This is a genomic window from Flavobacterium aquidurense (genome assembly GCF_002217195.1).
In the GTDB taxonomy this organism is placed as follows: domain Bacteria; phylum Bacteroidota; class Bacteroidia; order Flavobacteriales; family Flavobacteriaceae; genus Flavobacterium; species Flavobacterium frigidimaris.
The window spans coordinates 57,672-103,387 of sequence record NZ_MUGR01000016.1 but is presented as its reverse complement, the minus strand read 5'-3'; the positions used below and the strand labels follow the sequence as shown (position 1 = coordinate 103,387).

44 protein-coding genes (1 of these 44 only partly in view) are annotated in these 45,716 nt (G+C 33.0%); 30 read left to right on the top strand and 14 right to left on the bottom strand.

Annotation, left to right across the window (positions count from 1 at the left end):
* Window positions 1-159: 159 nt before the first annotated feature.
* From B0A67_RS09115 to rnr, 3 genes are read right to left on the bottom strand one after another with little or no spacing between them, the layout of a single operon-like run.
* Window positions 160-837, bottom strand: coding sequence for a LysE family translocator (locus B0A67_RS09115; RefSeq protein WP_072957616.1), 678 nt, complete (start codon window positions 835-837; stop codon window positions 160-162).
* Between the two features lie 14 nt (window positions 838-851).
* A complete protein-coding gene (locus B0A67_RS09110) occupies window positions 852-1,520 on the bottom strand; it encodes a head GIN domain-containing protein (RefSeq protein WP_072957619.1) in 669 nt (222 codons plus the stop codon).
* 24 nt (window positions 1,521-1,544) lie between these two features.
* Window positions 1,545-3,725 carry a ribonuclease R gene (rnr, locus tag B0A67_RS09105; RefSeq protein ID WP_072957622.1) on the bottom strand — a complete coding sequence of 727 codons (2,181 nt, stop codon included), beginning with the start codon at window positions 3,723-3,725 and terminating at the stop codon, window positions 1,545-1,547.
* Window positions 3,726-3,924: 199 nt separating this feature from the next.
* Between rnr and B0A67_RS09100 the strand changes: the two genes are divergently transcribed.
* A complete protein-coding gene (locus B0A67_RS09100; RefSeq protein ID WP_072957625.1) occupies window positions 3,925-4,158 on the top strand; it encodes a DUF2007 domain-containing protein in 234 nt (77 codons plus the stop codon).
* Between the two features lie 631 nt (window positions 4,159-4,789).
* Here B0A67_RS09100 and B0A67_RS09095 read toward each other — a convergent pair.
* Window positions 4,790-5,392: a hypothetical protein gene (locus tag B0A67_RS09095; RefSeq protein ID WP_072957629.1), complete on the bottom strand. Its 603-nt coding sequence runs from the start codon at window positions 5,390-5,392 to the stop codon at window positions 4,790-4,792.
* Window positions 5,393-5,625: 233 nt separating this feature from the next.
* On the opposite strand from B0A67_RS09095, the gene rpiB reads away from it, so the two are divergent.
* The gene (gene rpiB, locus B0A67_RS09090) at window positions 5,626-6,057 is read left to right on the top strand and encodes a ribose 5-phosphate isomerase B (RefSeq protein ID WP_056243646.1); all 432 of its coding nucleotides are present in this window, start codon (window positions 5,626-5,628) and stop codon (window positions 6,055-6,057) included.
* A 129-nt stretch (window positions 6,058-6,186) separates the two neighbouring features.
* On the opposite strand, the gene B0A67_RS09085 is transcribed toward rpiB, so the two are convergent.
* Window positions 6,187-6,456 (bottom strand): DUF1294 domain-containing protein, encoded by a 270-nt coding sequence (locus B0A67_RS09085; RefSeq protein ID WP_072957633.1) that lies wholly within the window; start codon window positions 6,454-6,456, stop codon window positions 6,187-6,189.
* Between the two features lie 115 nt (window positions 6,457-6,571).
* On the opposite strand from B0A67_RS09085, the gene B0A67_RS09080 reads away from it, so the two are divergent.
* Window positions 6,572-8,695, top strand: coding sequence for a Tex family protein (locus B0A67_RS09080; RefSeq protein ID WP_072957636.1), 2,124 nt, complete (start codon window positions 6,572-6,574; stop codon window positions 8,693-8,695).
* A 162-nt stretch (window positions 8,696-8,857) separates the two neighbouring features.
* Here B0A67_RS09080 and B0A67_RS09075 read toward each other — a convergent pair whose 3' ends face one another.
* The gene (locus tag B0A67_RS09075; RefSeq protein ID WP_055096778.1) at window positions 8,858-9,046 is read right to left on the bottom strand and encodes a Sec-independent protein translocase subunit TatA/TatB; all 189 of its coding nucleotides are present in this window, start codon (window positions 9,044-9,046) and stop codon (window positions 8,858-8,860) included.
* A 210-nt stretch (window positions 9,047-9,256) separates the two neighbouring features.
* Between B0A67_RS09075 and B0A67_RS09070 the strand changes: the two genes are divergently transcribed.
* From B0A67_RS09070 to B0A67_RS09050, 5 genes are all read left to right on the top strand, one after another.
* Window positions 9,257-9,757 carry a peptidase gene (locus B0A67_RS09070; protein ID WP_072957639.1) on the top strand — a complete coding sequence of 167 codons (501 nt, stop codon included), beginning with the start codon at window positions 9,257-9,259 and terminating at the stop codon, window positions 9,755-9,757.
* Window positions 9,758-9,768: 11 nt separating this feature from the next.
* Window positions 9,769-11,253, top strand: a complete 1,485-nt coding sequence (locus B0A67_RS09065; RefSeq protein ID WP_072957642.1) for a GH3 auxin-responsive promoter family protein — start codon at window positions 9,769-9,771, stop codon at window positions 11,251-11,253.
* 6 nt (window positions 11,254-11,259) lie between these two features.
* Window positions 11,260-11,649 carry a hypothetical protein gene (locus tag B0A67_RS09060; protein WP_207557321.1) on the top strand — a complete coding sequence of 130 codons (390 nt, stop codon included), beginning with the start codon at window positions 11,260-11,262 and terminating at the stop codon, window positions 11,647-11,649.
* 119 nt (window positions 11,650-11,768) lie between these two features.
* A complete protein-coding gene (locus tag B0A67_RS09055) occupies window positions 11,769-13,448 on the top strand; it encodes a DUF6909 family protein (protein WP_072957645.1) in 1,680 nt (559 codons plus the stop codon).
* Window positions 13,449-13,597: 149 nt separating this feature from the next.
* Window positions 13,598-14,581, top strand: coding sequence for a UDP-glucuronic acid decarboxylase family protein (locus tag B0A67_RS09050; protein ID WP_072957648.1), 984 nt, complete (start codon window positions 13,598-13,600; stop codon window positions 14,579-14,581).
* Between the two features lie 67 nt (window positions 14,582-14,648).
* On the opposite strand, the gene B0A67_RS09045 is transcribed toward B0A67_RS09050, so the two are convergent.
* Window positions 14,649-15,179, bottom strand: a complete 531-nt coding sequence (locus B0A67_RS09045; RefSeq protein ID WP_072957651.1) for an ORF6N domain-containing protein — start codon at window positions 15,177-15,179, stop codon at window positions 14,649-14,651.
* Between the two features lie 251 nt (window positions 15,180-15,430).
* Between B0A67_RS09045 and purD the strand changes: the two genes are divergently transcribed.
* Window positions 15,431-16,705: a phosphoribosylamine--glycine ligase gene (gene purD / locus B0A67_RS09040; protein ID WP_072957654.1), complete on the top strand. Its 1,275-nt coding sequence runs from the start codon at window positions 15,431-15,433 to the stop codon at window positions 16,703-16,705.
* On the opposite strand, the gene B0A67_RS25170 is transcribed toward purD, so the two are convergent.
* Window positions 16,697-16,927 (bottom strand): DUF6341 family protein, encoded by a 231-nt coding sequence (locus B0A67_RS25170; protein ID WP_065451773.1) that lies wholly within the window; start codon window positions 16,925-16,927, stop codon window positions 16,697-16,699. The two genes, purD and B0A67_RS25170, sit on opposite strands and share 9 nt — an antisense overlap.
* Before the next feature lie 137 nt (window positions 16,928-17,064).
* Between B0A67_RS25170 and B0A67_RS09030 the strand changes: the two genes are divergently transcribed.
* A complete protein-coding gene (locus B0A67_RS09030) occupies window positions 17,065-17,994 on the top strand; it encodes a DUF6427 family protein (RefSeq protein ID WP_072957657.1) in 930 nt (309 codons plus the stop codon).
* Here B0A67_RS09030 and upp read toward each other — a convergent pair.
* Window positions 17,989-18,642, bottom strand: a complete 654-nt coding sequence (gene upp / locus B0A67_RS09025) for a uracil phosphoribosyltransferase (RefSeq protein WP_072957659.1) — start codon at window positions 18,640-18,642, stop codon at window positions 17,989-17,991. The genes B0A67_RS09030 and upp overlap by 6 nt on opposite strands.
* A 110-nt stretch (window positions 18,643-18,752) precedes the next feature.
* Here upp and B0A67_RS09020 point away from each other — a divergent pair, with 110 nt between their 5' ends.
* Entirely contained in the window at window positions 18,753-19,358 is a 606-nt protein-coding gene (locus B0A67_RS09020; RefSeq protein ID WP_072957662.1) for a DUF4254 domain-containing protein, read from the top strand.
* A gap of 39 nt (window positions 19,359-19,397) precedes the next feature.
* Window positions 19,398-20,405, top strand: a complete 1,008-nt coding sequence (locus tag B0A67_RS09015; protein ID WP_089069527.1) for a glycosyltransferase family 9 protein — start codon at window positions 19,398-19,400, stop codon at window positions 20,403-20,405.
* A gap of 273 nt (window positions 20,406-20,678) precedes the next feature.
* Here the strand turns inward: B0A67_RS09015 and B0A67_RS09010 are convergent, their stop codons facing one another.
* The 3 genes from B0A67_RS09010 to B0A67_RS09000 form a co-directional block, all read right to left on the bottom strand.
* Complete coding sequence (locus B0A67_RS09010) at window positions 20,679-21,074, bottom strand: hypothetical protein (protein WP_072957667.1); 396 nt, start codon at window positions 21,072-21,074, stop codon at window positions 20,679-20,681.
* Between the two features lie 183 nt (window positions 21,075-21,257).
* Entirely contained in the window at window positions 21,258-21,566 is a 309-nt protein-coding gene (locus B0A67_RS09005; RefSeq protein ID WP_072957670.1) for a hypothetical protein, read from the bottom strand.
* A gap of 113 nt (window positions 21,567-21,679) precedes the next feature.
* Window positions 21,680-22,732: a ferredoxin--NADP reductase gene (locus tag B0A67_RS09000; RefSeq protein WP_072957673.1), complete on the bottom strand. Its 1,053-nt coding sequence runs from the start codon at window positions 22,730-22,732 to the stop codon at window positions 21,680-21,682.
* A 128-nt stretch (window positions 22,733-22,860) separates the two neighbouring features.
* Between B0A67_RS09000 and B0A67_RS08995 the strand changes: the two genes are divergently transcribed.
* From B0A67_RS08995 to B0A67_RS08905, 18 genes are all read left to right on the top strand, one after another.
* On the top strand, window positions 22,861-24,321 hold the full coding sequence (locus B0A67_RS08995) for a DUF5687 family protein (protein ID WP_072957676.1): 1,461 nt from the start codon (window positions 22,861-22,863) through the stop codon (window positions 24,319-24,321).
* 90 nt (window positions 24,322-24,411) lie between these two features.
* Window positions 24,412-25,107, top strand: a complete 696-nt coding sequence (locus tag B0A67_RS08990; RefSeq protein WP_072957680.1) for an ABC transporter ATP-binding protein — start codon at window positions 24,412-24,414, stop codon at window positions 25,105-25,107.
* Window positions 25,108-25,194: 87 nt separating this feature from the next.
* Window positions 25,195-27,813: a type IX secretion system periplasmic lipoprotein PorW/SprE gene (gene porW, locus B0A67_RS08985; protein ID WP_072957683.1), complete on the top strand. Its 2,619-nt coding sequence runs from the start codon at window positions 25,195-25,197 to the stop codon at window positions 27,811-27,813.
* Window positions 27,814-27,815: 2 nt separating this feature from the next.
* A complete protein-coding gene (locus B0A67_RS08980; RefSeq protein ID WP_072957687.1) occupies window positions 27,816-28,214 on the top strand; it encodes a bactofilin family protein in 399 nt (132 codons plus the stop codon).
* Window positions 28,195-28,416: an AtpZ/AtpI family protein gene (locus tag B0A67_RS08975; protein WP_072957690.1), complete on the top strand. Its 222-nt coding sequence runs from the start codon at window positions 28,195-28,197 to the stop codon at window positions 28,414-28,416. The genes B0A67_RS08980 and B0A67_RS08975 overlap by 20 nt, the downstream gene beginning before the upstream one ends.
* 517 nt (window positions 28,417-28,933) lie before the next feature.
* Entirely contained in the window at window positions 28,934-30,109 is a 1,176-nt protein-coding gene (gene atpB, locus B0A67_RS08965; protein WP_084074504.1) for a F0F1 ATP synthase subunit A, read from the top strand.
* Between the two features lie 40 nt (window positions 30,110-30,149).
* A complete protein-coding gene (gene atpE, locus B0A67_RS08960; protein WP_039113322.1) occupies window positions 30,150-30,353 on the top strand; it encodes an ATP synthase F0 subunit C in 204 nt (67 codons plus the stop codon).
* A gap of 83 nt (window positions 30,354-30,436) precedes the next feature.
* Window positions 30,437-30,928 (top strand): F0F1 ATP synthase subunit B, encoded by a 492-nt coding sequence (locus B0A67_RS08955; protein WP_072957700.1) that lies wholly within the window; start codon window positions 30,437-30,439, stop codon window positions 30,926-30,928.
* Window positions 30,929-30,932: 4 nt separating this feature from the next.
* Window positions 30,933-31,466, top strand: coding sequence for an ATP synthase F1 subunit delta (gene atpH / locus B0A67_RS08950; protein WP_072957703.1), 534 nt, complete (start codon window positions 30,933-30,935; stop codon window positions 31,464-31,466).
* Between the two features lie 39 nt (window positions 31,467-31,505).
* The gene (gene atpA / locus B0A67_RS08945; protein WP_072957706.1) at window positions 31,506-33,083 is read left to right on the top strand and encodes a F0F1 ATP synthase subunit alpha; all 1,578 of its coding nucleotides are present in this window, start codon (window positions 31,506-31,508) and stop codon (window positions 33,081-33,083) included.
* A 93-nt stretch (window positions 33,084-33,176) separates the two neighbouring features.
* Window positions 33,177-34,037, top strand: a complete 861-nt coding sequence (gene atpG / locus B0A67_RS08940; RefSeq protein WP_072957710.1) for an ATP synthase F1 subunit gamma — start codon at window positions 33,177-33,179, stop codon at window positions 34,035-34,037.
* Between the two features lie 584 nt (window positions 34,038-34,621).
* Window positions 34,622-35,068, top strand: a complete 447-nt coding sequence (locus B0A67_RS08935) for a GNAT family N-acetyltransferase (protein ID WP_072957713.1) — start codon at window positions 34,622-34,624, stop codon at window positions 35,066-35,068.
* Between the two features lie 94 nt (window positions 35,069-35,162).
* Window positions 35,163-36,623 carry a lipopolysaccharide biosynthesis protein gene (locus tag B0A67_RS08930; protein WP_072957716.1) on the top strand — a complete coding sequence of 487 codons (1,461 nt, stop codon included), beginning with the start codon at window positions 35,163-35,165 and terminating at the stop codon, window positions 36,621-36,623.
* A 28-nt stretch (window positions 36,624-36,651) separates the two neighbouring features.
* The gene (gene dut / locus B0A67_RS08925) at window positions 36,652-37,086 is read left to right on the top strand and encodes a dUTP diphosphatase (protein WP_072957719.1); all 435 of its coding nucleotides are present in this window, start codon (window positions 36,652-36,654) and stop codon (window positions 37,084-37,086) included.
* A gap of 80 nt (window positions 37,087-37,166) precedes the next feature.
* Window positions 37,167-38,183 carry a sugar phosphate nucleotidyltransferase gene (locus B0A67_RS08920; protein ID WP_072957723.1) on the top strand — a complete coding sequence of 339 codons (1,017 nt, stop codon included), beginning with the start codon at window positions 37,167-37,169 and terminating at the stop codon, window positions 38,181-38,183.
* Window positions 38,184-38,231: 48 nt separating this feature from the next.
* Complete coding sequence (locus B0A67_RS08915; RefSeq protein WP_072957727.1) at window positions 38,232-39,584, top strand: tetratricopeptide repeat protein; 1,353 nt, start codon at window positions 38,232-38,234, stop codon at window positions 39,582-39,584.
* A gap of 14 nt (window positions 39,585-39,598) precedes the next feature.
* Entirely contained in the window at window positions 39,599-40,381 is a 783-nt protein-coding gene (locus B0A67_RS08910) for a DUF4292 domain-containing protein (protein WP_072957731.1), read from the top strand.
* 23 nt (window positions 40,382-40,404) lie between these two features.
* Window positions 40,405-41,685: a murein hydrolase activator EnvC family protein gene (locus B0A67_RS08905; RefSeq protein WP_072957734.1), complete on the top strand. Its 1,281-nt coding sequence runs from the start codon at window positions 40,405-40,407 to the stop codon at window positions 41,683-41,685.
* A gap of 128 nt (window positions 41,686-41,813) precedes the next feature.
* Here the strand turns inward: B0A67_RS08905 and B0A67_RS08900 are convergent, their stop codons facing one another.
* Both B0A67_RS08900 and B0A67_RS08895 read right to left on the bottom strand, forming a co-directional pair.
* Entirely contained in the window at window positions 41,814-43,394 is a 1,581-nt protein-coding gene (locus B0A67_RS08900; protein WP_072957738.1) for a RagB/SusD family nutrient uptake outer membrane protein, read from the bottom strand.
* Between the two features lie 18 nt (window positions 43,395-43,412).
* Window positions 43,413-45,716, bottom strand: the 3' portion of a protein-coding gene (locus B0A67_RS08895) for a SusC/RagA family TonB-linked outer membrane protein (RefSeq protein ID WP_072957742.1). Its footprint extends 687 nt past the window's final position; only the last 2,304 of its 2,991 coding nucleotides appear in the window; the start codon falls outside the window, past its right edge — the gene reads right to left on this strand; its stop codon occupies window positions 43,413-43,415.

Here is a 45,716-nt window from a genome sequence, read left to right as displayed (position 1 = left end):
TTCGCAAGTAACTCCGTAACTATTGTCCAATCTTTGTCGAGCTTCTCGCGAGGATTTCTCCTTCGTCGAAATGACAAACTAGACGATTACATGTACTTATAAACATAAAAAAACCTCTGAAATTCAGAGGTTTAATCTATATTTTTGAGTTATTAACAACTACTTCTCAATCTTTTCAAAAGCATGTTTTACCATTTCTTTTTCTTTTGGAAACCAACCCTGGATAATTAAAACAAATCCAAAAACCATTAAAACAATACTAATAATTTTTTTTATTTTAAGAATATTCGTTGGTGTCATTTTAGATTTTAATTGCTTGGCTAATAATATCTTAATACAATCTACTACTAAATAAGTAATGATGACTGCAGTAAAAAAAGTAAACATTCTTGAATTTTGCATTTCTAATTTTGGTCCTACAGAAATGATAACAGCTAACCAAAAACCCAATACACCAATGTTAATAACGTTTAATATAAAGCCTTTTATAAACAAACTGCCGTAGTTTCTTTTTATAATATCGCGATCTATTGCTTCGTCATCAATTTTCTCTTCATTTTTTAATTTAACGAAAGAAATTATTCCATAAGCCAGCATAATAATTCCGCCAAAAATAAAAAGTGCGGGTTTATCTTTTAAACTCTGTATTAATCTGTAACTGCCTAAATAGGCGATTGCTATAAAAAAAATATCACCTAATACTACTCCAAGATCAAAAACTATTGCAGCTCTGAATCCTTTTGTAATACTGGTTTCCAGTAATATAAAAAATACCGGACCTACCATAAAACTTAAAAAAAGTCCCCATGGCAGTCCAGCCAAAATATCATTTATCATTCAAATACGATTTCTTATTTTACTTCTTCTATTTTACCTCCAAAAACCGTTTTTTGATTAATTTGTTTCGGTTTTCCATAAATGTAAATAGAGCCTCCTGCGCTTACTTTTGCATCAACAAGTGTAGAAGCATTAACATCTGCTTTTCCACCCGCAGAAACGCTTACTTTAGTCTGAGACGTGACTAATTTACTTCCAAGGAAATATCCGCCAGCTCCTAAACTTGCATCAAGGTTGGCTGCTTTACCTGTTGCGGTAATTTCTCCTCCCGAAACTGAACTTACTTTAAGTTTATCAACATCCAAACCTACATTAATTTTAGCGCCTTCTTGTGCACTTACTTTAAACGAAGTAGCTTTTATTGTTCCGTCACTTGTTACAGCTGCACCTTCATTAGCATCAATCAATTCTATATGTTTATAATACAGCGTTACCTGAAGATCATTTCCTGATAAAAGCTTAGGAAAAGGCATTCTTAATTTTAATATTCCATTTTTGTTTACAGCTTCCAGTTCGGCTTCTCTCGCTCCTTTTATAACAACTTTATTTTCAGATGACTGAACTAATTTCACACTTAGTTTATCGTAAACTTTTACAGTATCGAATTCACCTAATTCTTTGGTAACCTGACCAAAAGACATTTGAACAAATAAAATTGCCGCTCCTATAATTAACTTTTTCATACTTTTATTTTTTTAATTAAACCTCTATTCTGCTCTTCTTAAAAAATGAAAATCCAGTTGTTTTTTAACCAAATCTGCATTTTTAACTTTTACATATATTTCATCTCCTAATTGTAAAATACTGTTTGAAGTAGCTCCAACCAAAGCATATTGCTTTTCATCAAAAGTATAATAATCATCTTTTATTTCTCTGATTCTTACCATTCCTTCACATTTGTTAGAAACAATTTCAACATAAATTCCCCATTCTGTAACTCCTGAAATAACTCCAAGGAATTCTTCGTCCTGGTGATCCTGCATGTATTTAACCTGCATGTATTTGATACTGTCACGTTCCGCATTTGTTGCTAAACTTTCCATATTCGAACAATGCAAACATTTCGTTTCATACACTTCTTCGTCTACAGATGCTCCGTTATCCAGATAATATTGCAGCAAACGGTGTACCATAACGTCAGGATAACGGCGAATTGGCGAAGTAAAATGACTGTAATAATCAAAAGCTAAACCGTAATGACCAATATTTTCTGTCGAATATTTGGCTTTACTCATACTTCTAATAGCAAGAGTATCAATTAAGTTTTGCTCTTTTTTACCATTTACTTCTTCCATCAAAGCATTCAATGATTTCGAAATATCGCCTTTATTACGGAAATCTATTTTATAACCAAATTTAGCAATTACGGTTTGCATCGCAATAAGCTTGTCTTCATTTGGTTCATCGTGAATTCTGTAAATAAATGTTTTCTTTTGTTTACCAATGTATTCAGCCACTTTTCTATTGGCCAAAAGCATAAATTCTTCAATCAGATGATTGGCATCTTTAGAAACTTTAAAATAAACTCCTTCTGGTTCTCCTTGTTCATCTAAGTTGAATTTTACTTCGACTTTATCAAAAGAAATTGCACCATTGGCCATTCTTTTCTTTCTTAAAATCTTAGCTAATTCATCTAATTTTAAAGTAGCTTCGGTAATTTCATCAGACACAACATAAGATTCTCCAGTGATCGAAATATCAACAGGAATTGTATTGTCTTTTGTTTCAATGATATATTGTGCTTCTTCGTAAGCAAAACGCTGATCTGAATAAATTACTGTTCTTCCAAACCATTGGTTGATAACTTGTGCAGTTGGAGAAACTTCGAATATTGCTGAGAAAGTATATTTCTCTTCATTCGGTCTCAACGAACAAGCAAAATTAGATAAAACTTCCGGAAGCATTGGCACTACTCTATCTACCAAATAAACTGATGTTGCACGTTGATACGCTTCATCATCTAAAATTGTTCCTTCTTCAAGATAATACGAAACATCGGCAATGTGAATTCCTATTTCGAAATTTCCGTTTTCTAACTTTTTGAAAGACAAGGCATCATCAAAATCTTTTGCATCTTTCGGGTCAATAGTAAACGTAAGTGTATCACGCATATCACGACGTTTTGCAATTTCAGATTCCTGAATGGATGTATCTATTTTTTGTGCATAAACCTCTACTTCTACCGGAAAATCTGATGGCAAGCCATATTCAGCCAAAATAGCGTGAATCTCAGTATTGTGTTCTCCAGGTTTTCCTAAAACTCTGATCACAGATCCAAACGGACTATCGGCTCTTTTTGGCCAGTCTTCAATCGTAACCAAAACAACATCACCGTTTTCTGCTTCTCCAATTTTATCTTTTGGAATAAAAATATCGGTATACATTTTTGGGTTTGCAGTAGATACAAAGGCAAAATTGGCCTGAATATCAATAACTCCAACAAACTCTGTTTTATTTCTTTCTACAACTTCAATTACTTCACCTTCAGGTCTTTTCCCTTTTCTTCGGTTATAAACATAAACTTTTACTTTGTCTTTGTCTAAAGCACGATTCAGATTATTGGTTGGGATAAAAACATCTTCACTAAAATCAGGACAAACAAAATAAGCAGTTTTTCTACTGGTCATATCTATTGTTCCTTCGTAATAATCCTGACTCTCTGCTTTTACTAAATATTTGCCAGGTTCAGATTCTATAATTTTCTTTGAAGCAGCCAGAATTTTTAAATCTTTTATAATCTGGTTTCTGCTTTTTGTATCATCAAGTTCGAGCTTCGCTCCTATCTGTTTGTAATTAAATGCTTTATTAGGACTTTGCGATAAAATTTTTATTATTTTACTTGAGAAATCTTTCTCATTTTTTATCGGCTTTCTAATTTTCTTACTCATATATCTTTTCTTAAAAAGTTAAAATTACAAATAAGATATCAGATTATAGATTTTAACAAATAAATTATTAAAAATATAACTTTCAAAGGGAGATTTTATATTGATTTTTAAAGGTCATTTGTAATTCGAATATTCAAAATTCTTGCGAACGACAAATTTTTAGTAATGCTCATTTCGTATATTTACAAAAAGACCCTTTATGGAAAGCTTTAAAACCATTGCCATATTCAATTATCAGCACGAAACAATCGTTCTAAAGCACTTATTAGAGCAAGAACAGATTCCGTATTACTTTGAGAACGAAATGACCTTATCTGTCGTGCCAATGTACACCACTGCACTGGGTGGAATCAAACTCAAAGTTCATCCCAACGATTTCGACGAAGTTCAGCAAATTCTGGACAATCTTAATAACCCACTTAAAATTGTTTAAACTCATCTGTTTTTTCAATTTCAGGATTTTTTTTTCTTTTAAAATTTTCAAAGTTGTCAACATATATTAAATACAACAAAAAGAAAAATTTAAATTAAATTAATTTTTGTTTGTTATTATAGCTTGTTAATATGTGCTATAAATTTATTTTTAAAAGCATTGAAATGAAGTTTCTCTTACTTATCGTGAGTTATCAACATACTTATATTAAGTTAAACGATTAGTTTCTAAGACTTTTTCTATTTTAATTAACAATGGTTGACAACCTAAAATAGATTCATTTTGTAGATAAGTTCACATGTTGATATTTGTTGAAAATGGCATTTTTGATATTGATAACTTTTCCAAAAATTCATCAAACTTTATTAGGTTATTTCATTCCGGTTTTGGATTAGGTTTTTTTTCGACACAACCAAAAAAAACTTCTAATTTTCTATCTCAACTTATTAACAAATAATGTTAACTTAAAGTTAACTGAATATCAAGTAATTAGGTTTTGGTATTAACAATATAAAAAATTAACAAAATCTATGAATATTATTTATTGATTATGAGATACTTATAGAGTTGTTAATAATGTTGATAAGTGTTAAGTTTCTGATATTATGTAAGTTCTGATTGAGTTTATTTTTTATTCGATTCTATTTAAATTTTGAGGAATCTCATTTTGTTTATACTCTCCTAGTTTTCGATAAAATTTTCCATTAGGTTTTATAATAATGTAATTTCCACAATCAAAGTGATATTTAAAAAGAGTCTTTCTTATTAAATCATTTGTATCCTGGTAAACCTGTTTGTCTTTATATTTATAATCTTTCTGGGTGATAAAAAACTGATTTATAGTATTATTTTTGTCTAAGAATTTTTTGTAGGCTTTATCATTAACATAATAGTCAATACAGCTTCCGTTTGGTTCCGAATTATCTTTGTAATAAAAATTAATGATTATAGTTTTTGAAGAATCAATTTTTTTACCCGTTAGTTTTTCCAGCTCTATTTGAATTTTTACTTTTTCAGATGGCGATAAAACACCAAAATCATCTTTTCTTAAAAATCTTCCTATATAAGCAGTATCAACCTGGTAAGTAATTATTTCTAATTTTTTATCTTTTAATTTATTATTGAATTGGTCTTGCGTTATTGATTGATCATTTTCATCAAATAGAAACTGCGGTTTAGAATTCTCTTGTGAAAAACAATTTAAACTAAATAGAATAAAGATGATATATTTCATTTTTAATGTTTTTAAAATAGGGTTATACTTATTATATGTTTTTGAAAATCAAAATATTATATTTTTTAAAAATAGTAAAAAACTTATATATAAATCGTAAAAAAAGATTTATACATTGTAAATTATCTATTCTCATTATTTTTAATTTTAAGTAAAAAATAAACAAATCTATAGTAAAGTATATATCATATACTTTAAGTAAATTTGCAAAACACAACTTAATAGTATTTAAAATGAAAATTTCGATAGGAAACGACCACGCAGGACCAGATTATAAAAAAGCAATCGTTGCAATGCTTAAAGCAAAAGGATATGAAGTAACCAATTATGGTACAGATTCTGAAGATTCTGTTGATTATCCTGATTTTGGACACCCTGTTGCCAATGATGTATCTGAAGGTAAAGCTGATTTTGGAATTGTAATCTGCGGAAGCGGAAACGGAATTGCAATGACGGTTAATAAACATCCTAAAGTGAGAGCGGGTTTATGCTGGACTAAAGAAATTGCTTATTTAACACGTTTACATAATGATGCTAATATTGTGAGTATTCCGGCACGTTTTACATCTATCCCACAAGCGGTAGAAATTGTTGAAACATTCCTGACAACGGCTTTTGAAGGTGGAAGACACCAAAACAGGGTAAATAAAATTGCTTGTCAGTAAGTAAATAAAACGAGGTGCTTCGCGCCAATATAATATAAGTAAGCCGGGTGGATTTTTATAATTCATCCGGTTTTTTGTTTTTTAGTTCTATATTTCAGTTGATTACAGGGTTATTAACATTGTTAACAACTAGATTTTATTAGTTAATTTTAGATAAACCAATACAATTTGGAGTATAAAAATTATTCCAAATTTTATAATAAAAGAAGATTTACTCGTTTTATGTCTAAACAGGAGCATTGCTAGTAATAATCCGATTGAACCTCCAAAAAATGCAATTGTGAATAATGTATTTTCCGGAATCCTTTGTTTGTTTTTTCGGGCTTGATATTTATCATATCCGGCGAGAACAAAAACGAGGATATTTACAAATAAAAAATACAGTAATAAAACTTCCATAGGCTTAAAATTAAAAGCAAAGGTATTATTTTAGCCGGGTGATTGATTATCTGTTAATGGTTTTTAAAAAACAGATTATCACATTTTGTAATCAAGAAATTATTTCATTAAAAGTATGACTAATATTCAATTCATTGCCAAGACTGTTCAAACAGCAGCTATTAACATTCAAAATACGGTAAAATTATTAGAGGAAGATTGTACAATTCCGTTTATTTCCCGCTATAGAAAAGATACAACCGGAAATCTTGATGAAGTTCAGATAGAGAATATTGCTAAACTTCAGAAAGAATATGAAACAATTGTAAAACGTAAAGAAGCGGTTTTGAAATCAATAGAAGAGCAAAAAGCGCTTACGCCCGAATTGAAACAGAAAATTGAACAAAGTTTTGATTTACAGGAAATAGAAGATTTTTACCTGCCATATAAAAAGAAAAAGAAAACAAAGGCTGATGTTGCGCGCGAATTTGGTTTAGAGCCGTTGGCAAAAATTATTATGTCGCAGAATGATGTTGATGTTGATTTTGTTTCGACACAATATTTAAATGATAATGTTATTAATGAGGAAGCTGCAATTCAGGGTGCAAGAGATATTATTGCCGAATGGATCAACGAGAATATTTATGTTCGTAAGCAATTGCGAAGATTATATCAGCGCAAAGCAACAATTGGAACCAAAGTTGTAAAAAAGAAAATTGAAGAAGAAGGAGCACAGAAATTCAGTCAGTATTTTGATTGGGAAGAACCATTGACAAAAGCACCTTCGCATCGATTATTAGCTATGCTTCGTGCTGAAAACGAAGGTTTTGTAAAAATGAAAGTAGATGTTGATATCGATGAAGCTTATGATATTATTGATGAATTAATCATTAAAAAGCAAAACAGTACAACGGCACATTTGCAATTAGCGATTGAAGACAGTTATAAACGGTTGTTGAATCCGGCGATTGGAAATGAAACTTTACAAGAAGCAAAAGCAAAAGCTGATGCCAATTCAATTCAGGTTTTTGCGAATAATTTAGGACAACTTTTATTAGCACCGCCCTTGGGTGAAAAACGAATTCTGGCAATTGACCCGGGATTCAGAAGCGGCTGTAAAGTAGTTTGCCTGGACGAAAAAGGAGATTTATTATATAATGAAACGATTTATCCGCACGCACCTCAAAATGAGGAAACAATGGCAATTAAGAAAATTCGTTCGATGGTAAATGCATATCAAATTGATGCGATTTCTATAGGAAACGGAACGGCTTCGAGAGAAACTGAATTTTTTATCAAAAAAATTGCATTCGAGAAACCGTTGCAGGTTTTTATTGTTTCGGAGGCTGGAGCTTCGGTTTATTCTGCTTCAAAAATTGCACGTGAAGAATTTCCTAATTATGATGTAACGGTTCGTGGATCGGTTTCTATTGGGAGACGATTGTCAGATCCTTTGGCCGAATTAGTAAAAATCGACCCGAAAGCAATTGGAGTAGGACAATATCAACATGATGTAGATCAAACGAAACTTAAAGAAGAATTAGATAATACCGTGATTCGCTGCGTGAATTCGGTTGGAATCAATATCAACACGGCGAGTAAACATTTATTAAGTTATGTGAGCGGAATAGGAGAGAAGCTTGCAGAAAATATTGTACAGTATCGTTCAGAAAATGGTCCGTTTGAAGACAGAAAACAGCTAAAAAAAGTGCCTCGTTTAGGTGAGAAAGCGTATCAGCAAGGCGCAGCTTTTATCAGGATTTCGAATGCAAAAAATCCGCTGGACAATTCTGCAGTACATCCTGAAGCTTATCCTGTTGTTGAAAAGATGGCAAAAGATTTGAAACTTTCAGTAAACGACCTAATCGCAAACAAAGAGAAAACAGCCTTAATTAAGGTTGAAAACTATATTACACCTGAAATAGGTTTACTAACCTTAAAAGATATCATAAAAGAGCTTGAAAAGCCAGGGTTAGACCCAAGAAAGTCAGCTAAGGTTTTTGAATTTGACGCAAACGTAAAATCGATTAAAGATTTAAAAACCGGAATGATTTTACCGGGAATTGTGAATAACATCACCAATTTTGGCTGCTTTGTTGATATCGGAATCAAAGAAAGCGGATTGGTTCATATTTCTCAATTAAAAGCCGGTTTTGTGAGTGATGTAAACGAAGTAGTTAAGCTTCATCAACATGTTGACGTTAAGGTTACAGAAGTTGATGAAGACAGAAAGAGAATTCAGTTGACGATGGTACTTTAAAATTTTTAAAAAATAAATTCCAATTGGATAGAGAAATATTGATACAAAAACTCCCAAATTATAAACTATAATTTGGGAGTTTTGTTCTTAAGCTTATTTATAAAAAATTAAAACCCCAAACTACAATTGTAATTTGGGGTTTATAATACGAATATTAAATTCTTATTTAATTTCTTCTTCTTCTTTTTTAACAGAAGGCGCAGGTGGAGTTTGATCGTCTTTAGCAGCGTTCTTAAATTCCTTAATACCACTTCCTAAACCTTTCATTAATTCCGGAATTTTTTTACCTCCAAAAAGTAATATCACAATACCTACTATTACGAGGATTTCTGTAAGACCTAATCTTCCCATGATTGTATATTTAATGCCGAAGCAAATTAATTTCTAAATAATACCGCAAAGGTATATAGAAATATACGAAGAAGAAGTGTTTTTGGATTAAAATATTCGTATCTATTTGCGTTAAATATTTTATAAAATGATGAAATAACGGAATCCGTTTATTTTTATCGGGCATTAACAAGATGATTAATTATTATATTTGCTTGTATAAATAACCTAATGACTAAGAAAAAATTTAATTTCAGAAAAAAATTATTCATCAAAAACCGATTGGTAATTTTGAATGAAGACACTTTCGAAGAAATTTTCTCGTTTAAACTTAACTTGATGAATGTTTTCGTAACGTTCACATTGGGAGGGATTTTTTTAATTTTAATTACCACTTTCATCATCGCTTTTACGCCTTTGCGCGAATTTATTCCGGGATATTCTTCTACTGAATTAAAAAAGAATGCAACCGAATTAGCCATTAAATCAGACTCTTTAGAAACTGCTTTGAAGAAAAATGAAGCTTATATAAAAGGGATACAGAAAGTATTAACAGGCGAATTGGAGTATGCAAAATTCAATAAAGATTCGATTTTAGCGGAAACTGATGAGCATTCTGATGTAAATATGAAAGCTTCTGAAGAAGAACTTAAGCTAAGAGAAGAAGTGGCAAAGATGGAGAAGGAGCCAGGTGAAAAAACTCGAAATAAAAACAAAAGTGACAAGAAATAATACCATAAGAAATGTCTATTAAATCAGTAGCAGCAAAATTATTTGCCACCAAAATATATTATAAAACACAGGCTTGGGCCAATAAACCGGTAGAAACTCAGCACGCAGTATTTAAAAGTTTAATAAATAGTGCCAAAGAAACGCAGTTTGGTACAGATCATCATTTTGATAAAATAAAAACGGTTCATGATTTCAGGAAACGTGTACCGGTTCGGGATTATGAAGATTTAAAACCTTATATCGACAAAGTTCGAATGGGCGAAAAAAATATTTTATGGAAAGGGAAACCGCTCTATTTTGCCAAAACTTCAGGAACAACTTCCGGGGCAAAATACATTCCGTTGACCAAAGAATCAATGCCGTATCATATTGAAGCTTCACGAAATGCAATCTTACATTATATATACGAAACCGGAAATGCCGATTTTGTAGACGGAAAAATGATCTTCTTACAGGGAAGTCCAATTTTAATAGAAAAATACGGAATCAAATTTGGAAGATTGTCGGGAATCGGAGCGCATTTTGTACCCAAATATCTTCAAAAAAACAGGATGCCTTCGTGGGAAACCAATTGTATCGAAGATTGGGACACCAAAGTAAATGCAATTGTAGAGGAAACCATTGATCAGAATATGACCATTATTTCCGGAATTCCGTCATGGGTGCAAATGTATTTTGAGCGTTTACAGGAAAAAAGCGGCGGAAAGAAAATAGGGGACTTATTCAAAAACTTCAATTTGTTTATTTACGGAGGAGTCAATTATGAACCTTATCGTGCGAAGTTCGAAAAAATGATTGGGCGAAAAGTAGACAGCATTGAGTTGTTTCCGGCCTCTGAAGGCTTTTTTGCTTATCAGGATTCTCAAAAATCAAAAGGAATGCTGTTGTTGCTGAATTCAGGAATTTTTTATGAATTTATTAAAGCAGATGAATTCTTTACAGAAAACCCAAAAAGTTATACCATTGGTGAAGTAGAAACAGGTGTTAATTATGCTTTGATCGTTTCTACAAATGCCGGACTTTGGCGATATAATATTGGCGATACCGTTCAGTTTACCTCATTAGCACCATATAGAGTGATCGTTTCAGGCAGAATCAAACATTATATTTCTGCTTTTGGAGAACATGTTATTGCAAAAGAAGTAGAAAGCGCGATGAAAGAAGCGACAGCGGGAACCAAAATCGTAATCAACGAATTTACAGTCGCGCCACAAATAAACCCGTCAAGCGGATTACCGTATCACGAATGGCTGGTTGAATTCGAAAATGAGCCTGAAAGTATCGAAGCTTTCGCTGCAGCAATTGACGATTCGATGCGAAAACAAAATATTTATTACGATGATTTAATCACCGGAAATGTGTTGCGAAAAGTGGTGGTAACCAAAGTTTCTAAAAACGGATTTCAGGAATACATGAAATCGCAGGGAAAATTAGGCGGCCAGAATAAAATTCCAAGATTGTCGAATGACAGAAAGATTGCAGATAATTTGAAGTAGAGAAAATTGGAAAATCATATAGCATACGAGAAGGTTAGAAATCGAGAATGTGATTTTATAGTCGAATATCGTTTTTTTTCAGGAGAAGAGGGAGGTAGAAAAACTGGAAATCCTATTCAGGGTTATCGTTCAGATTTTATGTATTCCGGTGATGAAAATCTAAAAAAATTATGGATGATCTGGCCAGAATTTTTAGATAACGAAAATAATATCATTTTAGATAAAACTATACGTGTTCCAACTTCTGGTAAGGCAAAAATGTGGATATTAAATGAAACATTGTATGAATTACATAGAGAGAGAATTAAAATTGGATTAAAAGGTTTTTTTATGGAAGGGCCTCATAAAGTTGCGGAATGTGAAGTGATTGAAATTGTTAATCTTAGTTTAAAATAAATGTTATTAAATAATGACATGAGCAGATTTCAGTTGAATTAACATTTTTAATTCCTAATTTCGTTTAACAAAATACATATTACATCTTCACAAACAGAAGATTTTTAAAATAAAATAGCATGAAAGAAACCAAACATATATCAAGATCAAGAGCGCAGGAATCATCTGCGGCAATAGAAAGAATGTACATTACAATGCGCCATTTATTCAACCGTGGTTTTTATAAACCAATGGGAGTTTCGGGTGATGGCTTGCGTGAATCATTATTAGCCTTACGTCCGGAAATTTACGGAAATATAGGCGAAGAAAAAGTAGAACTTAACGGACTTCTGTATGTTATAGAACGTTTACCAATAGGTATTGAACAATGTCGATTTATCAATTTAACCTCTGATGAAGGATATTCTAAATCACATTTTGAGGCCATTGTTCCTCCAAAAAGACGAAGAAATTGTTATAGGATTGATGAGGAACAAATGAATGTTGAAATCACCCGAGGGCGTTCAGACATTTATGATATCCTGACGCATTTGACTTTTATTTTCATTGAATCTCATAAAATTAAAAACAGAGTTTTATTAGACGATGGCGGGGAAGTTTCCCGTGATTGGATGAAATTAGAGCAGGCCGTAATGCAAACTAAAAAATTGCCTTTAATTGAGAAAGAAAAAGCAATTTCGCATGTTGCCAATATATTAGGAAGAACTTTTGAAGAGGTTCTGGATATATATGAAGCATTTGGATCTGAAGAAACTCCGGACCGTTTTCTTCATGTTATTTATTGGTTAGGAAAGTTGGCAATCGAAGAAGTGGTTGACAATAATAAACGTACTATAACTTTTAGTCCTGTTCTTAGAGAACGTTTAGGACATCATATTCACGGCGAAATATGGGCAACCAATATCAAGGAGGTTTTAAAGACAAATAACCTGCTAAAACGCCCAATTCATGTAATAAGTGCCAATATGCACAGCGTTATGAATTCTATTTTTGCAACACCGTTGTTGAAAACGAAATTCAAGGACAAGTCTGATTTTTATATTTATGAAGAATTAAGCAAATCCGGAGCCAAAGAAATTAGAAGCCAGGTAGAAGAACTGGCATTAAAAAATGGTATGATTTCGCTGCCAGATAGTTCAGGGACTAATATCGATGTTCAGATTTTTGATACGGCAAAAATTGACTGGGCAAAAACGGGATTTCCAAAAGCAGCTCTTGATGAAGCTAAACCAGTTATTATTGTAATGGATTATGCTTTTGGTGAGCAGGCTTATGAAACTATCGATGAGTTATTAAAACCTTATAAAAAAGAAACGTTATTGAATGTAGCTTCAGTTTCAATAATGGGTAAAGCCGGAATTCTGGAAGGCGGAAAAGGTGATATCATGATCCCGACTGCACATATAAACGAAGGAACCGCGGATAATTATTTCTTCGAAAATGAATTAAAAGGAGCAATGTTTGAGGGAAATGATATTGCAGTTTTTGAAGGTGCAATGGTTACTGTTTTAGGAACATCACTACAGAACAGAGATTTATTGAAATTCTTTCACGAATCGACCTGGGGAGTAATTGGTCTTGAGATGGAAGGATCTTATTATCAGAAAGCCATTCAGTCAGCATCAAAAATTAGAAAAAGCGTACCACACGATATCAAAGTGCGTTATGCTTATTATGCCTCAGATAATCCTCTGGAAACAGGAAGCACCTTAGCTTCAGGCGGATTAGGAACAACGGGTGTAAAGCCTACCTATTTGATTACTATTAAAATTTTGGAACAAATTTTCAACGTAAAATAAATTGATAAATGATTATTTCAAAATAGTCACAATCAGTAAATATGAGACTAAGATTTATAAAACTGCCTAATTATTTTTAGGCAGTTTTTTTTTAGAATAGTTTCTATAATTTTCAAATCAGTTACATTTGCGATGTATAAATAATTAATATGAAAAGAATACTTATTACCGGAGCAGCAGGATTTTTAGGATCGCATTTGTGCGACCGATTCATAAAAGAAGGCTATTATGTTATTGGAATGGATAATCTGATTACGGGAGATCTTAAAAACATTGAACATTTATTCAAACTTGAAAATTTCGAATTTTATCATCACGACATCACGAAGTTTGTGCACATTCCGGGTGATTTAGATTATATTTTGCATTTTGCTTCACCCGCAAGTCCAATAGATTATTTAAAAATCCCAATTCAGACTTTAAAAGTCGGATCTCTGGGAACTCATAATCTTTTAGGTTTGGCACGAGTAAAAAAAGCGAGAATTTTGATCGCTTCAACATCTGAAGTTTACGGAGATCCATTGGTTCATCCTCAAACGGAAGAGTATTACGGAAACGTAAATACAATTGGCCCGCGTGGCGTTTACGATGAGGCAAAACGTTTTCAGGAATCAATTACAATGGCTTACCATACATTTCATGGAGTAGAAACCAGAATAGTGCGTATTTTTAATACCTACGGACCAAGAATGCGTTTGAATGACGGACGTGTAATTCCGGCTTTTATCGGACAAGCTTTACGCGGCGAAGATTTAACCATTTTTGGAGACGGAATGCAAACCCGTTCTTTTTGTTATGTTGATGATCAGGTCGAAGGTATTTTCAGATTATTGCATTCAGATTATGTATATCCCGTAAATATTGGTAATCCGGACGAAATTACAATTAAAGATTTTGCAGAAGAGATCATTAAATTAACGGGAACGAATCAAAAGGTAGTCTACCATCCATTACCAATAAACGATCCTTTACAACGCCAGCCAGACACTACAAAAGCAAAAGAATTATTAGGTTGGGAAGCAAAAGTAGATCGCGCTGAAGGAATGAAGATTACGTATGATTATTTCAGGTCGCTTTCAAAAGAAGAACTTTCAAAAGAAGAACACAAAGATTTTTCAAGTTATATAAAATAAAAAAACGGGCAAATATTCAATAAATATTTGCCCGTTTTCGTTTATAATGAGTTACTTAAAAAACGGCTTATTTTTTATATCCAATTTTCACCCGTTCACTTTCTTTTTCTTTCTTTTCAGTCAATTCGTCCAGATAAGAAAAAACCAATTCAATATTTTTATCGTGATTTTCTAACTTCTTTTGGATTTGAAGAATATCAACTTTAATTTCTGTTGTATCCAAAAGCATCTGTCTCACTTTGGTGAAAATGCGCATGATCTGTATATTGGTCTGAATTGCTTTATCGCTTTTTAGAACGCTGGAAAGCATTAAAACCCCATGTTCTGTGAAAGCTGAAGGTAAATATTTTTGATGTTCTCCTCTTCCTTTTTTTAAGGTCACAATTTGTGACCTTAAAGAATCGGATTCTATTTTAGTAAGTTCAAACATAAAATCCTCAGGAAATCGTGATAAATTTCTTTTAACAGCTTGTTTTAATGCCTTGGTTTCAATTCCGTAAAGAGAGGCTAAATCACGATCGAGCATCACTTTTTGATTGCGGATATAATATATTTTAGTAGAAATAGTTTCTTCAGAAAGTAAAGACTGATCTTCCATAGATTTTTAATTAAAAAAATCAAATGTAAGATTTTATTTATATTAAATATAAGATTGAAAATTTTTCTAGTGAAAGTGAAGTTTAAAATTCATTTTTAAATATAAAATAGAAATCATTTGCGAACTTAATTTTGATCAAAAAAAATAGCATCAAATTACTAACAAAGGAGAATCAACAAGTTTTTAAGATTTAATTATTTTTTACGTACAAAAGCAATTATTTTTGCACCACAACTAAATACAACTATACCATGACAATTTTACTATTGGGATCAGGCGGAAGAGAGCATGCTTTTGCGTGGAAAATGATTCAGAGTCCGCTTTGCGAAAAACTTTTTGTTGCACCAGGAAATGCGGGAACAGCTGCAATTGCTACAAACGTTGCAATGTCTCCAACTGATTTTGAAGCTATAAAAGCATTTGTAATTAAGGAAAATGTAAAAATGGTGGTCGTAGGGCCAGAAGATCCTTTGGTAAAAGGGATTTACGATTATTTTAAAAATGACGAAAGTTTACAGCATATTCCGGTTATTGGACCATCAAAATTAGGGGCTCAATTAGAAGGAAGTAAAGAATTTGCTAAGGAGTTTCTAATGAAACACAACATTCCAACAGCAGCTTACGACAGTTTTACTGCAGCAACAGTTGAGAAAGGATGTACATTTCTTGAGACATTACAACCTCCATACGTTTTAAAAGCAGATGGTTTAGCGGCGGGAAAAGGAGTTTTGATTATTCAGGATCTTGAAGAAGCTAAAACCGAATTAAGAAACATGTTGGTTCACGAAAAATTTGGAGCAGCAAGTTCAAAAGTAGTAATTGAAGAATTTCTTGACGGAATCGAATTAAGCTGTTTTGTTTTAACGGACGGAAAAAGCTATAAAATTCTTCCAACAGCAAAAGATTACAAACGTATTGGAGAAGGCGATACAGGATTAAATACAGGCGGAATGGGAGCAGTTTCCCCGGTTCCTTATGTTGATGCTGTTTTGATGGAAAAAATCGAAACTCGTATCGTAAAACCAACAATCGAAGGATTCCAGAAAGACGGAATCGAATATAAAGGATTTGTATTTATTGGTTTGATCAATGTAAAAAACGAACCAATAGTTATTGAATACAACGTGAGAATGGGAGATCCTGAGACTGAAGTTGTTGTGCCAAGATTAAAATCTGATTTGGTTGAATTGTTTCAGTCAGTGGCAGATCAAAAGTTAGATACTTTCGAATTGGAGGTTGACCCAAGAAGTGCGACTACAATTATGGTGGTTTCCGGCGGATATCCTGAAGATTTTGATAAAGGAAAAGTAATTACAGGTTTAGAAAATATTACCGATTCGATCGTTTTTCATGCTGGAACAAAATTAGATGGCGATAAAGTCGTTAGTAATGGAGGACGTGTATTGACTGTAACATCTTATGGAGACGATTTTCAACAGGCCATAAAAAAATCTTACCAAAATATAGATAAACTAAATTTTGATAAGATGTATTTTAGAAAAGATATTGGCTTCGACTTACTTTAAAAAAGAGTGAGCTGTAGTATCTTGATTTTCCGTTCCGGCGTCATCAAAAATGCGTAATTGTTTAATCCAATAAACGATTGCGCATGCGCAGATGATCATAAAAATCCAGTTAATAGTATTAGCACCAAACCAAGTAACAAGTTCTAGGTGACGTAAAAAGTCAAGTGGAGCAAATAAAATGTTAACGAATAAGTATTGTATTCCTTCAAAAAAAGCTGTCATAATTTATAAAATTATATGTTATTTATTGTTTTTAACGCATTGAAGACAAAATTCAATAAAGAATCTTTTTTCAACTTGTTGGTTTTCCTTTTTAAACAAGTATTATATTTACAATCACAAAAGTATAAAATATCCTTATGATAACAAGTGTTTTTAAAAAATCTACGCCATTAAATTATTCATTGGTCGTAATTTTGATACTGGTTTTCTTTTTTATTTTTCAAATTAAAGATCCATCATGGGTGAGTTCTTATTTTTTGGCGTTTCAAAAAGTAAGTTCCCTGCTCTTTATTTTGGCTTCATTTTTCCTGATTAATTTCATTGTAAAAAAAAACGGCCTCAGTAAAGACAACGGTTACACGATATTTTTTTACTTATTGTTTATATTATTTTTCCCCACGATTTTTAATAATGCCAATGTTGTATATGCCAACTTTTTTATACTGTTGGCACTTCGAAGATTGATTTCGCTGCAATCCTTAAAATCATCAAAAGAAAAAATATTTGACGCCTCTTTTTGGATTTTAATAGCCTCTTTATTTCAATTTTGGTGTATTCTTTTCTTAATATTGGTTTTTATATCCATCGTTTTTCATGTTTCGAGAGATTACAGAAACTGGATTTTACCTTTTGTAGCCCTTTTAGCAGTATCAATAATCTTTTTACTGATCTCTTTAATCTTCCATATTGATTTAGTTCAGTTTTTTCAGAAACATGCGGTGATCGATTTTAATATTAATTATTTCAAGAACAATTATGAAAATGGGGCACTTTCGATATATGTTGCAGTAGCTTTGTTTTTTGTAACTTCTATGTTGACAACGCTGTCAAACAGACCACAGATTGTACATTCATCCTATAAAAAAATTGTAGCCTGTTTTTTTATTGCAGCACTTGTTTTTATTGTTTCGCCAAATAAAAGTAATGATCTGCTATTGTTTAGCATTGCACCTTTGACGATTATGGCTTCAAGTCATGTAGAATATATGCAGCAAAAACTCAATAATGAAATTGTCTTTTATGTATTGATTTTGTGTAGTTTATTTACGTTTTTCTCACAGTTATAATTTACTGCCGTAAGAAAGATCACCAGCGTCACCAAGACCCGGAACAATGTAGTTTTTCTCATTTAAATTTTCATCCAAAGAAGCTACCCATAAATGACAGTCTTCAGGAAGACTTTTTTCAAGAAGCGCAATTCCTTCAGGAGCAGCAATAACCACGACAATATGAATCTCTTTTGGAGTAGCATTTTGAACTAATTTTTCATGAACCGCAACGATAGACTGACCGGTTGCCAACATTGGATCAAGCAGCAAAACAGTTTTATCATTGATATTCGAAACCGCTTGATATTCAACTCTAATTTCGAATTCTTCATCATTATTTGGATGGTAGCGACAAGCCGAAACAAAGCTGTTTTCTGCATGATCAAAGTAGTTCAAAAAGCCATTATGAAGCGGTAAACCAGCTCTTAAAATGGAACATAAAACCAAATCACTTTCGATTTCAGTGGTTTGTTTAATACCAAGCGGGGTCTGAATTTCGACATTTTTATATGACAAATCTTTGCTCAGTTCATATGCCATAATTTCGCCAATTCGCTCAATATTTCTTCGAAAACGCATGCTGTCGTTTTGAACATTTATATTTCTGATTTGACCTAAAAAATGATTTAATACGCTATTATTCTCAGATATATAATGGATTTTCATAATAAAATTTTAGAATTATCAATGGTTACAACACGATAACGAAAAAAAAATCGTTTTATTCGCACGATAAAAGTATAAAAAGTATCTTTGTAACTCTAACAAATAAAGACATGTTTTCAAAATTAGCATATTCTGTTTTCGAACAAAGCATCAAAGATTATCATCAATTTGATAATGTTGATCAACCTATCAACAATCCTTATCCTAAGGATAAATTCGAGCATTTATTGTATTTAAAAAACTGGATTGACACTGTTCAATGGCATTTTGAAGATATTATTCGTGATCCGCAAATTGATCCTGTAGCAGCATTGACTTTAAAAAGAAGAATCGATGCCTCTAATCAGGAACGTACTGATATGGTAGAATACATAGATAGTTATTTTTTACAAAAATACAGTGATGTAAAAGTAAAAGATGGTGCAAAAATCAATTCTGAAAGTCCTGCCTGGGCTTTTGACAGATTGTCTATTTTAGCATTAAAGATTTATCATATGCAGGAAGAAGCTAATCGCGCAGAGGCTTCACAAGAGCACAGAGATAAATGTCAGGAAAAATTGAACATTCTTTTAGAACAAAGAACGGATTTATCAACAGCAATTGATGATTTATTGACTGACATAGAAAATGGAGATAAATTCATGAAAGTGTACAAACAAATGAAGATGTACAATGACGATGAATTGAATCCTGTCTTATACCAAAATAAGAAATAATTGGCACAATTGTCCAATAAAATTAAGCATATAGCCGTCATGAGACTTTCCGCAATGGGAGATGTCGCCATGACGGTTCCTGTTTTACGCGCTTTCGTAAAACAATATCCGGAGGTAAAAATCACAGTCATTTCACGTCCGTTTTTTAAACCCTTTTTTGACGGAATTCCGAATTTGGAATTTTTTGCTTTTGATGAAAAAGAACGTCACAAAGGTTTCAAAGGACTTTTGAGATTGTTTAGCGATGTTAAAAAACTAAAAATTGATGCTTTCGCGGATCTTCATAATGTTTTAAGATCTAAGATTGTGAGCTTACTTTTCGCTTTAAGCGGAAAAAAAAGAGCTACAGTTGACAAAGGAAGAGAAGGTAAAAAAGAACTAACCCGTTCAGAAAATAAAATCTTCAGGCAATTGCCAACAATGTTCGAAAGACACGTAAAAGTGTTTAATGAACTTGGTTTTACTTTAGATTTATCGAATCCTCAATTTCCTGAGAAGGCAATTTTAAGTTCAGAAATTCTCGATATTATCGGCGACAATAATCAAAAGTTGGTAGGAATTGCACCTTTTGCACAATACGATTCTAAGGTTTATCCAAAGGATTTAATGCAAGAAGTTATTGCAAAACTAGCTGAAAATAAAGCTAATAAAATTTTACTTTTTGGTGGAGGAAAGAAAGAAATCGAAATTCTGGATTCATTTGCAAAGCCATTTGAAAATGTAATTAATATGGCCGGAAAAATAAAATTTCAGCAGGAATTAGAATTGATAAGCAATCTCGATGTAATGCTTTCTATGGATTCCGGAAATGCCCATATTGCCGCAATGTTAGGTGTAAAAGTAATTACGCTTTGGGGAGCAACGCATCCGTACGCAGGTTTTTTACCTTTTAATCAAACTATTGAAAACGCTTTGGTTTCAGATCGAAATCAATATCCAAAACTACCAACATCGGTTTATGGAAACAAGGTGGTTGAAGGCTACGAAGATGCGATGAGAAGTATTTCTCCCGATGAAATAGTCGGAAAAATCCAGAAAGTTTTGTAAATTTTAAGAACACTAAATTCCAATAAAAAAATTCCAAATCCCAATGATAAAGTTGGAATTTGGAATTTTTTTATTTTAAGATAAATCTTTGTTTATATTCAAAGTTGGTCTGCGCATTTTTGTCATCCTGAGGAACGAGGGATCTTCGCAAGTAGCTCGACAATTTAAGAAAAATACTTTGTGTTAGTTTCTCGCGAAGATCCCTCGTTCCTCGGGATGACAATGAGAACGGTTACTTTGTGTAAAACTTTGTCAAAGATTATTAATCATTTTTTATAAATCAAGAAAAAGATATCCCATTGCTTTCTTTTTGTTTCTGTCCACTACCACCTTAACAAAATGATTTTCTTTTTCAGTAGCGAGTAAAATATGTTCAAAATCTTCAGTTGAGTTTCTGTAAACTTTATGTACCAAATCAGATTCCTTAATTTTTTTCGATAAGATTTTAGCTGCTTTTAATTCACTTACATAAGGCCAAATATTAAAAAAGCTGTCATTAGATGATATTTCTTTCATTCCATCAGTCATGGAGGAATTGTATTTTTCTTCTGAAAGTAATTTAGGAGCTTTTTTGTTACTTCTTTTTTTAATTATGAAGTAGATACAAAAGCAGGATGTTATTACAAAAAGTACAATAAAAGAGAGACGGAGATAATGATGCATTGCCATAATATTTAAATTTTAGGTTGACAATCAGATATAGCTTTACAAATCTGTCTTAAGAAAAGAAGAATGATCAGCTTTAGTTAAAGTACTAATATACTAAATTTTAAGCATATTTTTTAAAAAAAAATCAAAAACTTATATGTTTGTTTATGTATTACTCAACGGTGTTTTTTTAATTGGAATTTCTCACAACCATATCTTTTCATCCCGACATCGGCTATAAATATAGTTTTTAAGATTCGAAATTGTGGCTTCATAGTTTGGTGCTTCATAACCAAATCTTTCGTGTTCTATTTGCTCTTTTTCGATGGCATTGCAGCCTTTTATAACTTCTTTGAGCATGTCCAGCATCGCAAGTTCTTTGTTGTTGGTTTTCTGATATTTAAACTCTACAATTTCATCTTGCAGTTCTTCGCAGTATTCTACAAGTTTCTCAACTTCAGGCTCGTCTAAAAGATATTCCTTGCTTTTAAAAATTTCCCGTACTGATCTCATATTCAATTAAATTACAATTTTACAAAGATTGCTACTAATTATCAAACAAAAAAAATCCAAATACCAATTGTAAGTTTGGAATTTGGATTTTTTTTTATTGGAATTTTAACTACCTATACATCATCATAATCTACATAAATAGACTCAGATGTTGGATGTGCCTGACATGTTAATATCAAACCTGATGCAATTTCTTTATCCGTTAAAATCGAATTTTTAGTCATTTCTGCAGTTCCTGAAGTTACGCGGGCAAGACAGCTGCTGCAAATTCCGCCCTGGCAAGAATATGGGGCGTCGATTCCTTGTTTCAGAGCCGCATCTAATATGGTTTGTTTTTGAGACATTTCGAACGAAACTTCGTCGTCATCAACTAAAACAGTGATTTTTGTATGTCCTTCTAATGATGTTTTTATTTCGTGTTCCTGAGATGAAGAAGTAAAAAGCTCAAACTTAATAGCTGATTCTTTTACATTTTTTTCTTTCAGAACATTCGAAACAGTATTGATCATTTCTTCCGGTCCGCACAAGAAGAACTTGTCAAATTGTAGTTCTTTGTGTTTGTTGTTCAAAACAAAATTTACTGCTGATTTTTCGATTCTGCCAAACAAAGCATTTTCTGCTTTGGCCTGACTAAAAACATAATGCACGAAAAAACGACCTACATATTGCAATTGCAAATCATGTAATTCCTGGTAAAAAATAGTGTCTTCAGGAGTTTTATTTCCGTAAACCAATACAAATGAGCTTTTTGGTTCACTTTTCAAAACAGATTTTATGATCGAAAGCACAGGAGTAATTCCGCTTCCGGCAACAAAAGCAGCATAATTTTTTTGTCTTTCAGCATCCGGTTCAAAAGTAAATTTTCCTTCAGGATGACCTACTTCAAGGACATCACCGGCTTTAAGTCTGGTATTGGCAAACTGAGAAAACAAACCGTTTTTTACTGCTTTTACTGCAATTCGCAATTCACCGCTTTCCGGTGCAGAACAAATAGAGTATGCGCGACGAATCTCTTGATTATCAAGAGTTAATTTTAAATTTATGTATTGTCCGGCTATAAATTTATAGTCCTGTTTTAGTTCTTCTGGAACATTAAAAAGTACAGAAACCGCGTCGGTTGTTTCGCGTTTTACCTCTTTAATTATAAGTTTTAAGAATGAAGGCATGATTGTATATTTTATGCAAAAGTAGCAAACGGAGATTAAATGTCAGGCACGAAATAATTATTTTTAACTTTTTTTGTAACGTTTACTTACATTTGATCTCTTACTACAAAACTGAAAACCAAATAACCATGATTAAAAAGTTTATTTATCTAGAATGGAAGGCCTTTACCAGATCTGCATCCTTTGGCGTAAATGTCGCGATGAAAATTTTAATTGGTTTTTTGATGGTCTATTTTTCGATACTTTTTATCGGAATGGGAGTAGGAGCATTTTATGTATTACGAAAAATGAATCTGGAACCATTGATAACCATCAATCAATTTCTGATTTATTATTTTCTGTTCGACCTTGTAATTAGGTTACTGATGCAGGCGATTCCGGTATTGAATATTAAACCTTTACTGGTTTTACCTTTCAAAAAACCAACAATTGTACATTTCTCATTAGGCAAAACGGCGTTGTCTTTTTTCAATTGGGTTCATGCCCTTTTCTTTATTCCGTTTTCTATTGTGTTAGTTCTGGAAGGTTATGATATTACGGGCGTTATTTTTTGGCTTTTAGCAGCTTTTTCATTAGTATATATCAATAATTTTTTGAATATTATTTTAAGCAATATCGATAAATTGTTTGTTTTCTTTGTAGGACTAATCCTCGCAATGGCTGCAGCACAATATTATAAAATATTTGATATTACGAGTTTTACAACTCCAGCTTTTCAGGGATTTTATGCTTTAAAAGGATTGTTTTTGATTCCGGTTTTAGTATTGATAGGATTGTATGCGTTTACCTTTAAATATTTTAAAAACAATCTGTTTTTAGATGCCGGACTTTCTAAAAAAGAAGATGTTGCTGAAACTGAGAACCTTTCATGGCTGAATCAGTTTGGTACTTTAGGGACTTTTCTTAAAAATGATATTAAATTAATTAAAAGAAACAAGAGATCGAAAACAACGATCTTCATGAGTGTCTTCTTTTTGTTCTACGGATTCATCTTTTTCGGAAACACACATCAGCCGGAAGTGATGCATATTTTTGCCGGGATATTTGTTTCAGGAGGATTTTTGTTTGTCTTTGGTCAGTTCGTACCAAGCTGGGATAGTTCATATTATCAATTAATGATGACACAAAATATCCCGTATCGCGGTTATATCACCTCAAAATGGTGGCTGATTGTTATTGCCACAATTCTTTCAACTATAATCGCTTCATTCTATCTTTTTTTCGGGTGGGAAATTTATCTGACAATTGTAGTAGGTGCGATTTATAACATTGGAGTCAACTCACACTTAGTACTTTTGGGAGGGGCATTTACAAAAACACCAATCGATTTAAGTTCTGCCGGAGGAGCATTTGGAGATAAAAAAGCATTTAATGTAAGCGCGATGTTATTGACATTACCTAAAATATTATTGCCTTTAGGACTTTATGCCATTGGTCTTTATTTAGGAAATAAAACACTTGGCTTATCATTAGTGGCTGGTGCAGGAGTTTTAGGTTTTATCTTAAAAGATAAGGTTTTTTCCCTAATCGAAAAAAGATATAAAATCGAGAAATACAGTACGATAAGCGCTTATAAACAAAAGAATTAAATTAGAGAACGTGTCAATTTGATGATAAGATAATTTTTATCTTATTGAAAATTAACCCAATCAACGATTAACCAATTAAACAGATAGAAAATGATACAAGTAAATCAACTTTCAAAAACATATAACGGAACAACAGTATTAAACATTAACAATCTTGAAATCCCAAAGGGACAAAGCTTTGGTTTAGTGGGCAATAACGGAGCGGGAAAAACAACTTTTTTCAGTTTATTATTAGATCTGATTCAGCCTTCTACAGGAAATATCACAAGTAATAGTATTCAGGTCAATACGAGTGAAAACTGGAAATCTTTTACGGGATCTTTTCTTGATGAAAGTTTTCTGATAGGATATTTGACTCCGGAGGAATATTTCTATTTTATCGGAGATTTGCGTCATCAAAACAAAGCTGATATTGATGCTTTGTTAGCCACTCATGAAGAATTTTTTAATGGTGAAATCCTGAATAACAAAAAATACCTGCGCGATTTATCCAAAGGAAATCAGAAAAAAGTGGGGATAATTGCGACACTCATTAGTAATCCTGAAGTGGTTATTCTTGATGAGCCTTTTGCTAATTTAGATCCTACAACTGTAAGCAGATTAAAAAAAATAATCAAAGACCTTGCTGAAAATCCAAATGTTACAGTATTAGTTTCAAGTCATGATTTGCAGCATACAGTAGAGGTTTGCGATAGAATTGTAGCACTTAATAAGGGCGAGATTGTTAAAGATATTCAAACTTCAAAAGAAACCTTACAAGAATTAGAATCGTTTTTTGCGGTATAAGCTTCTATATTTCAAAAAGAAGCGTAATTTTACAAGTCATTATACTAAAAATTCATTTTAGAAGTTAATTGATTTAAACTCTTTCTATTGAAAAAGAATACTCTTAAATATAGTTTTTTTCTTGTCTTTTTGTTTCTTTTGATAGCTTGTTCTACCAAGAAAAATACTTTTCTGGCCAGGAATTCGCATGCCTTAAGTACAAAATATAACATTTTGTACAACGGAGGAATTGGCCTTGATAAAGGTCTAAAATCTATTCAGGCAAATAATCAGGATAATTTCTGGAAAACCCTGCCGATCGAAAAAATGCAATTTGACGAAAATTTTTCTGAAGAAGAAAAAGCAAAGAATCCCGATTTTGAAAAGGCAGAAACCAAAGCAACAAAAGCCATTCAGAAACACTCCATGAATATTGGCGGCCGAGAAAGGAATTCACAAATTGATGAAGCGTATTTGATGCTTGGAAAAGCCAGATATTATGATCAGCGCTTTATTCCCGCCCTTGAAGCATTCAATTATATCTTATACAAATATCCCAATAGCAGTAATATTTATACAGCAAAAATATGGCGTGAAAAAACCAATATGCGTTTAGGAAACGATGCCATAGCCTTAAAAAATATTAAGTTATTATTAAAAAATACGGACCTGAACAAACAGACTTTTTCAGATGCAAATGCTTTATTGGCAGAGGCTTTTTTGAATATGGAAGAAAAAGACAGTGCCGTTTCTAAACTTAGAATCGCTGAAGAATTTACTAAAGTAAATGAAGACAAAGCGCGTTATCGTTTTATTTTAGGTCAGATGTACCAGCAAGCCGGAAAAAAAGACAGTGCCAATTATTTCTATAATGGTGTAATCGATATGAATCGAAAAGCAGATCGTAAATATATGATGCATGCTTATGCTAAAAAAGCTGAAATGTTTGATTATCAGTATGATAATAAAAAAATGTTTCTTAAGGCTTATAATAAGCTAGTTGCGGACCGTGAAAACAGACCTTATTATGATATTCTGTTGTATCAGATGGGTGTTTTTTATGAGAATTATAAAGTGCAGGATAGCGCTTTGATATTCTATAATAAATCATTAGACAGGGATTCTAAAGATCCTTACTTAGTAGCTTCGACTTATAGAAATATTGGGAATATGTATTTTAAAAATACCAATTATACTATGGCTGCCAAATATTACGATAGTACATTAGTAAAATTAGATCCTAAAACCAGAGAATTTGCTTTTATTCAAAAAAACAGAAAAAATCTAGATAACGTAATCAAATACGAAGCAATTGCGAAACGCAATGACAGTATCATTAATGTATACGGTTTACCGGTTCCTGAAAGAAAATTATATTTCGAAAATTATATTGCAGAGCTTAAAAAGAAAGATGAAGCAAAACGTATTTTAGAAGAAAAAGAAAAAGCAAGATTAGCCAATATCGAACGTAATACAAATGGGGGTAATGAGCCAACAGCTGTAAATCCTAATGCAATTGGCAAAAGTGATCCCGGTATAGGAGCGTTTAATCCTCCGGCAGGAGGTGAAACAGCCAGTGCAAGTACATTCTATTTTTATAACCCAACAACGGTTGCTTACGGAAAATTGCAATTCAGGAAATTGTGGGGTAACAGAACCGTAGACGGAAACTGGAGATTAGCGGCAATAAAATCAGCCAATAATGCTGCAATGAATGATACCATAAATGACAATCAGGATTTAGCTAATAAATTGAAAGATTCTGTTGTTGTTGAAAAATACACAACTGATTTTTACGAAAAACAACTTCCAAAAACAAAATCTGCAATAGATAGTATTGGTGTAGAGCGAAACTTTGCTTATTACCAATTAGGACTTATTTATAAAGAGAAATTTAAAGAATATAATCTGGCCAGCGAAAAACTGGAACAATTACTAAAAAACAATCCGGAGGAAAAATTGATTTTGCCGTCGATGTATAATTTGTATAAAATATATCAGATTACAAATCCTGCCAAAGCAGAATCAGTGAAATTTGATATCACGACAAAATATCCAAATTCGAGATATGCACAAATTATAAACAATACTAACACAGATGATTTAGCGTCTCCTGAAAAAGAATATCAAAAATGGTATAAATTATATCAGGAAGAACAATTTGATACCATCTTAGATGCTATCGATAATTTGATCAATCAATATTCCGGTGATGAAATTGTTTCTAAATATGAGTTGCTGAAAGCAAATGTTTTAGGAAAAGTAAATGGTTTGGCAGCCTATAAGAAAGGATTGGAAAATGTTGCTGATAATTATCCAAATAGTGATGAAGGAAAAAATGCAAGAGAAATTTTAGAGAAGCAAATTCCAGGTTTAGAAAAACTTGATTTTTCTTCAGTGGATACTAAAAACTGGAAAATTATTTATTCAATTCCAAAAGAGGATACCAAAACGGCGAAACAAATTGAAGAAGCAATCAGGAAATTTTTAGCAGTAGAGAATTTCGAGAAATTGACAACTTCATTGGATAAATATAACAAAACAGAAAGTTTTGTTGTGATTCACGGAGTAAAATCGGAAGCTTATGCCAAAGATGTTTCAGAAGTTTTAAGAGAGGATAAAAAATATAAAATCTCACATCCGGCAATTATTATGTCGAGTGAAAATTATAAAGTAATACAAATCAAAAAAAATCTGGAAGCTTATTTAGCGCCCAAAACCCCATAATCATGTTTGATAAAGTTAAAAAAAACGGAACAGAACTTTTAGGAAAAACGAATAGAATTGTTGAAGGAACCTCTATTATAGGTGACATTGTCTCTAAAGCCGACTTTAGGCTGGATGGCGAATTAATAGGAAATTTTACTTCACAGGGAAAATTAGTTATAGGCGCATCCGGAATTGTAAAAGGCGAAATTATTTGCAATAATGCAGATATTGAAGGAGAGTTTCAGGGTAAAATAAAAGTACTTGAAATCCTTAATATAAAGGCATCCGCAAAGATTCATGGAGAAGTTGTCGTTGGAAAACTGTCTATTGAACCGGGAGCTGAGTTTACCGCTACTTGTACAATGTTAACAAATAACACTAAAGAAGTTACATTAAAAGATGGAAAAAGAACCGAATAATAAATCCAATAATAAATGGCTGGCATTAATGAATATTCCTATTCAAATGGGAATTATTATATTCTTGTTTTCTTATTTAGGAGTGTGGTTAGACGAAAAATATTCAAATGGAGGTTCTTTATGGACAATAATTCTATCTTTGTTTTCGGTTTTTTTGGCACTTTACAATGTCATTAGGCAAGTTAAAAATTTAAATAAATAATGAATAAAACGATCGATTTTCTAAAGTTTTTTATCCCTTTTTCCGTTGTACTATTTGTGGCCCAATATTTTGCCATGCAATCATTATCAGAGAAATTAGTTTTTTTTTATTCCGCGTGGAGTATTTATTTGTTTAATATACTGGCTACTTTTTTAGTATATCTTTTTTTAATTTTTGTGAATAAAAATGTTCCTGACTATACAGGATTTGCTTTTTTGGGAGCAAGTTTTTTTAGAATGATGGCAGCCATTGTTTTTCTGATCCCATTAATAAAGGCACATGTAAAAGATCCTATAATTGACCTGAGTACATTTTTTATCCCTTATTTTTTATTTTTACTTTTCGAAACCTATTTCACAATTCGGTTAATAAATAAACGTTAATTGCTTTATTAACAGGAAGATTGGTCTTTAAAAATCTAAATATTAAAAATTACACCCATAAATTTTCAATTTTCAATTTTAAATGTACCTTTGCAAAAAATTTTTGGAACCTAAAATTAGATACAGATTTTATAATGATAATTTCAAATAAACCAGTCCAGTACTTATTAGTTACCTTATTAGCACTTAGTTCGTCGATTAATTTCGCTTCAACCCCTGTTGATAGTGTTTCTGTAAAACATGAAACTGTTGAGTCAACAGAAGCAAGTCATACAGAAGCAGTAGGTCACGGAGAATCTGTTGGTCACGAAATTGAAAAAGAATTTAACGCTAGTGAATTGATCAATTCACACATTGGAGATTCTCACGATTTTCATATTGCTGATTGGGATGGCCATCCAATTTCTTTTAGTCTGCCAGTTATTTTGTGGACTAATAACGGATTGGAGATTTTTTCATCTGCTAAATTTCATCATGATAATTCAGGCGAGCATGTAGTTGATATTAATGGTCAGAAATTAGTTCGTTATAAAGAAATAATTTTTTACGCTGATAAATTTGAAACAATGACAGCTGATCAGAAAAATACCGGAGCTTTTGCTTTTGATGCAAGACCTTTAGATTTTTCTATCACTAAGAATGTTTTTTCTATGTTGATGTCAGCAATCATTTTGTTTTTCTTATTTTTTGCTGTAGCAAGATCATACAAGAAAAATGATAAAGCACCAACAGGATTGGCTGGATTTTTAGAGCCATTGGTTACTTATGTTAGAGACGAAATTGCTGTTCCAAATATTGGTACAAAAAAGGCTGGAAAATATATGCCATACCTTTTGACTATCTTTTTCTTTATCTGGATCAATAACCTTATTGGATTAATTCCTTTCTTCCCATTCAGTTCTAACTTGACAGGAAATATCTACTTTACATTCGTAATGGCATTTATTACTTTTATCGTTACAACTTTAAGCGGAAACAAATCATACTGGGGACATATTTTCAACACACCAGGAGTTCCTGTATGGTTGGCTCCAATTATGATTCCTGTAGAAATTATCGGAATGTTGACTAAACCATTCGCATTAATGATTCGTTTGTTCGCAAACATTACTGCAGGTCACATTATCATTTTAAGTTTAGTTTCTTTAATCTTCATTTTCAAAAGTATCGCTGTTGGCCCGGTTGCCGGAGCATTCGTATTGTTCATGAGTGTATTAGAATTATTAGTTGCTGCTTTGCAGGCGTATGTATTTACTTTGCTTTCAGCATTATTTATTGGTCAGGCTGTTGAAGAGCACGATCATCATTAATCAGAGTTTTATTAATTATTAACTATATAAATTTATTATTATGGTATTAGCTGGAATCGGAGCTGGATTAGCTGTAATTGGTGCAGGTCTTGGTATTGGAAAAATTGGTGGTTCTGCAATGGACGCTATCGCTCGTCAACCAGAAGCTGCTGGAAAAATTCAGACTGCTATGATTATTGCTGCTGCACTTATTGAAGGTGTTGCTCTTTTCGCAGTAGTTGTTGCGTTAATCACAAACGCATAATTAAAAAAATTAAACTTCCTGTAGCGGTTGGCTTCAGGAAGTTTTTTCAAAAAACGACAAACAATTTTTAAATATATACTGTTATGCAATTAACTTCACCAGAAAGTTTAATTTTTTGGACAACAATTATCTTTATTGTTTTCTTCTTTCTTTTAGCAAAATTTGCTTGGAAACCTATTTTAGGTGCTGTAAAAAGTCGTGAGGAATCTATCAATGAAGCTTTAGCATCAGCTGAAGCAGCTCGTTTAGAAATGCAAAATTTAACTGCTGATAATGAGCGTATCTTAAAAGAAGCTCGTGCAGAACGTGATGCAATGTTAAAAGAAGCTCGCGAAATGAAAGAGCAAATGATAGCTGAGTCTAAAAATGAAGCACAAGAGCAAGGTCAAAAATTAATAGCACAAGCTAAATTGGCGATCGAAAATGAAAAAAATGCTGCTATGGCAGAATTGAAATCACAAGTTTCAACTTTATCATTGAGCATTGCTGAAAAATTATTGAAAGAAGAATTATCTAACAAAGAATCTCAAACTAAATTAGTAGAGAAATTGTTAGGTGACGTAAAGTTAAACTAATATTATGGCAAGTACAAGAGCAGCAATTCGTTATGCAAAAGCAATTCTAGACTTAGCAAACTCTAAAGGTGTTGCCGAAGCTGTAAATAACGACATGAAATCAATTGCTTCGACAATTGACGGTAATGAAGAATTAAGTACTTTTATTCAAAGTCCAACTATAAAAGTTGAAGTTAAAGAAAGTGCATTATTAGAGGTTTTTGCAAATATAAATGGTATAACTAAAGGTTTATTTCATTTATTATTCGAAAACAAAAGATTCGAAATTCTAGAGGCAATTTCTTTAGAATACAGTAAGTTATTTGATGAAGGTAATAATACAGAAGTAGCAAAAGTTACAACTGCTATTGCAATGGATGCAGCTTTAGAAGCTAAAGTTTTAGCTAAAATTGCAACTTTATCAGATAAAAAAATAACAATAGAAAATGTAGTAGATCCATCAATTATTGGCGGATTTATTTTAAGAATAGGTGATCAACAATACAATGCTTCTGTAGCAAACAGATTGCAGGTATTAAAAAGAGAGTTAAGTAATTAGTTTTATTACACATAAAAGTGTCTAAATTATAAATTTAAGATGGCGGAAATCAAACCTGCTGAAATTTCAGCAATATTAAGAAAGCAAGTAGAAGGTTTTGAATCTGGTGCTACACTAGAGGAAGTAGGAACTGTACTTCAAGTTGGAGACGGTATTGCTCGTATTTACGGGCTATCTAATGTACAATATGGTGAGTTAGTTGAATTTGATAACGGACTTGAAGCTATTGTATTGAACCTTGAAGAAGACAATGTTGGTGTGGTACTTTTAGGACCATCAACAGGAATTAAAGAAGGTTCAACAGCAAAAAGAACACAACGTATTGCTTCTCTTAAAGTAGGTGAGCAAATGGTAGGACGTGTAGTAAACACTCTTGGTTTTCCAATTGATGGAAAAGGACCAATTGGTGGAGACTTATACGAAATGCCTTTAGAAAGAAAAGCACCTGGTGTTATCTTCCGTCAGCCAGTAACTGAGCCATTGCAAACAGGTATTAAAGCTGTTGATGCTATGATCCCGGTTGGTCGTGGACAACGTGAGCTTGTTATTGGTGACCGTCAAACAGGTAAATCAACTGTTTGTATCGATACAATCTTAAATCAAAAAGAATTTTACGATGCAGGAAAACCTGTATTCTGTATATATGTTGCAATTGGGCAAAAAGCTTCAACTGTAGCAGGAATCGCTAAAATGTTAGAAGAAAAAGGTGCAATGGCTTATACAGTTATTGTTGCAGCTAATGCTTCTGACCCTGCTCCAATGCAAGTTTATGCTCCTTTCGCAGGTGCTGCAATTGGAGAATACTTTAGAGATTCAGGTCGTCCGGCACTTATTGTGTATGATGATTTATCTAAACAAGCTGTTGCTTACCGTGAGGTTTCTCTTTTATTAAGAAGACCACCGGGACGTGAGGCATATCCTGGAGACGTTTTCTACTTACACTCTCGTTTATTAGAGCGTGCTTGTAAAGTAATTGCAGATAATGGAATTGCTAAAAACATGAACGATTTACCGGATTCTATCAAGTCTATCGTAAAAGGTGGTGGTTCATTGACTGCATTGCCAATTATCGAAACTCAGGCTGGTGACGTTTCTGCTTATATCCCAACAAACGTAATTTCGATTACAGATGGTCAGATTTTCCTTGATGGAGATTTGTTTAACTCGGGAGTTCGTCCTGCTATTAACGTAGGTATCTCTGTATCTCGTGTTGGAGGTAATGCACAGATTAAATCTATGAAAAAAGTTTCAGGAACTTTAAAATTAGACCAGGCTCAATTCCGTGAATTAGAAGCTTTCGCTAAATTTGGTTCTGACTTGGATTCTGTTACTTTAAACGTAATTGAAAAAGGAAAAAGAAACGTTGAGATCCTGAAACAAGGTTTGAACGATCCTTATACAGTAGAAAATCAGGTTGCAATTATTTACGCTGGTTCTAAAAACTTATTAAGAAACGTTCCTGTAAATAAAGTAAAAGAATTTGAAGCTGATTTCTTAGCTTACTTAAACAGTAAACATAAAGATACGCTTAACGCGTTGAAAGCTGGTAAATTAGATGACAACATTACTGACGTTATCGAAAAAGCAGCAAAAGAAATTTCAGCAAAATATATCTAATTAGAGAATTCGTAAATTAGATAATTAGAAAACATCTCCGGAGACCTTCTAATTATCTAATTTTCAAATTGTCACATTTTTTTAATCAACTAAATGGCAAATTTAAAGGAAATCCGTAATAGAATTACTTCCGTTTCATCGACGATGCAAATTACATCGGCAATGAAAATGGTTTCTGCTGCAAAGCTTAAGAAAGCACAAGATGCAATCACTGCAATGCGCCCTTATGCCGAGAAATTAACGGAGTTGTTGCAAAACCTTTCGGCTACACTTGATGGTGAAGTTGGAGGAGATTATACAACACAACGTGAAGTAAAAAAAGTATTACTTGTTGCTATAACTTCAAACAGAGGTTTGTGTGGTGCATTTAATACAAATGTAATTAAAGAGATTAAAAACCGTACTTCATTTTATGCAGGAAAACAAGTTGACGTTTTTGCTATTGGTAAAAAAGGAAATGATGTTTTAAGCAAAACTCACAAAGTACACGGTCATCATAATGCAATTTTTGACCATTTAACTTTTGAAAATGTTGGTGGAATTGCTGATAATTTAACTGAGAAGTTCTTATCAGGAGAATACGACAGAATCGAATTGATCTACAATCAGTTTAAAAATGCTGCGACACAAATCGTTCAGACAGAACAATTTTTGCCATTAGCGCCAATTAAATCTGATGTTCCTGTTACTGCAGGAGATTATATTTTCGAGCCTTCAAAAGAAGAAATTGTATTGACTTTGATTCCTAAATCATTAAAAACACAATTATACAAAGGTATTCGTGATTCATTTGCTTCAGAACACGGAGCACGTATGACAGCTATGCACAAAGCAACTGACAACGCAACTGAATTAAGAAACCAATTGAAATTGACTTACAATAAAGCACGTCAGGCTGCTATTACAAACGAAATCCTTGAGATCGTTGGTGGAGCAGAAGCTTTAAAAGGATAATTTATTCAAGACATACAAAAAAGAGCCGATAAGTGATTATCGGCTCTTTTTCTTTATATAGCAATTTTAGTTTTTAATTTTAAACTTATAAAATGGTGATTCTCAATTCAATCAAAAACCGAGAATCAGTTACCATTTTATAAAATTATTGACAGATTTATCACCTCTGTAGTGCTTTGTCTTTTATGGGAACAAACTAGCTTTATCAGTCCCAATGCTCTGTTTTTTTGAGGGTTACATATCAGCAGAATCACTCCCTTTTGCTTTGTCTTTTATGGGAACAAACTAGCTTTATTAGTCCCAATGCTCTGTTTTTTTGAGGGTTACATATCAGCAGAATCAATCCCTTTGCTTTGTCTTTTGTGGGAACAAACTAGCTTTATTAGTCCCAATGCTTTGCTTTTTTTAAAGGGTTGTATTTTAGCTTTGCTCATTCCCTTTGATACAAAGTTAGTATAGAAGTACTGCGAAAGGCTTATACAATTTTTACTCTTTATTATAGATTTCACACATCGTGTTAGGATAAGAATTATATGACTGTCAATGAAAAAAAATAAGTATTTTTGAAATCTATTTTTATTACAATGAATCTACATATAGAAGAGCTGACTACTATAGAAGCAATGCTGAATGAAATCGAAACGATGCGATTTCTTTATCCTAATTTATCGGTCGAAAAGTATCAGGCCTATCTTTCTGAGATGGTACCCCATAATTATATTCAGGTTGGGGTTTTTGATAAAGATATTTGTATGGGAATTACAGGTTGTTGGTCTGCTACTAAATTATGGACTGGCAAATACCTCGAAATTGATAATTTTGTAGTGAATCCTAATTTTCGTTCACAAGGAATTGGAAAATTGCTTACGGATTATATCGAAAAAAAGGCTGTAGATCTTGATTGTAGTTCTATAGTTTTAGATGCTTTTACCGGAAATTTTGCCGCACATCGCTTTTACTACAATCAGGGCTATGGACCAAAAGGTTTCCATTTTGTTAAAATTTTGGACGAAAAAAAACTAACACAATAAAATTACAAGCCAATTATTTTATTGAACCTACAAAATCAATAATAAACCAAAGAATTGGTTATTTTTGTTTTACAAACTTTATTATAAAATTATTTTGGGATTATATAAAAATCTGTTCAAACAAACTGCTATTTACGGACTAGCAACGGTACTGCCAAGAATGCTGAGTTTTTTATTGGTAAGGTTGTATACTGGTATTTTACCAACAGCAGAATATGGTGAGGTTTCGATCGTTTTGTCATGGATGGTTTTCTTTAATGTGGTTCTTTCATACGGAATGGAAACGGCATTTTTCAGGTTCTACAGTGCCGAAGAGGATAAGAAAAATGTAATTGCAACTTCGACAATATCGATCTTTTGGTCGTCAATTATTTTCTTGTTTGCTGCGCTGATTTTCAGAAATACGCTGGCCAATCTTGCTGAAGTTGATGTACAGTATATTACCTACACCGTTTGGATTTTAGTTTTGGATGCTTTGGTTTTAATACCATTTTCTAAACTTAGAGCCAATCAAAGACCAATGATGTATGCGGCAATTAAAATTGGTAATGTAGTAATCAATCTACTGCTGAATATATTCTTCCTGATGTATTTACCTAACCTTGCAGCTGCACATCCTAATTCTGTCTGGGATAATTTATATGTTGAGAATTTTCAGATTGCTTATATTTTCATTGCAAATTTATTGGCAAGTTTAGCTACTTTTATTGTGCTTTCGCCAAATTATCTGGCACTGGGAAGAAAATTTGATCCAATTCTTTGGAAGAAAATGATGAAATACGGTTTACCTATTTTGGTAGCCGGACTGGCATTTGCAGTAAACGAACATTTTGATAAAATTCTTTTGGGATATCTGTTACCTGAAAACCTGGCAAAATCCGAAGTTGGAGCTTATTCTGCCTGTTATAAATTAGGTTTGTTTATGGTTTTGTTTGCAACAGCTTTTAGATTAGGAATAGAACCTTTCTTTTTCAGTCATGCTAAAAATGCAAACGCACCACAAACCTATGCCGTTATCACAAAATATTTCGTTATTCTGGGCTCCTTAATTTTATTGGGAGTGATTGTTTTTGCAGATTTATTAAAATATCTTTTGCTTGACAATAAAGCCTATTGGGAAGCGATGAAAGTAGTGCCGTTAATTATACTGGCAAACTTCTTTTTAGGAATTTATAACAACCTCTCAGTTTGGTATAAACTGACAGACAAGACGAAAATTGGAGCATATATCTCGATTGTTGGAGCGATTGTAACATTGGTTTTAAATTATTTTTTAATTCCAAAATACAGTTACTACGGTTCCGCAATTGCAACGATCTCAGCTTACGGAAGTATGATGTTGATTTCTTATGTTTTAGGAAACAAATATTACCCGATACCTTATGATATGAACAAAATTGGAGCTTATCTGGGAATTTCAATCGTGTTTTCTGCTATTTCTTTTTACGGATTCAGAGAAAATTATTTCGTTGGAATTCCGTTATTACTAGGATTCATGTATTTTGTGTATCACAACGAAAAAGAAACCATCAAAGGAATTATGAATAGAAAGTAGTTTTACTTTTTAATCTTTTAAAATAAAAATGAAAATACAAATTATCAACAAATCACAGCACGCTTTACCCAACTACGAAACAATTGCTTCGGCAGGAATGGATTTACGTGCCAATTTAATTGAATCTATTACGTTAAAACCATTAGAAAGAACGATTGTAAAAACGGGACTTTTTATTGAACTGCCAATTGGGTACGAAGCACAAGTGCGACCAAGAAGCGGATTAGCGGCCAAAAAAGGAGTTACTGTTTTAAATTCTCCCGGAACAGTTGACGCCGATTATAGAGGAGAAATAGGTGTAATTTTAGTAAATTTATCAAATGAAGTTTTTGTAATCGAAAACGGAGAAAGAATTGCACAACTAATTATTGCCAAACACGAAAGAGCTGAATGGATTGAAGTTGAAGAACTTTCCGAAACTTCAAGAGGCGAAGGCGGATTTGGAAGTACTGGAGTAAAATAAAATTTAATAATTTAAAGATTGAATAATTGAAAGACTTACTAATCTTTCAATTATTCAATTATTTAATCTTTCAATAAAATATGAAAATAATCGTTCCAATGGCAGGTCGAGGATCAAGACTTAGGCCACATACTTTAACTGTTCCAAAACCATTAATCCCTGTTGCAGGAAAATCAATTGTACATCGTTTAGTCGAAGACATTGCCGAGATATTAAAAGAACCTATCGAAGAAGTTGCTTTTATATTGGGAGATCCTGCTTTTTTTGGAGATGATCTTGTAACAAGTTTAGAAGAATTGGCAGGAAGTTTAGGAGCAAAAGCTTCGATCTACCGTCAGGATTTACCATTAGGAACCGGTCACGCCATTATGTGTGCAAAAGAATCTTTGTCAGGTCCTGCAGTTATCGCTTATGCGGATACATTAATCAGAGCTGACTTTGAATTAGATCCTGCTGCTGATGCTGTAATTTGGGTAAAACAAGTAGAACAGCCTGAAGCATTTGGTGTCGTAAAATTAAACGCTAATAATGAGATTATCGAATTGGTCGAAAAGCCAAAAGAATTCGTAAGTGACTTAGCGGTTATCGGAATTTATTATTTTAAAGAAGTTGGTGATCTGAAAAAAGAACTTCAGGGCGTTTTGGATAACAATATCCAGAATGGCGGAGAATATCAAATCAACGACGGAATCAAAGCGATGATGGCGAACGGTAAAGTTTTTAAAACCGGAAGCGTTGACGAATGGATGGATTGCGGAAACAAAGATGTAACCGTTGAAACAAATTCAAGAATGCTAGGGTTTTTACATAACGACGGAGAACATCTGGTTGATTATGACGTGCAATTAGACAACGCAACAATTATCCCTCCGTGTTATATTGGCGAGAATGTAGTGTTGAAAAATGCAACTGTTGGACCAAATGTATCTATCGGGAAAGGATGTCATGTTATTGACAGTACGATTAAAAACAGTTTGGTACAGACTTATTCTCAAATAAAAAATGCGAATTTAGACAATGCCATGATAGGAAATCACGTTGTTTATGATGGTAAGTTTACCAGCATTAGCATTGGAGATTATTCTGTTTTAGAATAAATATACGTTTAAAGAGATTCGTTTTTGTTTAAAGATTAAATTGTAGAAATGATACAAAAAGGAGTTATAGTCATTTTATTTTTCGTTTTGCTTGGCAATCCAACTTCGGTTATGGCACAGACAGAACCGGAAGATATTGCTATGGCAACAGATGAATATCAGGATGCTTTTTATGAATCATTAAAACAAAAAGGAATTGAAAATTATGATAAAGCCATCACGTCATTAGAGAAATGTGTAAAGCTAAAACCTAACGATGCTGTAGCTTATTTTGAACTAGGTAAAAATTATCTGTCTTTAAAAGACTATCGAAATGCACAGGATTCATTTGAAAAAGCAACACAATTAGATCCTAAAAACAAATGGTACTGGCTGGGGATTTACGATGTAAGTTATGAAACCAAAAATTATCCTCTGGCAATCGAGACGATTCAGAAAATAATTGTTTTTGATGAAGAGTATAAAGACGATTTGATTTCGTTGTACATGATCACCAATCAATTTGATAAAGCGTTGGTGGCGATTAATGAAATGAATGATAAGTTCGGGAAATCTGAAGATCGTGACCGTTATAAATTACAGATTTTATCTCAGGGAAAGTATCAGAATGCTGAGATAGGTAATCTGATTGATCAGATTAAAAAGAACCCAAAAGAAGAATCGAATTATGTAAATCTGATTTTTTTATATTCAAAAGCTGAAGAAACAGATAAGGCTCTGGATGTAATGAAACAACTGGCAAAAGAAGTTCCAAATTCTGAATGGGCGCAAGTCAGCATGTTCAAAGTATATTTAGATGCCAATCAGGCTGATAAAGCCATTAAGTCGATGAATATGATTTTATCAAGTCCAAAGATTGATTCAAAAATAAAGCATCGTACCTTAAATGAGTTTTTACTTTATGTGAACAAAAATCCGCAATATGCGCCGGATTTAGAAAAAGCAATTGCTTATTTCGACAATGATAAAGATGTAGACGTTGCAAAAGAAATAGGGAAATTTTATCATAGTAAAGGCCAGTATGAGAATGCAATCAGGTATTATGAGAAAGATTTAAAAACAAATTCAGATACAGATCGCGAAACCAATTTGTTGCTACTTGAAGTTTATACACTTGCAAAACAATATGAGCCTATGACAAAAAGGGCGATGAATATGATTGAAGTATATCCAAGTCAGCCTCAGTTTTATTATTATGCCGGTTTGGGAAACAATCAGTTAAAACAATTTAAGAACGCAAAAACCGTTTTAGAAATGGGACTTGATTATGTGGTCGATGATAAAACGCTTGAAGCAAATTTTAATATTCAGTTAGGAGAGGCCTATAATGGTTTGGGAGATGCCAGGAAAAAAGAGGAATACTTTTTGAAGGCAAATGAATTATTAAAGAAAAAAAAGTAAAAGAGTAAATTCAGATGAAAAGATATATAGCATTAGTATTAGTAACTGCGGTAATGGTTTCTTGTAAATCAAAGGCGGTTGCAGTACAAAATAATAACGACACAAAAGAAGTTGTTACAAAAGTAGACAGAAAAGCAATTGACAAACATTATGACAATAAGTTAGATTTTTCGACTTTATACATAAAAGCAAGTGCAAAATATGTTGATGAAAAACAAAGTCAAAATGTTACTGCAGATATTAGAATCGAAAAAGACAAGCAAATTTTAGTGAGTGTTCGTTTTCTGGGAATTACAATGGCAAAAGCTCTAATAACACCTACATCTGTAAGTTATTATGAAAAAATAAACAGCACGTATTACGATGGTGATTTTAGCAGTTTAAGCAAGTGGCTGGGCACTGAATTAGATTATAGTAAGGTTCAGAATTTATTAGTAGGAGAAGCATTAGATGATTTAAGAAAAGGAAAATACACCCAGACAATCGTAGAAAACCTTTTTAAGCTGGAAGATGAAAAAGACACCAATCTGAAAAAATCTTTCTATTTGGATGCAGAAAAATATTTGTTGCAAAAAGAAGAGATTTCACAGCCTGAAGAAAACAGAATGTTGCAGATTTCATACGGTGACAGTAAAGTTTTTAATCAGGGGACACTTCCCACAAGTCTCGAAATTAATGCAATTCAGCCTAAAGGGAAAACGATTATTAACCTGAATTATAATAATATTTCGTTTAATGAAGAACTTTCTTTTCCTTATAGTGTGCCAAGTGGTTATAAAAAAGTTATAATTAAGTAAATTTGCCAAAATAAAATATAAACATGCCAAAATTTCTCCTAAGTCTAATTTTTATGTGCGCCACTACATTTATGTGGGCACAAGATTCGCAACAAGAAAAACTTGAACAGCGTAAAGCTCAGATTCAACAGGAAATTAGAGATAATGAAAAAATGTTGCAGTCTGTAAAGAAAAAAGAAAAATCAGCGGTAAATGTTTTTTTGATTCAGGCGAATAAAATTAAACTGAAAGAAAAACTGATTACGACTACAGCAAAACAGGAGAAACTTTTAAGCAATGATATGTACATTAACCAGGTTAAGGTTAATAAACTAAAAAAAGAACTGGAAGTATTAAAGGCAGATTATGCAAAAATGATCTTGAAATCATACAAAAGCAGATCTGAGCAAAGCAGGGCTATGTTTATTTTATCTTCAGAAAGTTTTTTGCAAGCGTATAAAAGAGCACAATATTTAAAACAATATACCAATTTCAGAAAAAACCAAGGTTTAGAAATTCAATCAAAAACAGCAGAATTAGTTGATTACAATGCTAAATTGGATGGACAAAGACAGGTTAAGAAAAAAATTATTGTTGAAAATCAAAAAGAAAAACAAAGTTTAGAAGTCGAAAAGCAAGAACAGCAAAAATTAGTAAACTCTCTTAAAAAGGATAAGAATAAAATTATTGCCGATACAAAATCGAAACAACAGGAATCAAGAAGAATCGACGCTAAAATCAAGGAGCTTATTCGTGAACAAATTAGATTAGCGAATCAAAGAGCCGAAGAAGAAAGACGTAAAAGAATCGCAGAAGGGAAGGCCAGCGAAGCAGAGAAAGCAGAGGCGACATCACCTAAAAGTTATTCATCAGATAGAATTACATTAACGCCGGAAGGTAAAATCCTGGCTGCTGATTTTAAAGCAAACAGAGGAAAACTGCCTTGGCCGGTAGAGAAAGGATTTATATCACTTGGTTACGGAGATCAGCCACATCCATTATATCCTACACTTACGGTTCATAATTCAGGAGTAGAGATTACTACTGAACAAGGAGCAAGTGCACGTGCCGTATTTGAAGGAGTAGTATCAAAAGTGATCGCTTTATCTCCTGTAAACAGAGCTGTTTTTATTCAGCATGGAGATTTCTTTACGGTATATCAAAACCTAAGTCAGGTATCTGTTGAACAAGGTGATAAAGTCAAAGTAAAACAAGTTATTGGAAAAGTAAGAACAAGTGGAGATACCGGAAAAACAATTATTAAGTTCCTGATTCTTCAAAATACATCAAACAACAATCCGGAAGGATGGTTGCAAAACAGATAGTTCAATTGAAATTTGATTTTTAATCATCAATATAAATATTAAAAAAGTATCAAATAATTCAATTGATTTGAGCTTAAAAAAAAATCCTTTTCATCAGCATTAATCTGGTGAAAAGGATTTTTTATTTTTTAATTGCTTACGTTATCCGGATTTTGAATTAACGCAGGATTAGAGTCCAGATCGTATCGAGGAATTTTAAATAAGAAATTCTTTGAAGGAATAAATTGCAGTGGATTGTTTACATACATATTAATCTTATTGTCATTGCCCCATTTTACGTGATTTGCAACATTTTTGCCAATGCGATTCGTTCGTAATTCATCAAAAAACAATACCCCTTCACCAACAAATTCCCATCCTCGTTCTCTATAAATGGCATCTGCAAAATCTTCTTTGCCTAAACCTGGCGTCAGATCAGGTAAATTTGCCCTGTTTCTTACCCGGTTAATATACGTATAGGCAGCTGCAGGTCCGTTGATTTCATTTTCCGCTTCAGCATAATCTAATAATACATCCGCATATCGAATAGCATAAGAATTGGTCTGAGGTTTCTTTAATGAGGCAGAGCTTTCTGTGCGGTCATAAAATTTAAGATTTCCAGGCGACGCAGTTTTCCAGCCTTTTGATCCCGGGAAAAAACCTTTGTCTTCAGGTACAAATTCTATAGTTTGAATAATGTTAGTCGGATTACCCTTTTCAGTTACATTTACGCGTGTCAAAAAGCTGCCCTCTTTTCGCGTGTCATCATTACCATAAGAAAGATAATGCTGTATTGATGGACCAAATCTGTGGTACATATAAGAGCCAAGAGTAGTCTCGGTTATATTCACACCAAACATCACATGATTGTTGTTGTATTCATTTTCTACAGATCCGTATTGTAATTCAAAAACAGATTCAATTCCGTTTTTATTGTTGGTATTCCACCAAAACCAGAGATCTTTAAAATTAGGCTGTAAATTATATTGACTGGACTGAATCACTTTGCCACAATAGTCTTTAGATTTTTGAAAATAAGATTTGTCACCGGTCATACCGCCTCTGGTTAAGTATAAATCACCAAGTAAAGCTTGTGCGGCTCCTTTTGATGCTCTCCAGACATTACCATTTTTATAATCTGATTTCACAGGCAAGTTTTCTTCGGCATATTCCAGATCAGCGATGATATAAGCGTAGGTTTCCTCAGTTGTTTTTCTTGCAATCGCAAGGTTTTTAAGCCCTTCTGTAAAAGTTTCAGGAATTGGGACACCACCATACATACGCACTAAATTATAATAAGTTGCTGCTCGCAGGAAACGGGCTTCTGCAAAATAGCGCTTTTTTAGATTCTCATCCATTTCGACATTTGCCCCTCTGCCAATAACCAGATTGGCCCTGTTGATGATATTATAAGCATCATCCCAGTTGGTGATCACCATTTTGTCCGAATTATTCATGTCAGACCACACATTCCATAGTTGTACGTCGTCTTTTGCATAAGCAGGAGAGCCAAACTCCGTCAAAACCTCCAGATACATGATGTATTTATAATAGCCGTTGAAACCATTTTGATAGCCGTCATAAACACCTACCAATGCCGTATTGAGTTCATCGGCATTTTTATAGTAATTGGCCGGAGATAAAAAAGTATAAGGTTCTTCGTTTAAGTCTGTGCATTGCGAAAAAAAGAATAGTGCACAACCTGAAAAGATATATTTTAGAATTTTCATTTTTATAGATTTTTAGAATTAAAACTTCGCGCTAAAACCAACAAGCATCGTTTTTACATATGGCGAGTTTACACTGCCGCTTTCAGGATTGTAACCTCTGTGATTGGCAATATTGATGTAGTTTTGCGCATTTACATAAACATTTAATTGTTTGATCCAATCGCTGTGTTTAATTACCTTCGACAAGTTATAGGCTAATTTGATGTTTTTAATTACAAAATAATTCCAATCCCCATTGGTACGATTAGAAAGATATACTTCTTGTGCACCTGCTCTTGGGAAATTTCCATTGGTATTGGTTGGACTCCACATTCTGTCATAAGCATATTGGGTTGGAATGTAGTTTCTGTTCTGAATTTGATTTTCACCAAAAATCATGTAATTATTATCCTCATCAGAGGCCAAACCAGTTGCACCTTGTCCGTAAATATCCAGCGTCATGTTTTTATAACTCAGATTAGTTGAAACTCCGTAGAAGAAATCCGGAGAAGTAGAACCTATATTGCTATAGTCATCGTTGTTAATGATTTTATCCCCGTTTTTATCAACATACATTTCTTCTCCCAATTTTGCTGTTGGGCGAATTTGCTGATAAGCAGTTAATTGTTCCTGTGTTTTGATAATTCCGGCAGATTCTCGCGCCCAAACACTATTTACAGGCTGACCTACAATTAGGTATTTGGCAATTCCGGCAGACGAACTTCCAATGTTAATACGTTGCACATCACCATATAAACTTACAATCTCGTTTTTGTTTTTAGAGAAATTGGTACTTACATCCCATTTAAAATCAGAATCAATAATTTGCACTTTTGCTGTAACTTCAAAACCAACATTTTTAACCTCACCAATATTTTGCAGCATACTCGAATATCCGGAAGTCGTAGGAATAGGCACGTTGTATAACAAATCAGAAGTTTGTCTTTGATAAAAATCTAAATTCAGATCAAATCTGTTCCATAAAGTAAGGTCAATTCCAACATTGTACTGAATGTTGCGTTCCCATTTTAAATCCGGATTCCCAATCGTTTCCACAAATCCGAAAATAGGATTGTTTTCATACACATAATTTGCTTTTACCAGTTTAGACAGTGATTGATAATTACCAATTTCCTGATTTCCGGTAACACCATAACTGGCTCTTAGTTTCAATGCCGTTATTGTAGTATTATCTTTTAAGAATTTTTCTTTATCAATTCTCCAGCCCAATCCAACAGAAGGGAAAAATCCCCATTTATTATTATTCCCAAACCGGGACGATCCATCATAACGGCCAGTTAATGTAATCAGGTATTTTTCGTCGTATGCATAAGATGTTCGGGCAGTCCATGAAATTAGTTTGCTTGAATATTTGTTAGAAGAATTTGTGATACTTCCTCTGTCTGCATACGTAATATCATTTGCTCCCGTAGCATCATTTAGGAAACCGGATCCTCTAACACCCAAATCTTCATATACATATTCCTGCCATGAATATACGCCTGTAGCCGTAAAACTGTGTTTGTCATTCCAGGTATTAGAATAGCTTAAGATATTATCTGTTAACTGAGAAGTTTGTCTCCTGTAATATTGAGATCCTGTACCGGTACTTCCGGATCCTATTCCTGCAGTTGATTTTGAAGTATAATATTCATACTGTTTTTCATTAGAAATATCGACACCAAAATTGGTATTAAAAGTCACATTTTTCATTGGTTTAAAATGAGCATATACATCGCCCAAAACACGATCAGAAGAGGTTTCATTTGTCATTTCTGCTGCCTCTGAAACAGGATTCCATGTACCTTCAAAGTAAGAACTCACAGACGGATCTTCAGTGGCATAATGCCAGCTTCCGTCAGGATTTTTTACCGGTATTGTTGGCCATCCGTATCGAAAGATGTCTCCGGTAGGGTTATTGCGAATGTCTCTTTGCGAGCGGCCAACCTGTAAATGTGTCCCTACGGTAAGCCATGGTTTGTACTCATGGTTCAGGTTTGTTCTAAGCGTCATTTTTTTGAATCCCGAAGCCTCTACAATTCCGTCTTGAGAAAAAATGTTTCCCGAAAGCAGGTAAGTTGTATTGTCTTTTCCGCCACTGAAAGACAGAGAGTAATTTTGCATTTGAGCCATATTTTTAATGACTTGGTCCTGCCAGTTTACATTGGTATTTGGAGCAGGATTTGTAGCTGAGTAAACCGGTTTTCCTGTTGAGTACGTATAAGCATCATTGATAAAACTGATAAAGTTATCCCTGCTTAGCGTTTTAGGCATTCGTGTAGGTGTAGAAATACCGCTTGTACCCACAATCTCTAAATTGTTTTGCCCTTTTTTTCCTTTTTT

Bases quoted from the DNA above. Each gene is read 5' to 3' on its own strand.
- B0A67_RS09115 (WP_072957616.1), bottom strand. From the start codon at position 837: ATGATAAATGATATTTTGGCTGGACTGCCATGGGGACTTTTTTTAAGT.
- B0A67_RS09110 (WP_072957619.1), bottom strand. From the start codon at position 1,520: ATGAAAAAGTTAATTATAGGAGCGGCAATTTTATTTGTTCAAATGTCT.
- rnr (WP_072957622.1), bottom strand. From the start codon at position 3,725: ATGAGTAAGAAAATTAGAAAGCCGATAAAAAATGAGAAAGATTTCTCA.
- B0A67_RS09100 (WP_072957625.1), top strand. From the start codon at position 3,925: ATGGAAAGCTTTAAAACCATTGCCATATTCAATTATCAGCACGAAACA.
- B0A67_RS09095 (WP_072957629.1), bottom strand. From the start codon at position 5,392: ATGAAATATATCATCTTTATTCTATTTAGTTTAAATTGTTTTTCACAA.
- rpiB (WP_056243646.1), top strand. From the start codon at position 5,626: ATGAAAATTTCGATAGGAAACGACCACGCAGGACCAGATTATAAAAAA.
- B0A67_RS09085 (WP_072957633.1), bottom strand. From the start codon at position 6,456: ATGGAAGTTTTATTACTGTATTTTTTATTTGTAAATATCCTCGTTTTT.
- B0A67_RS09080 (WP_072957636.1), top strand. From the start codon at position 6,572: ATGACTAATATTCAATTCATTGCCAAGACTGTTCAAACAGCAGCTATT.
- B0A67_RS09075 (WP_055096778.1), bottom strand. From the start codon at position 9,046: ATGGGAAGATTAGGTCTTACAGAAATCCTCGTAATAGTAGGTATTGTG.
- B0A67_RS09070 (WP_072957639.1), top strand. From the start codon at position 9,257: ATGACTAAGAAAAAATTTAATTTCAGAAAAAAATTATTCATCAAAAAC.
- B0A67_RS09065 (WP_072957642.1), top strand. From the start codon at position 9,769: ATGTCTATTAAATCAGTAGCAGCAAAATTATTTGCCACCAAAATATAT.
- B0A67_RS09055 (WP_072957645.1), top strand. From the start codon at position 11,769: ATGAAAGAAACCAAACATATATCAAGATCAAGAGCGCAGGAATCATCT.
- B0A67_RS09050 (WP_072957648.1), top strand. From the start codon at position 13,598: ATGAAAAGAATACTTATTACCGGAGCAGCAGGATTTTTAGGATCGCAT.
- B0A67_RS09045 (WP_072957651.1), bottom strand. From the start codon at position 15,179: ATGGAAGATCAGTCTTTACTTTCTGAAGAAACTATTTCTACTAAAATA.
- purD (WP_072957654.1), top strand. From the start codon at position 15,431: ATGACAATTTTACTATTGGGATCAGGCGGAAGAGAGCATGCTTTTGCG.
- B0A67_RS25170 (WP_065451773.1), bottom strand. From the start codon at position 16,927: ATGACAGCTTTTTTTGAAGGAATACAATACTTATTCGTTAACATTTTA.
- B0A67_RS09030 (WP_072957657.1), top strand. From the start codon at position 17,065: ATGATAACAAGTGTTTTTAAAAAATCTACGCCATTAAATTATTCATTG.
- upp (WP_072957659.1), bottom strand. From the start codon at position 18,642: ATGAAAATCCATTATATATCTGAGAATAATAGCGTATTAAATCATTTT.
- B0A67_RS09020 (WP_072957662.1), top strand. From the start codon at position 18,753: ATGTTTTCAAAATTAGCATATTCTGTTTTCGAACAAAGCATCAAAGAT.
- B0A67_RS09015 (WP_089069527.1), top strand. From the start codon at position 19,398: ATGAGACTTTCCGCAATGGGAGATGTCGCCATGACGGTTCCTGTTTTA.
- B0A67_RS09010 (WP_072957667.1), bottom strand. From the start codon at position 21,074: ATGGCAATGCATCATTATCTCCGTCTCTCTTTTATTGTACTTTTTGTA.
- B0A67_RS09005 (WP_072957670.1), bottom strand. From the start codon at position 21,566: ATGAGATCAGTACGGGAAATTTTTAAAAGCAAGGAATATCTTTTAGAC.
- B0A67_RS09000 (WP_072957673.1), bottom strand. From the start codon at position 22,732: ATGCCTTCATTCTTAAAACTTATAATTAAAGAGGTAAAACGCGAAACA.
- B0A67_RS08995 (WP_072957676.1), top strand. From the start codon at position 22,861: ATGATTAAAAAGTTTATTTATCTAGAATGGAAGGCCTTTACCAGATCT.
- B0A67_RS08990 (WP_072957680.1), top strand. From the start codon at position 24,412: ATGATACAAGTAAATCAACTTTCAAAAACATATAACGGAACAACAGTA.
- B0A67_RS08980 (WP_072957687.1), top strand. From the start codon at position 27,816: ATGTTTGATAAAGTTAAAAAAAACGGAACAGAACTTTTAGGAAAAACG.
- B0A67_RS08975 (WP_072957690.1), top strand. From the start codon at position 28,195: ATGGAAAAAGAACCGAATAATAAATCCAATAATAAATGGCTGGCATTA.
- atpB (WP_084074504.1), top strand. From the start codon at position 28,934: ATGATAATTTCAAATAAACCAGTCCAGTACTTATTAGTTACCTTATTA.
- atpE (WP_039113322.1), top strand. From the start codon at position 30,150: ATGGTATTAGCTGGAATCGGAGCTGGATTAGCTGTAATTGGTGCAGGT.
- B0A67_RS08955 (WP_072957700.1), top strand. From the start codon at position 30,437: ATGCAATTAACTTCACCAGAAAGTTTAATTTTTTGGACAACAATTATC.
- atpH (WP_072957703.1), top strand. From the start codon at position 30,933: ATGGCAAGTACAAGAGCAGCAATTCGTTATGCAAAAGCAATTCTAGAC.
- atpA (WP_072957706.1), top strand. From the start codon at position 31,506: ATGGCGGAAATCAAACCTGCTGAAATTTCAGCAATATTAAGAAAGCAA.
- atpG (WP_072957710.1), top strand. From the start codon at position 33,177: ATGGCAAATTTAAAGGAAATCCGTAATAGAATTACTTCCGTTTCATCG.
- B0A67_RS08935 (WP_072957713.1), top strand. From the start codon at position 34,622: ATGAATCTACATATAGAAGAGCTGACTACTATAGAAGCAATGCTGAAT.
- dut (WP_072957719.1), top strand. From the start codon at position 36,652: ATGAAAATACAAATTATCAACAAATCACAGCACGCTTTACCCAACTAC.
- B0A67_RS08920 (WP_072957723.1), top strand. From the start codon at position 37,167: ATGAAAATAATCGTTCCAATGGCAGGTCGAGGATCAAGACTTAGGCCA.
- B0A67_RS08915 (WP_072957727.1), top strand. From the start codon at position 38,232: ATGATACAAAAAGGAGTTATAGTCATTTTATTTTTCGTTTTGCTTGGC.
- B0A67_RS08910 (WP_072957731.1), top strand. From the start codon at position 39,599: ATGAAAAGATATATAGCATTAGTATTAGTAACTGCGGTAATGGTTTCT.
- B0A67_RS08905 (WP_072957734.1), top strand. From the start codon at position 40,405: ATGCCAAAATTTCTCCTAAGTCTAATTTTTATGTGCGCCACTACATTT.
- B0A67_RS08900 (WP_072957738.1), bottom strand. From the start codon at position 43,394: ATGAAAATTCTAAAATATATCTTTTCAGGTTGTGCACTATTCTTTTTT.